Origin of the sequence: Streptacidiphilus jeojiensis, from assembly GCF_042510965.1 — a bacterium.
GTDB lineage: Bacteria > Actinomycetota > Actinomycetes > Streptomycetales > Streptomycetaceae > Streptacidiphilus > Streptacidiphilus jeojiensis.
In genome coordinates, this window is the sequence record NZ_JBEUKS010000014.1 from 57,672 (window position 1) to 114,347 (window position 56,676).

51 protein-coding genes and 1 pseudogene (2 of these 52 running past the window's edge) are annotated in these 56,676 nt (G+C 69.7%); 22 read left to right on the top strand and 30 right to left on the bottom strand.

Annotated elements, in window-relative coordinates; all coding sequences use genetic code 11:
- The 4 genes from ABUW04_RS31715 to ABUW04_RS31730 form a co-directional block, all read left to right on the top strand.
- A protein-coding gene (locus ABUW04_RS31715; protein WP_030253998.1) for a roadblock/LC7 domain-containing protein crosses the window boundary here: on the top strand, positions 1-366 show its 3' portion. 36 nt of this gene lie to the left of the window's left edge; only the last 366 of its 402 coding nucleotides appear in the window; its start codon lies beyond the left edge, outside the window; it ends in the stop codon at positions 364-366.
- Positions 363-722: a DUF742 domain-containing protein gene (locus tag ABUW04_RS31720; RefSeq protein ID WP_030253997.1), complete on the top strand. Its 360-nt coding sequence runs from the start codon at positions 363-365 to the stop codon at positions 720-722. Before ABUW04_RS31715 ends, ABUW04_RS31720 begins: the two co-directional genes overlap by 4 nt.
- Positions 703-1,341: a GTP-binding protein gene (locus ABUW04_RS31725; protein ID WP_030253995.1), complete on the top strand. Its 639-nt coding sequence runs from the start codon at positions 703-705 to the stop codon at positions 1,339-1,341. The genes ABUW04_RS31720 and ABUW04_RS31725 overlap by 20 nt, the downstream gene beginning before the upstream one ends.
- Positions 1,342-1,484: 143 nt before the next feature.
- Positions 1,485-2,660 (top strand): cytochrome P450, encoded by a 1,176-nt coding sequence (locus ABUW04_RS31730; protein ID WP_380567928.1) that lies wholly within the window; start codon positions 1,485-1,487, stop codon positions 2,658-2,660.
- Positions 2,661-2,682: 22 nt separating this feature from the next.
- Here ABUW04_RS31730 and ABUW04_RS31735 read toward each other — a convergent pair whose 3' ends face one another.
- Together ABUW04_RS31735 and ABUW04_RS31740 are read right to left on the bottom strand one after the other, a co-directional pair.
- Positions 2,683-3,900, bottom strand: coding sequence for a cytochrome P450 (locus tag ABUW04_RS31735; RefSeq protein ID WP_380567929.1), 1,218 nt, complete (start codon positions 3,898-3,900; stop codon positions 2,683-2,685).
- Between the two features lie 110 nt (positions 3,901-4,010).
- Positions 4,011-4,718 (bottom strand): MIP family channel protein, encoded by a 708-nt coding sequence (locus tag ABUW04_RS31740; RefSeq protein WP_380567930.1) that lies wholly within the window; start codon positions 4,716-4,718, stop codon positions 4,011-4,013.
- 166 nt (positions 4,719-4,884) lie between these two features.
- On the opposite strand from ABUW04_RS31740, the gene ABUW04_RS31745 reads away from it, so the two are divergent.
- The 7 genes from ABUW04_RS31745 (at position 4,885) to ABUW04_RS31775 (ending at position 13,117) form a co-directional block, all read left to right on the top strand.
- The gene (locus ABUW04_RS31745) at positions 4,885-5,439 is read left to right on the top strand and encodes a potassium channel family protein (protein WP_380567932.1); all 555 of its coding nucleotides are present in this window, start codon (positions 4,885-4,887) and stop codon (positions 5,437-5,439) included.
- Positions 5,440-5,470: 31 nt separating this feature from the next.
- Positions 5,471-6,136, top strand: a complete 666-nt coding sequence (locus tag ABUW04_RS31750) for a TMEM175 family protein (RefSeq protein WP_380567933.1) — start codon at positions 5,471-5,473, stop codon at positions 6,134-6,136.
- A gap of 108 nt (positions 6,137-6,244) precedes the next feature.
- A complete protein-coding gene (locus tag ABUW04_RS31755) occupies positions 6,245-7,285 on the top strand; it encodes a LacI family DNA-binding transcriptional regulator (RefSeq protein WP_030253985.1) in 1,041 nt (346 codons plus the stop codon).
- Between the two features lie 277 nt (positions 7,286-7,562).
- Positions 7,563-8,855: an ABC transporter substrate-binding protein gene (locus ABUW04_RS31760; RefSeq protein WP_380567934.1), complete on the top strand. Its 1,293-nt coding sequence runs from the start codon at positions 7,563-7,565 to the stop codon at positions 8,853-8,855.
- Between the two features lie 70 nt (positions 8,856-8,925).
- Positions 8,926-9,813 carry a carbohydrate ABC transporter permease gene (locus ABUW04_RS31765; protein WP_380567935.1) on the top strand — a complete coding sequence of 296 codons (888 nt, stop codon included), beginning with the start codon at positions 8,926-8,928 and terminating at the stop codon, positions 9,811-9,813.
- On the top strand, positions 9,810-10,628 hold the full coding sequence (locus ABUW04_RS31770) for a carbohydrate ABC transporter permease (RefSeq protein WP_030253979.1): 819 nt from the start codon (positions 9,810-9,812) through the stop codon (positions 10,626-10,628). The genes ABUW04_RS31765 and ABUW04_RS31770 overlap by 4 nt, the downstream gene beginning before the upstream one ends.
- A gap of 101 nt (positions 10,629-10,729) precedes the next feature.
- Entirely contained in the window at positions 10,730-13,117 is a 2,388-nt protein-coding gene (locus tag ABUW04_RS31775; RefSeq protein WP_380567936.1) for a beta-glucosidase family protein, read from the top strand.
- A gap of 85 nt (positions 13,118-13,202) precedes the next feature.
- Here ABUW04_RS31775 and ABUW04_RS31780 read toward each other — a convergent pair whose 3' ends face one another.
- Complete coding sequence (locus ABUW04_RS31780) at positions 13,203-15,413, bottom strand: RICIN domain-containing protein (RefSeq protein ID WP_380567937.1); 2,211 nt, start codon at positions 15,411-15,413, stop codon at positions 13,203-13,205.
- A gap of 339 nt (positions 15,414-15,752) precedes the next feature.
- Here ABUW04_RS31780 and ABUW04_RS31785 point away from each other — a divergent pair, with 339 nt between their 5' ends.
- Genes ABUW04_RS31785 through ABUW04_RS31795 form a run of 3 tightly spaced genes read left to right on the top strand, consistent with a single transcriptional unit; the run spans position 15,753 to position 18,086 of the window.
- On the top strand, positions 15,753-16,748 hold the full coding sequence (locus ABUW04_RS31785) for an LLM class flavin-dependent oxidoreductase (protein ID WP_380567938.1): 996 nt from the start codon (positions 15,753-15,755) through the stop codon (positions 16,746-16,748).
- Complete coding sequence (locus ABUW04_RS31790; RefSeq protein WP_380567939.1) at positions 16,741-17,640, top strand: SDR family NAD(P)-dependent oxidoreductase; 900 nt, start codon at positions 16,741-16,743, stop codon at positions 17,638-17,640. Before ABUW04_RS31785 ends, ABUW04_RS31790 begins: the two co-directional genes overlap by 8 nt.
- On the top strand, positions 17,637-18,086 hold the full coding sequence (locus ABUW04_RS31795; protein WP_380567940.1) for a nuclear transport factor 2 family protein: 450 nt from the start codon (positions 17,637-17,639) through the stop codon (positions 18,084-18,086). Before ABUW04_RS31790 ends, ABUW04_RS31795 begins: the two co-directional genes overlap by 4 nt.
- A gap of 60 nt (positions 18,087-18,146) precedes the next feature.
- On the opposite strand, the gene ABUW04_RS31800 is transcribed toward ABUW04_RS31795, so the two are convergent.
- From ABUW04_RS31800 to ABUW04_RS31810, 3 genes are all read right to left on the bottom strand, one after another.
- Positions 18,147-20,714, bottom strand: a complete 2,568-nt coding sequence (locus ABUW04_RS31800; RefSeq protein WP_380567941.1) for an ABC transporter permease — start codon at positions 20,712-20,714, stop codon at positions 18,147-18,149.
- Positions 20,711-21,499, bottom strand: a complete 789-nt coding sequence (locus tag ABUW04_RS31805) for an ABC transporter ATP-binding protein (protein ID WP_030253967.1) — start codon at positions 21,497-21,499, stop codon at positions 20,711-20,713. Before ABUW04_RS31805 ends, ABUW04_RS31800 begins: the two co-directional genes overlap by 4 nt.
- A 180-nt stretch (positions 21,500-21,679) precedes the next feature.
- Complete coding sequence (locus ABUW04_RS31810) at positions 21,680-22,285, bottom strand: TetR/AcrR family transcriptional regulator (protein ID WP_380567942.1); 606 nt, start codon at positions 22,283-22,285, stop codon at positions 21,680-21,682.
- A 72-nt stretch (positions 22,286-22,357) separates the two neighbouring features.
- Between ABUW04_RS31810 and ABUW04_RS31815 the strand changes: the two genes are divergently transcribed.
- The 3 genes and pseudogenes from ABUW04_RS31815 (at position 22,358) to ABUW04_RS31825 (ending at position 24,834) form a co-directional block, all read left to right on the top strand.
- Entirely contained in the window at positions 22,358-23,152 is a 795-nt protein-coding gene (locus ABUW04_RS31815) for an MBL fold metallo-hydrolase (protein WP_380567943.1), read from the top strand.
- Positions 23,153-23,270: 118 nt separating this feature from the next.
- Positions 23,271-23,768: pseudogene (locus ABUW04_RS31820) on the top strand (RNA polymerase sigma factor); the annotation flags it as partial.
- Between the two features lie 76 nt (positions 23,769-23,844).
- Positions 23,845-24,834 (top strand): CU044_5270 family protein, encoded by a 990-nt coding sequence (locus tag ABUW04_RS31825; protein WP_380567944.1) that lies wholly within the window; start codon positions 23,845-23,847, stop codon positions 24,832-24,834.
- Here the strand turns inward: ABUW04_RS31825 and ABUW04_RS31830 are convergent.
- The 4 genes from ABUW04_RS31830 to ABUW04_RS31845 all read right to left on the bottom strand — a co-directional run bounded on the left by ABUW04_RS31830 (position 24,798) and on the right by ABUW04_RS31845 (position 31,346).
- Positions 24,798-26,048, bottom strand: coding sequence for an McrC family protein (locus ABUW04_RS31830; RefSeq protein WP_380567945.1), 1,251 nt, complete (start codon positions 26,046-26,048; stop codon positions 24,798-24,800). The two genes, ABUW04_RS31825 and ABUW04_RS31830, sit on opposite strands and share 37 nt — an antisense overlap.
- Entirely contained in the window at positions 26,045-28,273 is a 2,229-nt protein-coding gene (locus ABUW04_RS31835) for a DUF4357 domain-containing protein (protein ID WP_380567946.1), read from the bottom strand. The genes ABUW04_RS31830 and ABUW04_RS31835 overlap by 4 nt, the downstream gene beginning before the upstream one ends.
- Before the next feature lie 192 nt (positions 28,274-28,465).
- Complete coding sequence (locus tag ABUW04_RS31840) at positions 28,466-29,017, bottom strand: Uma2 family endonuclease (RefSeq protein WP_380567947.1); 552 nt, start codon at positions 29,015-29,017, stop codon at positions 28,466-28,468.
- A gap of 940 nt (positions 29,018-29,957) precedes the next feature.
- Positions 29,958-31,346, bottom strand: a complete 1,389-nt coding sequence (locus tag ABUW04_RS31845; RefSeq protein WP_380567948.1) for an AbiJ-related protein — start codon at positions 31,344-31,346, stop codon at positions 29,958-29,960.
- A gap of 333 nt (positions 31,347-31,679) precedes the next feature.
- On the opposite strand from ABUW04_RS31845, the gene ABUW04_RS31850 reads away from it, so the two are divergent.
- The 3 genes from ABUW04_RS31850 (at position 31,680) to ABUW04_RS31860 (ending at position 34,902) form a co-directional block, all read left to right on the top strand.
- Positions 31,680-32,150, top strand: coding sequence for a hypothetical protein (locus tag ABUW04_RS31850; RefSeq protein WP_380567949.1), 471 nt, complete (start codon positions 31,680-31,682; stop codon positions 32,148-32,150).
- Between the two features lie 155 nt (positions 32,151-32,305).
- Entirely contained in the window at positions 32,306-34,069 is a 1,764-nt protein-coding gene (locus ABUW04_RS31855) for a hypothetical protein (protein ID WP_380567950.1), read from the top strand.
- Positions 34,070-34,182: 113 nt separating this feature from the next.
- Entirely contained in the window at positions 34,183-34,902 is a 720-nt protein-coding gene (locus tag ABUW04_RS31860; RefSeq protein WP_380567951.1) for a hypothetical protein, read from the top strand.
- A gap of 191 nt (positions 34,903-35,093) precedes the next feature.
- On the opposite strand, the gene mobF is transcribed toward ABUW04_RS31860, so the two are convergent.
- On the bottom strand, positions 35,094-40,094 hold the full coding sequence (gene mobF, locus ABUW04_RS31865; protein WP_380567952.1) for a MobF family relaxase: 5,001 nt from the start codon (positions 40,092-40,094) through the stop codon (positions 35,094-35,096).
- Positions 40,095-40,410: 316 nt separating this feature from the next.
- Here mobF and ABUW04_RS31870 point away from each other — a divergent pair, with 316 nt between their 5' ends.
- Positions 40,411-40,896, top strand: coding sequence for a hypothetical protein (locus tag ABUW04_RS31870; protein WP_380567953.1), 486 nt, complete (start codon positions 40,411-40,413; stop codon positions 40,894-40,896).
- A gap of 99 nt (positions 40,897-40,995) precedes the next feature.
- On the opposite strand, the gene ABUW04_RS31875 is transcribed toward ABUW04_RS31870, so the two are convergent.
- The 11 genes from ABUW04_RS31875 to ABUW04_RS31925 all read right to left on the bottom strand — a co-directional run bounded on the left by ABUW04_RS31875 (position 40,996) and on the right by ABUW04_RS31925 (position 49,992).
- The gene (locus ABUW04_RS31875) at positions 40,996-41,904 is read right to left on the bottom strand and encodes a hypothetical protein (RefSeq protein ID WP_380567954.1); all 909 of its coding nucleotides are present in this window, start codon (positions 41,902-41,904) and stop codon (positions 40,996-40,998) included.
- Positions 41,905-42,158: 254 nt separating this feature from the next.
- Positions 42,159-43,346 carry a hypothetical protein gene (locus ABUW04_RS31880; RefSeq protein WP_380567955.1) on the bottom strand — a complete coding sequence of 396 codons (1,188 nt, stop codon included), beginning with the start codon at positions 43,344-43,346 and terminating at the stop codon, positions 42,159-42,161.
- Positions 43,347-43,351: 5 nt separating this feature from the next.
- Positions 43,352-44,212 carry a phosphoadenosine phosphosulfate reductase domain-containing protein gene (locus ABUW04_RS31885; RefSeq protein ID WP_380567956.1) on the bottom strand — a complete coding sequence of 287 codons (861 nt, stop codon included), beginning with the start codon at positions 44,210-44,212 and terminating at the stop codon, positions 43,352-43,354.
- Positions 44,209-45,198, bottom strand: coding sequence for a DUF2637 domain-containing protein (locus tag ABUW04_RS31890; protein ID WP_380567957.1), 990 nt, complete (start codon positions 45,196-45,198; stop codon positions 44,209-44,211). Before ABUW04_RS31890 ends, ABUW04_RS31885 begins: the two co-directional genes overlap by 4 nt.
- Positions 45,195-45,848 (bottom strand): hypothetical protein, encoded by a 654-nt coding sequence (locus tag ABUW04_RS31895; protein WP_380567958.1) that lies wholly within the window; start codon positions 45,846-45,848, stop codon positions 45,195-45,197. The genes ABUW04_RS31890 and ABUW04_RS31895 overlap by 4 nt, the downstream gene beginning before the upstream one ends.
- A gap of 165 nt (positions 45,849-46,013) precedes the next feature.
- Positions 46,014-46,532, bottom strand: a complete 519-nt coding sequence (locus ABUW04_RS31900; RefSeq protein WP_380567959.1) for a hypothetical protein — start codon at positions 46,530-46,532, stop codon at positions 46,014-46,016.
- A 180-nt stretch (positions 46,533-46,712) separates the two neighbouring features.
- A complete protein-coding gene (locus ABUW04_RS31905) occupies positions 46,713-47,852 on the bottom strand; it encodes a DUF932 domain-containing protein (protein WP_380567960.1) in 1,140 nt (379 codons plus the stop codon).
- Positions 47,853-47,953: 101 nt separating this feature from the next.
- The gene (locus ABUW04_RS31910; protein ID WP_380567961.1) at positions 47,954-48,364 is read right to left on the bottom strand and encodes a hypothetical protein; all 411 of its coding nucleotides are present in this window, start codon (positions 48,362-48,364) and stop codon (positions 47,954-47,956) included.
- A 383-nt stretch (positions 48,365-48,747) separates the two neighbouring features.
- On the bottom strand, positions 48,748-49,071 hold the full coding sequence (locus ABUW04_RS31915; protein ID WP_380567962.1) for a hypothetical protein: 324 nt from the start codon (positions 49,069-49,071) through the stop codon (positions 48,748-48,750).
- 167 nt (positions 49,072-49,238) lie between these two features.
- Entirely contained in the window at positions 49,239-49,508 is a 270-nt protein-coding gene (locus ABUW04_RS31920) for a hypothetical protein (RefSeq protein WP_380567963.1), read from the bottom strand.
- Positions 49,509-49,548: 40 nt separating this feature from the next.
- A complete protein-coding gene (locus tag ABUW04_RS31925; RefSeq protein ID WP_380567964.1) occupies positions 49,549-49,992 on the bottom strand; it encodes a hypothetical protein in 444 nt (147 codons plus the stop codon).
- Between the two features lie 544 nt (positions 49,993-50,536).
- Between ABUW04_RS31925 and ABUW04_RS31930 the strand changes: the two genes are divergently transcribed.
- On the top strand, positions 50,537-51,163 hold the full coding sequence (locus ABUW04_RS31930; RefSeq protein ID WP_380567965.1) for a hypothetical protein: 627 nt from the start codon (positions 50,537-50,539) through the stop codon (positions 51,161-51,163).
- Between the two features lie 27 nt (positions 51,164-51,190).
- On the opposite strand, the gene ABUW04_RS31935 is transcribed toward ABUW04_RS31930, so the two are convergent.
- The 8 genes from ABUW04_RS31935 to ABUW04_RS31970 form a co-directional block, all read right to left on the bottom strand.
- A protein-coding gene (locus ABUW04_RS31935) for an IS5 family transposase (RefSeq protein ID WP_380567966.1) occupies positions 51,191-52,134 on the bottom strand; the annotation gives its coding sequence in 2 pieces (ribosomal slippage) (positions 51,191-51,793 and positions 51,796-52,134; 942 coding nt in all).
- A 53-nt stretch (positions 52,135-52,187) separates the two neighbouring features.
- Complete coding sequence (locus ABUW04_RS31940) at positions 52,188-53,093, bottom strand: hypothetical protein (RefSeq protein WP_380567967.1); 906 nt, start codon at positions 53,091-53,093, stop codon at positions 52,188-52,190.
- A gap of 60 nt (positions 53,094-53,153) precedes the next feature.
- A complete protein-coding gene (gene ssb / locus ABUW04_RS31945; RefSeq protein ID WP_380567968.1) occupies positions 53,154-53,645 on the bottom strand; it encodes a single-stranded DNA-binding protein in 492 nt (163 codons plus the stop codon).
- Between the two features lie 61 nt (positions 53,646-53,706).
- Positions 53,707-54,123, bottom strand: coding sequence for a hypothetical protein (locus ABUW04_RS31950; protein WP_380567969.1), 417 nt, complete (start codon positions 54,121-54,123; stop codon positions 53,707-53,709).
- A gap of 553 nt (positions 54,124-54,676) precedes the next feature.
- Positions 54,677-55,372: a Fic/DOC family protein gene (locus ABUW04_RS31955; protein WP_380567970.1), complete on the bottom strand. Its 696-nt coding sequence runs from the start codon at positions 55,370-55,372 to the stop codon at positions 54,677-54,679.
- Complete coding sequence (locus tag ABUW04_RS31960; protein ID WP_380567971.1) at positions 55,369-55,617, bottom strand: antitoxin VbhA family protein; 249 nt, start codon at positions 55,615-55,617, stop codon at positions 55,369-55,371. Before ABUW04_RS31960 ends, ABUW04_RS31955 begins: the two co-directional genes overlap by 4 nt.
- A 24-nt stretch (positions 55,618-55,641) precedes the next feature.
- Positions 55,642-55,914: a hypothetical protein gene (locus tag ABUW04_RS31965; protein ID WP_380567973.1), complete on the bottom strand. Its 273-nt coding sequence runs from the start codon at positions 55,912-55,914 to the stop codon at positions 55,642-55,644.
- Between the two features lie 146 nt (positions 55,915-56,060).
- Positions 56,061-56,676, bottom strand: partial view of a hypothetical protein gene (locus ABUW04_RS31970; protein ID WP_380567974.1) — the 3' portion only. 38 nt of this gene lie beyond the right edge of the window; the window shows 616 of its 654 coding nt (coding positions 39-654); the start codon falls outside the window, past its right edge; its stop codon occupies positions 56,061-56,063.

Genomic DNA, 56,676 nt, shown 5'->3' on the forward strand with positions numbered 1-56,676 from the left:
GAGAACCTGCTGGAGAAGACCCCGGGGACCCGGCACGCCCTGGTGCTCTCGCGCGACGGCCTCAAGCTCTGCCTGTCCTCCGGTCTCACCGTGGACCAGGCCGACCAGCTGGCCGCCATCGCCTCGGGCATCCAGAGCCTGTCCCACGGCGCCTCCATCGAGTTCGGCGACGGCACCGGCGGCGTCCGGCAGTCCATGACCGAGTTCCACGGCGGCATCCTGTTCATCGTCGAGGCCGGCGTCGGCGCGCACCTCGCGGTGGTCGCCGGGGACGACGCCGACCCGGGCGTGGTCGGCCACAACATGAACGAGCTGGTGGAGCAGATAGGCGTGCACCTGCGGGCCGAGCCGAGGCAGCACGCATGATCCGCCGTCCGGTCGACAGTGGCGACCCGGACCGTCTCTACACCGTCACCGGCGGCCGGACCAGGGCCGACGAGCAGGCTTTCGACCTGGTCACGCTGATCGTGCGGGAGAGCGGGCCGACGCCCGGAATGCAGTCCGAACTGGTCCGGATCCTGCAGCTGAGCGAACGCCCGGTCGCCGTCGTGGAGTTGGCGTCACTGCTGGACCTTCCCGTCGGGGTGGTGAAGATCCTGCTCTGCGACCTGCTCGACACCGGCCGGATCACCGCCCGCCATCCGCAGTCGTCCGGGCGCGGCAGGCAGCTACCGCCGCCCGAAACCCTGAAGAAGGTGCTCCTTGCCCTCCAGAACCTCTGACCCCGAAGACCCCGCCGCCCCTGCGGCCCCCGCGCTGTCGGGGCGGCCGCTCAGGGACACCGCCAGGGACGGTCTGAAGATCGTCGTCGTGGGCGGCTTCGGCGTGGGCAAGACCACCCTGGTCGGCTCCGTCAGCGAGATCCGCCCGCTGAGCACCGAGGAGGTGATGACCCAGGCCGGCGTCGGCATCGACGACCGCGAGGGGGTGCGCACCAAGACCACCACCACCGTCGCCTTCGACTTCGGCCGGATCACCCTCGACGACGAGATGGTGCTCTACCTCTTCGGCGCCCCAGGGCAGGAGCGGTTCTGGTTCCTCTGGGACCGGCTGTTCGCCGGCACCCTGGGCGCGGTGGTACTGGTGGACACCCGCAGGCTGGCCGACTCCTGGTACGCCATCGACCGGTTGGAGCACCACGGCCTGCCGTTCGTGGTGGCCCGCAACAACTTCGACGAGCCCACGCACTCGCTGGAGCAGGTGCGCGCCGCCCTGTCGCTCAACCCGGACGTCCCGCTGCTGGACTGCGACGCGCGGAAGCGGGAGTCGAGCCGGGACGTCCTGGTCGCCCTCGTCCGACACCTGCACTCCCTCTCCCACGCCCTGGAGCCGACCCCGTGACGCCATCTCAGGAATCGACAGTTCAGGCAGCGTCAGTTCAGGCAGCGCCACCGCAGGAAGCCGCAGTCCAGCCGCCCCCCGGCTGTCCCGCGCACGACCCCTCGGCGGCCGGGGAGAGCACCGGCCCGGGCGGCGCGGTGCGGATGCACTCGCCGCGCTTCCAGCGGGACCCGGCCGAGCTCTACCGGCTGCTGCGGCGCGAGCACGGCCCGGTCGCGCCGATCCTGCTGGACGACGACATCCCGGCCTGGCTGGTGCTGGGCTACCGTGAGGTCCACTACGTCACCAGCAACTCCGAACTGTTCGCCAGGGACTCGCGGCGCTGGCACGCCTGGGACGCGATCCCGGCCAACTGGCCGCTGATGCCCTACGTCACCTACACCCCCTCGGTGCTGTTCAAGGAGGGGGCCGAGCACCAGCGCCGGGCCGGGGTGATCACCGACGTGCTCTCCGCGGTGGACCAGTTCGAGCTGCACGCCACCAGCGAACGGGTCGCCGACGCGCTGATCGACGACTTCGCCGGCGCCGGGCAGGCCGACCTGATGGCCGACTACGCCGCCCAGGTACCGCTGCGGGTGGTGGCCGGGCTCTTCGGCCTGGACCTGGACCAGATCTTCCAGCTGGAACGGGACATGGCCGGTTCGCTGGACGAGGGCCCCGGCGCCCTGGACGCCTACATGCGCATCCACGCCACCATGACCGGGCTGCTGGAGAAGGGCCGCAGCCGTCCGGGACCTGACGTTCCCTCACGGATGCTGGCGCACCCGGCCGGGCTGGAGGACGAGGAGATCATCCAGGACATGATCTCGATCATGGCGGCCGGCCAGCAGCCGACGGCCAACTGGATCGGCAACACGCTGCGGCTGATGCTCACCGACGACCGTTTCGCGGTCACCCTGTCCGGCGGCAGGCGCAGCGTCGGCCAGGCGCTCAACGAAGTGCTCTGGGCGGACACCCCGACCCAGAACTTCGTCGGGCGCTGGGCGGCGCGGGACACCCAGCTGGCGGGCGTGCGGATCCGCAAGGGCGACTGCCTGGTGCTGGGTCTCGCGGCGGCCAACACCGACCCGGAGGTGCAGCCGGACTTCAGTGCGGGCTCGGTGGGCAACCAGGCCCACCTGTCCTTCAGCCACGGCGAGCACCGCTGCCCGGTGCCGGCGCCGGAGATGGCCGAGGTGATCGCCCGGGCGGCGGTGGAGGTGCTGCTCGACCGCCTTCCGGACGTGATGCTGACCGTGCCGGCCGAGGAGGTCGAGTGGCGTCCGTCGATCTGGATGCGCGGCCCGGCCACTCTCCCGGTCGAGTTCACCTCGATCTGAGCGGGTGGCCGGATCCGGACGCTCAGCCCTTCGGCGTGAAGGTGACCCGGAGCGAGGCCGGGCCCCGGGTGAACAGCCCCTGCTCCTCGGCCGTCTCGCCCTCGGCCAGGGCCAGATCGGGCAGGGCGTCCAGGAGTTGGTTGACGCCCACCTCGATCTCGGCCTTGGCCAGCAGCGCGCCGACGCAGAAGTGCCGTCCCAGCGCGAAGGCGAGGTGGTCGGCGGCGGCCGAGAAGGCGTTGGCCGTGGTCAGGTCCTGGCGGAAGACGTCGAAGCGGTCCGCGTCCGCGTACCGCTCGCCGTCCCGGTTGGCGGAGCCGATCAGGCAGGTCACCGTCTTGCCCGCGGTCACCGTGCCACCGCTCAGCTCCACGTCGGCCGAGGGCTGACGCATGATCATGTGCACCGGCGGGGTGAACCGCAGGGTCTCCGCGAAGGCGGCCGGGACCAGCTCCCGGTCGGCCCGCACTGCGGCCAGCTGGTCCGGGTTGGCCAGCAGGTTGCGGAAGACCCCGGCTATCGCCTTGTCCGTGGTCTCGCCGCCGGCCGCCAGCAGCAGGCTGACGAAGGCCTTGATGTCCTCGTCGCTCATGGTGGTGCCGTCGATCTCCGCCGTGCACAGGGCGGAGAGCAGGTCGTCGCCCGGGTTCGCACGGCGCTCCTGGATGACGGGAATCATGTAGGCGGCGAGTTCCTCGCGGGTGCGCAGCCCCGCGGCGGTGACCTCGGGGTCCTGGGTGAGGTTGCCGAGGAAGCCGATGATCGAGGTGTACCAGCCGTGGAAGCGGGCGTGGTCCTCGCGCGGCAGGCCGAGCATGTCGACGATCACGTTGATCGGGAACCAGGTCGCGAACTGGGCCACCAGGTCGGCGCTGCCGTCGGCCGCGAAGGCCTCGATCAGCTCCCTGGCGTTGCGCTCGATCACCGGCAGGAACTTCTCCTGCAGCTCCTTGCCGCGGAAGGCCGGGGCCACCAGCGCCCGGCGCACCGAGTGCTCCCGCCCGCCCATCTGCAGGATGGTCCTGCCGTGCACCGGCTCCAGCTGCCAGTCGTAGTTGTCGCTGGTGAACACCGGGTCCTTGAAGGCCTTCTCGACGTCCGCGTACCGGGAGACGATGTAGCTCTGCATGCCCTCGTGCCAGATCAGCGGGTACTGCTCGCGCATGACGCGGTAGGACGCGTACGGGTCGGCGGCGAAGGCCGGGGACAGGATGTCCGGTGCCTGCTGGGCAGTTGTCACGTCATGCTCCTCGATCAGTGGTCAACTGATCGAACAGACTACTGATCTGACGTTTCCACGGGTCCTGTCACCCGGCCGCTCTGAGCCTGCTTTCAGCCAATCCGGTCCGGCTACGCCTGCTCCGCCGCAACGGCGTTGGGCGCGGGCGGGTGGGTCAGCATGTGCGCGCCCGCCGCGATGGCACCGCCCACCAGCGGGGCCACGATGAACAGCCACAGCTGCGACAGGGCCGCGCCGCCGGCGAAGATCGCCGGGCCCAGGCTGCGGGCCGGATTGACCGAGGTGCCGGTCAGCGGGATGCCGATGAGGTGGATCACGGCCAGTGAGAAGCCGATCGGCAGCCCGGCGAAGCCGGTCAGCGCCAGCTTGTGGGTGGCCGAGAGGACCACGAACACCAGCAGGAAGGTCAGCAGCACCTCCGCCAGGAACGCGCCGCCCATGTCGATGTGCACCTCGGAGCGCGCGCCCCAGCCATTGCTGCCCATCTTGCCGTGGGTCCGCAGCCCGGGGACGTTCTTGGCCAGCCAGAACACCAGCGCGGCACCGGCGATCCCGCCGAGGAACTGGGCCACCCAGTAGGAGACCGCGGTGCGCACGTCGATCCGCTTGGCCAGCAGGAAGCCCAGGGTGACCGCCGGGTTCACATGGCAGCCGGAGATGGGGCCGAGCGAGTAGGCCAGCGCCAGCAGGGCGAACCCGAACGCCAGCGCCACACCGAGATTCCCGATCCACGCGCCGGCAAGGACGGCGGCTCCGACGCCCATCAGTACCAGCAGCGCGGTGCCCAAGAACTCGCAGATGATCGGTCGCCTGTCCATCGTTCCCTCCTTCGACCCTGCCCGGGGCGAACAGGGCGATACAGGACGATCATCAGGTACGGATCATCAAGCCGCATCTCAGGACGGACCCTGGCAAATCGGCTTTCGCCGCGCCGCCCGGCGGCTCCACCCCTAGCCTGGCCTTGACCAGCTGGAAGGAGCCGTGATGGGCGTCGCGCCGGTGTCCCCGCGTCGGCTGGGCGACCTCGGCCGCCGGGAGCGGCGGCGGGCGATGGCGGCCAGCACCATCCGCTGCCTGCTCACCACCGCGGTGGTGGTGCTGGTCTACTACCTCCTCCCGCTCGACGGAGCGCCCGGGGACACCGGCGCCGTGGTCCGGCTGGTGCTGGGGGCGCTGGTCTTCGTCGTGGTGATGGGGCTGGAGCTGCACCGGATCCTCACCGCCCAACTGCCGCAGCTGCGCGCGGTCGAGGCCATGGCCGTGTCGCTGCCGCTGTTCGTGGTGGTGTTCGCCACCGCCTACGTGTCGCTGTCCAACGCCAGCCCCGCAGACTTCAGCGAGCGGCTGAACCGAACCGCGGGCCTGTACTTCGCCGTCGTCACCCTGGGCACCGTGGGCTACGGCGACATCGTGCCGAGGAGCGACCTGGCCCGTATCCTGGTCAGCCTGCAGATCATGGTCGACCTGGCCTATGTCGCGCTGTTCCTGCGCTTCCTGGTCACCGTCACCCGGTTCAGCCTGCACCGCGGCGACACCTGAGGCGCCCTGGAATGTGGCATTCTCTGCTGCCATGACCGAAGCCGTGGACCGCGAACCGCCCGACGACGCACTGGAGGCGAGGGCGGTCGCCGCCGAACGGCTGACCTTCTTCAGCGACGCGGTGATCGCCATCGCGCTCACCCTGCTGGCGCTGGAGCTACCGCTCCCTGAGGGCAGCACCAACTCCGCGCTGCTGCACGCGGCCTTCAAGGACCGGGAGGGGTACCTGGCGTTCGTCATCAGCTTCCTGGTGATCGGCTCGCACTGGCGCTCGCACCACACCCTGTTCCGCTACGTCACCGGGTTGAACCGGCGGCTGACCAACCTGACCCTGTACTGGCTGCTGATACTGGTGATCACCCCGTTCGCGACCAGGCTGCTCAGCAGCGACGGGGCGTTCCAGGCCCGGTTCTCCTTCTACGCCGCCGTGCAGTGCGCCGGCTGCGTGCTGTTCGTGCTGATGCTCCGGGAGGTCCGGCGCGACGGCCTGCTCCGCCAGGGCACCCCGCCGGAGCTGTTCCCCCGGACGGTCCAGCGGATCACCGTGATGGCGGTCGCCTTCCTGGTGTCGATCCCGGTCTCGTTCGCCGCCGGCCAGTACGCCTACCTGTGCTGGATCCTCGCACCGGCCGCCGGGCGGGCCGTTCACGACTGGGGCCTGCACGACCGGCCGCTCCAGCACCGACTGCGCCGCTGAGCTGCTCCGAGGCTTGCCCCGGACCCCCGGTCCGGTTAGCTTGCGGCGAGGTTCCCGCGCGGAACGCAGAACAAGGCGCAGCAGTGCCGACGAGTGGGACGGCGTCGCATGACAGCTCAGGACAGGGCGCACGTGGATGCGCAGTACGGTCTGCTGACGACCATCGCCGCCGAGGCGGAGGTGTCGCTCAGCACCGTGTCCAAGGTGGTGCACCGGCGCCGCGACGTCGCCGCGAGCACCCGGGCCCGGGTCGAGGAGCTGCTGGCGCGGTACGGCTACGTCCGGGTCTGGGAGCAGGACGCCTCGGCGCCGCGCCAGATCGTCGCGGTCTTCCGGGACCTGTCCGGACCGTTCACGCTGGAGGTCGTGCGCGGGATAGTCGACGCCGCGGGGGCGCTCGGCGTGGACGTGATCACCGGGACGACCAGCCGGCGGTCGATCTCGCAGTGGCTGGAGGAGTGCCTGGCGCTCCGTGCCAAGGGCATGATCATCGTCATCTCCATGCTGACCGAGGAGGACCAGCGCCGCATCGTCGAGCAGCAGCTCCCGGTGGTGCTGATCGACCCGCTCAGCTCCCCCACCCTGGACATCCCCAGCATCGGGGTGACCAACTGGAGCGGGGCCAGGGACGCGGTGCAGCATCTGCTGGGGCTCGGGCACACCCGGATCGGCATGGTCGCGGGCCGCTCGCACTCGCTGGCCGGGGCGGCGCGGCTGCACGGCTACCGGGCCGCCCTGGAGGAGGCCGGGATCGCCTACGACCCCGCCATCGTCCGCTCGACCGACTTCGACTTCGACGAGGCGCTGGTCGCCAGCCTGCAGGTGATGGCCTCCACGGAGCCGCCCACGGCCTTCTTCGCGGCCAGTGACGCGCAGGCCCTGGGCGTGCTGGAGGCGGCCCGGCAGTACGGCCTGAGCGTCCCCAGGGACCTGGCGGTGATGTCCTTCGACGACACCCTGGTGGCCGCCATGGCCTGCCCCCCGCTGAGCGCGGTGCGGCAGCCCTTCGAGGAGCTGGGGCACGAGGCCACCCGGGTGCTGCTGCAGCTGGCCGAGGGCCGTCCACCGGCCTCGCTGCGGGTCGAGCTGGCCACCGAACTGGTGCTGCGGACGTCCACCGCGACCCCCCGCCACCTCGCCCGGAAGTAACGGAACCCTTCCGAAAGTCTTTCGATTCGCACCGCCCGGCGACCCCGATCCGCCGTAAAGACCGCATGCGGAGTGCGTGCATGGCCGCCACCCACCGGCCCGACCGCCGAAAGTCTTTCGAAACCAAGAGCGTCCACTTTATTGCCGCCCCCGAATCTCGGCGCCTAACGTGACAACCCGCCGCTCCCCCACTGAGCGCGCACCAGGTCGTCCCACCGCCCACCGGGTGACAGCGAACCCCGGCGGGGCACCTCTCGGAGTCGAAAGAAGGCGTTCAATGAAGAACATCACCGCATCCAGAAAGCGGGCCTGCATCACCCTGGCGGTCAGCGCTGCGCTCGTGGTCACGGCGGCGGGCTGCGGATCGTCCTCCAGCACGGCCAAGTCCTCCACCGGCAGCGCCTCGCTCTGGATGCTCCAGGACCCGACCAACTCGGTGAGCCAGTCCGCCGTCGACGCCTACAACACCACCGGGCCCGGCAAGGTCAGCATGAACGTCATCGCCACCGACGGGTACAAGGACAAGCTCCGTACCGCGATGGGCTCCTCGGCGATGCCCGGGATCTTCTTCAACTGGGGCGGCGGCAGCCTCAGCGACTACGTCAAGGCCGGGAAGCTGGTCACCCTCGACTCGGACCTCATCTCCCACTTCCTCCCGTCCGCGCTGCAGGCCGGAACGGTCGACGGCAAGCTGGTCGGGGTCCCGAGCCGCGGCACCCAGCCGGTCTTCCTCTTCTACAACAAGAAGGTCTTCACCGACGCCGGCGTGACGCCCCCCAAGACCTGGACCGACCTGGTCAGCCTGGTCCCGGTGTTCAAGGCCAAGGGCATCACCCCGTTCGCCGTCGCGGGCACCGCCACCGACTCGTGGACCGAGCTGATGTGGATCGAGTACCTGGTCGACCGCCTCGCCGGACCCGACCTCTTCAGCAAGATCGCGGCCGGCGACTGGAACCTGTGGAGCGACCCCGCGATCCTCAAGACCGCGCAGATGGTCAAGCAGCTGGTGGACAGCGGCGCCTTCGGCAGCAACTTCGCCTCGGTCAGCTACGGCGCCGGCGGCACCTCGACCCTGCTGGACAAGGGCAAGGCCGCCATGGTCCTGATGGGGTCCTGGGAGTACGCCACCCAGCAGGCCGCCGACGCGACCTTCGCCAAGTCCGGGCTGGGCTACGTGCCGTTCCCGTCCGTCGAGGGCGGCAAGGGCAACCCGGCCGATGTGGTCGGCAACCCGACCAACTACCTCTCGGTCACCACCTCCGCCCCCAGCCAGACCGCCGAGGCGTTCCTCAAGACCACCTACAGCGACAGCTACGTCGCGGGCCTGGTCGCCAAGGGCGAGGTCCCGGTCACCACCAACGCCAAGGCCGCGCTGGCCAAGGCGCCGGACCCGACCTACGCCATGTTCCAGTACAACCTGGTGGCGAACGCCCCCTCGTTCACCCAGTCCTGGGACCAGGCCCTCGGCCTGACCCTGGGCACGCCGCTGCTCACCGTGATCCAGAAGCTGTTCAACGGCCAGGACACCCCTGAGCAGTTCGTCAGCGGCGTGCTGGCGATCAAGCACTAGAAAGGCAAGGCACGTGGTCTCCGTTACGAGTTCCCGGCGTACGAGTTCCCGGCGACATCGGAGCGGTGAGGTGCGCTCGGCCGCTGCCGATCTGGCGCGGCCGGGCGCGGCCTGGGCGGTTCCCGGGCTGGTCTTCTTCTGCCTCTTCGCACTGGTGCCGATGGTGGGAGTGCTCTACCTCTCCCTCACCAGCTGGGACGGGCTCAGCGATCCGCAGTTCACCGGACTGCAGAACTGGTCCCGGTTCCTGGGCGACGGCCAGATGTGGCAGGACACCGTCGTCACGGCGGTGCTGCTGGTGGGCAACATCGTGGTGCAGGCGCCGATCAGCATCCTGTTGGGGGTCTGGTCGGCCGGCAAGCAGCGCAACCGCGCGGTGCTGTCGGCGATCTTCTTCCTGCCGCTGCTGTTCTCCACCGCGGCCACCGCGGTGATGTGGCGGCAGCTGCTGGACCCCAACTTCGGCATCCCGGCCAAGCTGTCCGGCCTCATCGGGGACACCAACCTGCTAGGCAGCCAGAGCGGCGCGGTCGCCTGCCTGGTCCTGGTGACCAGCTGGCAGTTCATCCCCTTCCACACCCTGCTCTACCAGGGCGCCGCCCGCACCGTCCCGGAGACCCTGTACCAGGCAGCGGCGATCGACGGGGCCGGAAGGGTGCGGCAGTTCTTCGCCATCACCCTTCCGCAGCTCCGCAACACCATCGTGACCTCGACCATCTTCATGGTGGTCGGCGGCCTCACGGCGTTTGACATCGTGCTGCTGCTCACCGACGGAGGGCCCGGTACCGACACCTCGATCCTGCCCTTCGCGATGTACCAGACCGGGTTCCAGACCTACGACTACGGATACGCCAGCGTGATCGCCAGCTTCCTGCTGCTGCTCGCCACCGGCGCCTCCTTCGTGATGGTGAAGCTCAGCGGCTACGACAAGATGACCAGCACCCTGGAGGGAATGTGAGAAGCCGCCCGAACTACCTGGCCGGCATCGCCGCGTTCGCCTGGCTGCTGATCATCGGCACCCCGCTCTACGCGCTGGTCAACAGCTCGTTGGAGTCGCAGTCCCAGTACAGCGACCGGGGGCCGCTGTCGCTCCCCTCCGGGATCACCTTCCACAACTTCGCCACCGTGGTGGACAGCGGATTCCTGGGCTACCTGTGGAACACCATCCTGGTCGCGGCCGCCACCGTCGCCATCGTGCTGCTGCTCGCCGTGCCGATCAGCTACGCCGTGGTGCGCGGGCGCAGCTGGCTCACCCGGGGCGTGTTCCGGCTGTTCCTGCTGGGCCTGGCGATCCCGGCCCAGGCCGTGATCATCCCGCTGTTCCTGATCATCAACCGGCTCGGCTTCTACGACACCCTGTGGGGCGTCATCCTGCCCACCGCGGCCTTCTCGCTGCCGGTGAGCGTGCTGGTGATCAGCGGCGGCATGCGGGAGATCTCGGTCTCGCTCTACGAGGCCATGGCGCTGGACGGCGCCCGGCCCGCCCGGATCCTGTGGGACCTGGTGGTCCCGCTGTCGCGGTCCAGCATCGCCAGCGCCTCGGTGTTCGCGGCGCTGCAGGCGTGGAACGGCTTCCTGTTCCCGCTGATCATGACGCAGTCCAACTCCAACAAGCTGGTCACCCTCGGCCTGTACAACTTCGTCTCCTCGTACGGAGCCGACATCCCGGCCCTGCTGGCCGCGGTGCTGATGTCCGCGATCCCGATCCTCCTCGTCTACCTCTTCGCCCGCAGGGCCCTGGTGGCGGGACTCATGGGAGCCGGCGGCAAGTGATGAGGGGCCGGGGAGTCCCCCCGGCCCTCAGCGCGCAACGCCCTTGCCTGCCCCGCACCCTGCTCGCTCTCCCCTTCTTGCCCGCGCGGGCCGCCTTTGGCATGCGCAGAAACGGACCTGTCTTGACGATCAGCGATGAGCGCCCCACGACCGGGCCCTGGAACGACCCCGCCCTTCCGGCACCCGTCCGCGCCAAGGCCCTGCTCGACTCCATGACCATCTCCGAGAAGGCCCGCCAGCTCGGCAGCTCCTGGCCGGGGCACGACGACGGCGGCGACGTCGCCCCGATGCAGGAGACCTTCCGGGACGCCGAGTCCTTCGAGGAGGCCGTCGTCGACGGCCTCGGGCAGCTGACCCGGGTCTTCGGCACCGGGCCGGTCAGCCCCGAGGCCGGCCGCGAGCGCCTGGCCGGGCTGCAGGCCCAGGTGGTGGCCGCCAACCGGTTCGGCATCCCGGCCGTCGCCCACGAGGAGTGCCTGACCGGGTTCACCACCTGGCAGGCCACCGTCTACCCGACCGCGCTGGCCTGGGCCGCCACCTGGAACCCCGAGCTGGTCCGGGCGATGGCCGCGGCCATCGGCTCGGACATGGCCGCCGTCGGCATCCACCAGGGCCTGTCCCCGGTCCTGGACGTGGTGCGCGACTACCGCTGGGGACGGGTCGAGGAGACCCTCGGCGAGGACCCCTACCTGGTCTCCGAGCTGGGCCTGGCCTACGTCCAGGGGCTGCAGTCGGCCGGGGTGGTCGCCACGCTGAAGCACTTCGCCGGCTACTCCACCTCCAGGGCCGCCCGCAACCACGCGCCGGCCGCCCTCGGCCCGCGGGAGTTCGCCGACGTCATCCTGCCGCCCTTCGAGAAGTCGGTGGTGCACGGCCGGGTCGGCTCGGTGATGAACGCCTACAACGACGTCGACGGCGTCCCCTGCGCCGCCAACGAGCGGCTGCTCACCGGTCTGCTCCGGGACACCTGGGGCTTCACCGGGACGGTGGTGTCCGACTACTGGTCGATCGCCTTCCTCGCCTCGATGCACCACATGGCCGACGGCATACCCGACGCGGCGCACCTCGCGCTGGCGGCGGGCCTGGACGTGGAGCTGCCGCACACCTCCGGCTACGGCGACCCGCTGCGGGCGATGGTGGAGGACGGCCGCGTCCCGGTCGAGCTCCTGGACCGGGCCGTGCTGCGGGTGCTGACCCAGAAGGCCGAGCTGGGCCTGCTCGACCCCGACTGGCACCCAGGGCAGTACACCGCGCCCGCGGACTTCGACTCGCCGGGCAACCGGGACATCGCCCGCCGGATGGCGGAGGAGTCCGTGGTGCTGCTCGCCAACGACTCGGGCCTGCTGCCGCTGGGCGGCTCCCCCGCTGACGCCCAGGCCGACGCCCCGGCCGGCCCGCGGTCCATCGCGGTGGTCGGGCCCGCCGCCGACGACGCCCAGTGCCTGTTCGGCTGCTACTCCTTCCCCAACCACGTGCTGCCGCACCACCCCGAGCTCCCCCTCGGCGTCGAGGCGCCGACCGTGCTGGACGCGGTCCGGGGCGAGTTCCCGCAGGCGACGGTGGAGCATGTGGCCGGCTGCGGGATCACCGGCGACGACCGCAGCGGCATCGAGGCCGCGGTGGCCGCGGCGACGGCCGCGGACCTGACCCTGCTGGTCGTGGGCGACCGCTCGGGCCTGTTCGGCCACGGGACCTCGGGCGAGGGCTGCGACGTCTCCACGCTGCAACTGCCGGGTGTGCAGGACGAGTTGGTGCAGGCCGTGCTGGCCGCCGGCGCCGACCGGACCGTCCTGGTGGTGGTCTCCGGCCGCCCGTACGCGGTCGGCCGCCACGCCGCCGCGGCGGGCGCCACCGTGCAGGCCTTCTTCCCGGGTCAGGAGGGCGCCGCGGCGATCGCCGGCGTGCTCTCCGGACGGGTCAACCCGTCCGGGCACCTGCCGGTGCAGATCCCCGGCGATCGGGCCGGGCAGCCCGGCACCTACCTGGCCGCCGCGCTGGCGCTGAAGAGCGACGGCGTGAGCAACATCGACCCGACCCCGGCCTTCCCCTTCGGGCACGGGCTGTCCTACACCGGCTTCGCCATCGCCGACGTCCGGGCCTCCGGGAGCACGATGGCCGTCGACGGCTCGGTGACGGTCAGCGCCACGGTGACCAACACCGGCGACCGGGCCGGCACCGCGGTGCCGCAGCTCTACCTCACCGACCTGGTCGCCACGGTGACCCGCCCGGTCCGGCAGCTGATCGGGTTCACCCGGGTCGACCTGGAGCCGGGCCGGAGCCGGACCGTGCAGTTCGAGGTCCACGCCGACCTGACCAGCTTCACCGGCCAGGACCTGCGGCGCCGGGTCGAGCCCGGCCGGATCCTGCTGCGCCTCGGGCAGTCGGCCGCCGACCCCGGCACAAGCCTGCTGGTCACCCTGGAGGGCGAGACCCGGATCGTCGACCACACCCGGGCCATGAGCGCCCCGGTGACGGTGGATCAGGACTGACGCCCGATCAGGACCGATGTCCCGCGAAGAAGCCCCAGGTCGGATATCCGACCTGGGGCTTCTTCGTGCTGTGCTCTTCTACCGACTACCCACGGCTCCAGATCTGGTTGGTGCTGCCGAGCGGCGTCCACAGCTCCACCGGCGAGCCGTTGGCCGTCGCCGCACCGGTGACATCGATCGCCAGCCCGTTGGAGCGGTTGACGATGGATCCGTTCAGCGTGGTCGACCACTGCTGGCTGGTCTTGCCGTTGCAGGTCCAGAGGATGACCTTGGTGCCCGCGGTGGTGCCGTCACCGTTGGCGGCCAGGCACGAGCCGGAGACCCGGAGCTCGCCGGCGGCGGTCGGGGTGATCTCCTGGTTGGCGTTGCCGGAGCAGTCGTAGATCTGCACCTGCACGCCCAGCGCACCGTTCGGCACGTCGAGGCAGCGGCCGGAGGCACTGCCGACCAGGGTGTCGGCCACCCCGGTCGTCGTGGCGTCCGCGACCACCTGCCACTCCTGCGAGTAGCCCGCGGCCGCGCTGCTGGAGGTGTCGATCAGCGTGCCCAGGGTGACCGCGCCGCCCGCGGTCGCGCCCGTCATATACATGGAGGTGTTGAGCACCGACTGGATCTTGTAGTACCCGTCGCTCTGGGCCACCATGTTCCACTGCTTGTCGGTGGCCCCGTCGTCGACCCACTGGGCCAACTGCTGCCCGGCCGTCGCGGTGCCGGTCCAGATCGCGACGGCGCGGCCGCCCGCCTTGTTGAGCAGGGTGACGCTGCTGCCCTTGGCGGTCAGGTGCCAGCGCTGCGAGGCGTCGGTGGAGTCCGCGGCCCGCGTGATCAGGTCGGCGACGTTCCCGGTGAGGCTGGCGTCCTGGGTCTTCCCGGCGGTGGGGCTGAGAACCTGCCCGGTCAGCCGGTTCACCAGGGTGTCGTAGGTGCCGTCGGAGTGGCCGAGGTCCACCTCGGCGTAGTGCACCGGTCCGACGCTGCCGCCGCTCCAGGCGGCCTGGAGGATGAGGATCCGTCCGGTCCCCTGGACGTACTGGAGGTCGCGGCTGTAGCCGGCCGCCATCGGCGTCTTGTACTCCTTCCAGGTCCCGGTGCTCGCCCCGGACTCGTTCACCCAGACGTCGCCGCTGCCGGCCGCGTTGTAGACGATCCGTCCGTCCGGCATCGCCTCCAGCACCGGACTGCCGCCGGTGGCCAGGGTGTTGCCGCCCGAGGGCACCGGCAGCGCGGTGATCGCGGCGTCGGTGGCCGAGAAGAACTTCAGCGGGTCACTGGAGATCCGGTAGCGGACGTTGGTGCCGCCGCCCCAGTACTCGTAGGTGAGCAGCCACTTGCCGTCGGTGGTGGGGACGATCGTCTCCATGCCCGGACGGCCGCCGCCGATCTCGGTCTTGGTGCTGCTCATGGTCACGGTGCTGCCCGGTACGTCGACCACCGGCGAGCTCCAGGCGTCGGCGCTGACGCCGTCCCAGGTCCGGTGCATCAGCACCTGGCCGCCCGAGTCGGTGGCGGTGGCGTTGTCCGGGTCGATCGTCAGCGCCCCGGTGGTGGCGTTGTAGCCGGTGTAGTCGTCCTCGTCGGAGTAGTAGGCGATCAACTGGCCGTTGTGGGCCATCAGGTAGGGCTCCCAGACCGCGTCGGCCTGGGCGTAGGTGTTGGCGGTGGAGACCCGGCCGAGGTCACCGGCGCTGCCGCCCTGCCAGCCGCCGGCAGCGATGATGTTGACGATGTTCCAGGTCACGCCGTTGTCGGTGCTGTCGTACAGCGCGAGTGCGACGTTCTGCCGGTCGCCGTCGCCGGACGGGGTCCAGGCGGAGTTGGCGGCCTTCTGCTCCTCGTAGTACTGGTCGTCACCCGAGACGATGCTGGCCAGCATCAGCGTGCCGGCGCTCAGCGAGCCGACCGCCTGCGGCAGCACATAGAGATACGGGTTGGTCCAGTTGCTGGTGTAGGCCGCGTACTTGGAGTCGCTGGAGAGGTAGGCGGGAGCCTTGACGTCGGACAGCTTGGTCCAGGTGGTGCCGTCGTCGTCGCTCGCGTTGATGGGGATCGTCTGCCCCACCGGGGCGGTCTCGCTGTCCTCGAACGCCGAAACCAGTCGGCCGTCCGGCAGCTGCGCCGACTTCGGGTAGAGCACACAGGGACTCTTGTTGCAGGCAGCGGAATTGGTCGCCACATACAGGTTGGACGAGACCGGCTGATAGGCCGACGCACTCGTCGCCGAGGCGATGGCGAATACCACGCCGATGCAGAAGGCGGTCGCCGCTGCGACCGCCTTCCGTATCAAATTCTGTACCATTGCGGTTCCTCTGGACGTACGCCTGGCAGCCGTCGGAGCAGGGAAGAACCACTCCGCGGCTGGGTGGGGGAAATCATTCCGGCCCCTCGCCGCCACCATCGGGTGGAAGGCCGCGCGAATTGCGCTCATTGCGGCGAAGAACCGGTTGGGGACAGTATTGGCGCGCGACGCCGACATGTCACCGGCGCGCATCCGAAAGGCTTTCGAAATCCTGCCGTCACCGGGTGTTGACGGAGCGGCAACACCCGGAAGCGGCTGGGGACGGGGGTCCGCGGCGCGGCCGGAACCGATGAGAACCTTCCTCTCGATTTCGAGAACCAGACTGGCTAGCATCGCTGCATGAAGTTCGCGCTGCGCTTCGACTTCCGCAACCCCGACCTGTCCGGCACCACCATGGCCGACCGCTATGCGGCCGCCGTCGACATGGCCGCCTGGGCCGACCACCTCGGCTGCACCAGGATCACGGTCTCCGAGCACCACGGCTCGCCGGACGGGTACCTGCCCAGCCCGATCCCGATGCTGGCGGCGATGGCCGCCCGCACCACCGACGTCCGCTTCCTCATCGCCGCGCTGATCGTTCCGTTCCACGACCCGCTGCGGCTGGCCGAGGACCTGATCGTGCTGGACAACCTCAGCCGGGGGCGGGTCGACCTGATCGCCGCCGGCGGTTACGTACGCGAGGAGTTCGCCCTGTTCGACGTCCCGATGGGCGAGCGGGCCGCACGCGTCACCGAGGCGGTGCGCACCCTGAAGGCGGCCTTCACCGGCGAGCCGTTCGACTACCGGGGCCGCACAGTGCGACTGACGCCGGCGCCGTACCGGCCGGGTGGACCGGGCGTCCTGCTGGGCGGCAGCAGCGAGCCGGCTGCTCGGCGGGCCGCCCGCATCGCGGACGGGTTCGTCCCCTCGGTGCCGGAGGTGTGGGAGTTCTACCGGGACGAGGTCCAACGGCTCGGCCGGCCCGACCCCGGCCCCAGTCCGGTCGGCGAGAACCGCGTGGTGGCGCTCGCCGAGGACCCGGAGAAGGGCTGGGAGCAGATGGCGCGATTCTTCCTGCACGAGACCAACGCCTACGGCGCCTGGCAGGCCCAGGACGGCGTCGCCGGCCCCTACCGCACCGTCGCCGACGCCGAGGCGCTGCGGGCCACCGGCCGGTACCGGGTGCTGACGCCGGAACAGTTCGTGACGGAGCAGCAGGCGTCGGGGTCCCCGTTCGTGCAGTTCCACCCGCTGTGCGGGGGGATGCCGATCGAGTCGGCCTGGTCGAGCCTGCGGCTGTTCGAACGCGAGGTGCTGCCGGCGTTCGCCGCTGACCGAGGAGGACCCCATGTCTGAGGAACACATGACGGATCGTGATCGCGCGCCGGACACCGCCTTCGCCGAGCGCTACGGCCCGTGGGCGCTGGTGGCCGGCGCCTCGGAGGGGGTCGGTGCCGCCTATGCCCGGGCGATGGCCGAACGCGGCGTCCATGTGGTGCTGCTGGCCCGGCGCCAGGCCGTGCTCGACGAGACCGCCGCGGCCATCCGCGCGGACACCGGCGTGCAGACCCGGACCGTCGCCGTCGACCTCTCCCGTGACGGGGCGATGGAGACGATCGTGGCGGCCACCGCCGGGCTCGACATCGGCACGGTGATGTACTGCGCCGGCGCCGACCCCGACTTCCGGCCCTTCCTGGCCGGCCCGGTGGACACCGCGCTGGCCATGGTGCAGCGCAACTGCCTGGTGCCGCTGCAGGTCTGCCACCACTTCGCCGCGCCGATGCAGGCCCGGGGCAGCGGCGCCGTCGTGCTGGTCTCCTCGGCGGCCGGGCTCTACGGCTCCGCCAACATGGTGGCCTACGGCGCCTCCAAGGCCTTTGACACCGTGATGGCCGAGGCGCTCTGGGCGGAGCTGCACGGCGACGGCGTGGACGTCCTGGCCCTGGTGCTGGGGGCCACCGACACCCCCGCGCTGCGTCGGCTGCTGGCCGCCCGGGGCAGCCTCGGCGCCCCGGACGACGCCGCCCTGCCCCCTGTCCCGATCCCCGGCGCGATGACCCCGGAGGAGGTGGTGGCCGAGGCGATCGCCAACCTGTCCAACGGCCCGACCTGGTTCGCCGGCAGCCGTCTTCGGGACAGCGCCCGGCAGTTGGGGGCGCTCACCCGCAGCGACGCGGTCAGGGCGATGCTGCGGCACAGCAGCGGTGGGGTGATGGCCGAGGGTTCCCAGCGGGAGGCCGCCCGATGACCGTCCACTCCACCGACCGGGAGCTGCGCCAGGACGTGGCCGAGCTGCTGGTGCGCTACGCCACCGGCGTCGACCGGCGCGACTGGGAGCTGTTCCGCAGCTGCTTCACCGACGACTGCCGGGCCGACTACGGCGACATCGGCACCTGGAGCGACGCCGACTCCTTCACCGCCTGGATGGACCGGGCGCACCGACGGGCCGGCCCCTCGCTGCACCGGGTCACCAACCAGACCGTCACCCGGTCCGGCGACGACGGGACCACCGCCACCGCCCGCTGCTACCTCGACGCCGTCGTCATGACCGCCGACGCCCGGGCCGCCGTGCAGACCGTCGGCTACTGCGACGACGACCTGGTGCGCACCGACGACGGCTGGCGGATCGCCCGCCGCCGCTACACCAGGCTGCTCTCACGGACGGAGCACGGCGCGGACGGTCCCGTGGGGTGACCGTCCGCGCCGTGCCGGAGCCGTGCTCCCGTCGCGTTGCCGCTGGTCCTCGCGTTGCCGCTAGTCCGTCGCGATGGCCTTCAGCACGTTCATCCGCCCGGCCCGGAAGGCCGGGAAGAGCGCGGCCAGCAGGCCCACCACAGCTGAGCCGAGGAAGACGATGCCGATGGTGGTCCACGGGATGCTGAGCACCCCCAGCCCGGCCAGGGCCAGCAGCTTCTGCGCCGCGATGCCCCAGCCCATGCCCAGGGCGACCCCCAGCACCGCGCCGAACAGGGCGATGACCACCGACTCCAGCCGGACCATCCGGCGCAGCTGGCGCCGGGAGAGCCCGATGGCGCGCATCAGCCCGATCTCCCGGGTGCGTTCGACGACCGACAGGGCGAGGGTGTTCACCACGCCGAGGACGGCGACCACGATGGCGAGCGCCAGCAGGGCGTAGATCATGTTCAGCAGCTGGTCCAACTGCTGCTTGATCATGGCCTTGTAGTCGGCCTGGTCGCGGACCTTGACCTGCGGGTAGTCGGCGGTGGCCGCCTTCAGCGCCGCTGCCGCCTGGCTCTGCTGGCCGGGGGCCGCGGCGGCGAACATCATGTCGTTCAGCGGGAACTCGGCGGCCGGGAGGTACTTCTTCGCGTCGGCGATGTTCATGTACATCGCGCCCTTGTCGAAGACGGTGTCGTCGGAGGTGATCGCCCTGACCGTGAGCTGCGCCGTGCTGCCGCTGGTGAAGGCGACCTTGAGCCGGTCGCCGAGGACGACCTTGTGGGTCTTGGCCCAGCCCTCGGGCACCGACATGGCGCCGGCGGCGTAGGCGTCGATCAGCCGTCCCTGCACAGTCTTGGCCTGCAGGTCGTCGGTGTAGGACGGGGTGGCCGCGGCGATCTGCGTCTTGTCCCTGCTGCCGTCGGGGGCGACGACCGTGGCCGCGACGTCGGTGCGGTCGGTGACATGGGCCAGGTGTCCGGCCGCGTGGATCGCCTGGGCAGCGGCCGGGCTGATCGGGTTGCCGTTGCCCGACTGGATGATGAAGTCGGCGCCGACGGACTTGTCCATCTGGTTGGTCGCCGAGGCGACCATGGAGTTGCCGACCACCGACAGGCTGGCGACCAGCGCCAGACCCACCATCAGCGCGGCGGCGGTGGCACCGGTGCGGCGCGGATTGCGCAGCGCGTTGCGCTCGGCGAGACGGCCCACCGGACCGAACATCCGCAGCGTGACCGCGCCCAGGATCCGCACCACCAGCCCGGCCAGCAGCGGGCCGACGACCACGAAGCCGACCAGCGTCAGCAGCACACCGACGGCGAGCAGCCCGGAGCCGGCCGAGGTGGTGGAGGAGGACGCGGCCATCGCGAGCGCGGTACCGCCGGCGGCGGTGAGCAGCACACCGAAGGCGGCGCGGACCCGTCCCGCGCGGGCGTCGGCGGGAGTGCCGGCGTCGCGCATGGCGGCCATCGGCGAGATCGCGCCGGCCCGGTGGGCGGGCAGCATGGCGGACACCACGGTCACCACCACACCGACGGTCAGACCGATCAGCGGGGTGGCCGCCTTGATGGTCAGGTCGGCGGTGTTCAGGTGCATCCCCAGCGCGCCCATCAGCTTGATCAGGCCGACGGCGAGGCCGATGCCCGCGCCGATCCCGGCCAGCGAGCCGACGACTCCGAGCAGCACCGCCTCCACCAGCACCGAGCGGTTGACCTGCCGGCGGCTGGAACCGATGGCCCGCATCAGCCCGATCTCCCGGGTGCGCTGGGCGACCAGCATGGAGAAGGTGTTGACGATCAGGAAGACGCCCACCAGTACGGCGATGCCGGCGAAGCCCAGCAGCACGTACTTCATGGGGTTGAGGAAGGAGCCGATGTCCTGCTGGTTCTGGGCCGTCAGTTCGGCGGCGGTCTGCACCTGGTAGCCGTGCCCGCCGAGCGCGGCGACGACCTGCGCTTTGAGCCGGTCGTTGCTGACGCCGGGGGCGGCGTCCAGGGCGAAGTCGGTGTAGGCGGTGCGGGAGCCGAGCAGCACCTGCTGGGCGGTGGGGGTGTCGAGGTAGACGACGGCCGCGCCCGGGTTGGTGGTCCTGAAGGTGGCGATGCCGGTGATGGTCACCTTGGTGTCGCCGGGTCCGGCGATCACCCGCAGGGTGTCGCCGATGGCCAGGTGGTGCTTGGCCGCGGTGTCGGCGTCCAGTACCGCGTCGCCGGGGGCCTGCGGGGTGTGGCCGGAGGTGATGTCGACGGCCTTGGTCTGGGTCGGGTTCCAGTTTCCGACGATGGTCGGCGCGCCGGTGCTGGAGCCGATGTCCTGGTTGCGGCTGTCGGCGACGGTGGCCTGCTGGCTGCTGACCTCGGGCACGACCCGGGCCACGCCGGACACCTTGGCCAACTGGGCCTGCAGGGAGGCGGGGAGCGTGTCCGGGGTCCCGGTCTGCTGGGCGTTGTCGACCTTCGGCGGGCTGACCGTGACGTCGGACGAGGTGGTCGCGAAGAGCTTGTCGAAGGTCGCGTTCATGGTGTCGGTGAACACCAGCGTCCCGCAGACGAAGGCCACCGACAGCAGCACGGCCACCGCGGAGAGGGCCATCCGGCCCTTGTGGGCGAGGAAGTTGCGCAGGGAGGTCCGCAGCACGGTCATGACGTCCTGCCCCGGGAGTCGAAGGACTTCATCCGCTCCAGCACGGCGTCGGCCGTCGGTGTGTGCATCTCGTCGACGATCCGGCCGTCGGCGAGGTAGAGGACCCGGTCGGCGTAGGAGGCGGCCACCGGGTCATGGGTCACCATGACGATGGTCTGGCCGAGTTGGTCCACCGAGTGGCGCAGGAAGCCGAGGATCTCGGCGCCGGCCCGGGAGTCCAGATTCCCGGTCGGCTCGTCCCCGAAGATGATCTCGGGGCGGGCGGCCAGCGCCCGGGCCACGGCGACCCGCTGCTGCTGGCCGCCGGACAGCTGCGACGGGCGGTGCTTGAGCCGTCCGGCCAGCCCCACCGTCTCCACGACCAGGTCCAGCCACACCCGGTCGGGGGTGCGGCCGGCGATGTCCATCGGCAGGGTGATGTTCTCCAGCGCGGTCAGCGTCGGCAGCAGGTTGAACGCCTGGAAGATGAAGCCGATGTTGTCCCGGCGCAGCCGGGTCAGCCGCTTGTCCCTGAGCCTGGTGATCTCGGTCCCGCCGACCCAGATCTTGCCGCTGGAGGCGGTGTCGAGACCGGCCAGGCAGTGCATCAGCGTGGACTTGCCGGATCCCGACGGACCCATGATCGCGGTGAACTGCCCGCGGGGAATGTCGACGTCCACCGCGTCGAGCGCGACCACCCGGGTCTCGCCGCTGCCGTACGCCTTGGTCAGTCCCCGGGCACGGGCAGCGTACGACGAGTGCGCTGTGCTGCCCTCAGCCTGGTGACTCGATACGGACGTGGTCACTGGAGTTCTCCTGAATGCTCGACACGGGCGTGCGTCCTTGTGTCTCAAGCCTCCTGGAGCGGGCATGGCGCAACCATGGGGCACGTCACCGGGTCTGGGGTGGGGGTAACCCCACCCCACCCGGCTGCGCGGCGCGGCGCGGCCTGGCACGGCGCGGCACGGCACGGGACAGCCTGGCGGCTACGGGCGGACGACGGCGTGCATCAGACCCCGTGCGCGCTCCGCCGCCGTGTCGTCGTCCAGCAGCTGGATCTCCTGGTTGGCGGCCATGGCGATGCCGATCAGCCCCGACACCAGGCCGTCGGCGTCGACCCCGGTGCCGACCCCGGCGCCGATGTCCCCCGCGGCCTGCGCGACGACGATCTGCTCGCGCAGGAAGGCCCGCCAGCGGACCACCGTCCTGCGCAGGTAGCTGCGCAGCTCACCCGGCCGACCGTCCAGCTCGCAGGAGGCCGCCGTGACGAAGCAGCCGTTGGGGAACGGGCTGTCGGCGAGGTAGTCGCACCACCTGTCGATCACGGCGTTCAGTCGGGCGGCGCCGGGATCGGCCCCGAGGCCCGGCGTCACCACGGCCTCCACGAACATTTCCACCGCCCTTGTCAGCGCGGCGAGTTGAAGCTCCGCCCGGGAGCCGAACGGCCCCACCACTCCGGCCTTGCTCATGCCGAGCGCCTCGGCGAGCGAGCCGATGGTCAGGCCCGAGAGCCCGCTGCTCGATGCCTGCATCACGGCCGTGCTGACGATGCGGTCGCGGGTACGGCGGGCCTCGTCGACGGATTTCCTCATGCCCGCAGCTTACCGAACGACCGTGTGCTAATTTTTGCCGAACGAGCGTACGCCAAAGTGGAGGGGGTCCCGATGCGGGTCCGATGGCTGGGCTGGGCCGGAGTGGAACTCGAAGCACAGGGCGAGAGTCTGGTCATCGACCTGCTCGGCCGCCCCGAGGGAGTCCTGGAGGGCACCCCGCTCTCGGCTCCGCTGCCCAGGGTCACCCCACCGAGCACCGAAGGGGACGTGCTCGCCGGGCTCTGCACCCATCTGCACCGGGACCACACCGACGCCGGCGCACTCGCCCGGGCCCTGCGCCCCGGCGGCCAGGTGCTGCACCCCCATTCCTTCGGCGACGACGCCCACGAGAACCTCTGGCTACTCAAGGCCGACGGCGAACTCACCGAACGGAACCTGCCCAGACGGCCGATGGCGCTGTGGGAGACCACCAGGATCGGACCCTTCACGATCGCAGCCGTCCCCGCCGTCGACGCCCTCGGAGACCCCCAGGTCTCCTGGGCCGTCGAGGCCGGCGGAAAGCGCGTGATCCACCTGGGCGACAGCATGTTCCACGGCTACTGGTGGCGAGCCGCCCACCGGTACGGCCCCTTCGACGCGGTACTGACCCCGATCAACGGCCCGACCCTCTGCTTCCCGCACTGCCAACCGCCGAGCCCCTACCCCGGAGCCCTCGACCCCGAACACGCGGCAGTGGCCGCACGCCTGCTGGGCGCCAAGGTCGCACTACCCATCCACTACGACGGCTTCCACATCGACGGCGTCTACACCACCGAGCCGGAGGAACTCTCCCGCTTCCTCGACGCCGCCTCCACCGAGACGTACAAGGTCCTCACCCCGAAACAGGGCGAAGCCCTGACGCTCTGACAGCGGCCGGACCGACGCCCCTCCGGCCGCAGCTCTCGACGTCCTCCTCCCGAACGCTCCTCGCCGCCCGCAGGTAGTAGAGGGTGAGGTCGCGCAAGCGACGGAGAGAGGGGGGCCTGTGGAGCCCGATGACGACCTGTTGTCCAGATCGGCGCATGAACCCGAGGCATTCGAACCGCTGGTGACCAGACACTCGGCCAAACTGCACGCCTATCTCGCACGTCGGGCACCGGCTGCGGCGGACGATCTGCTGGCCGAGGTCTGGATGCGGGCGTTCGCCCGCCGCGGGACTTTCGAGGCGGGCCGGGGCACTGCGCGGATGTGGCTGTTCGCCATCGCCAGGAACGTCGTGGCCACGCACTGGCAGGCCGTGGCCAGGGGGCGGGTCGCCTGCACGGGAGAGGACGTGGTCAGCGATCCCTGGCAGGCCGTGGACCAGCGGCTGGACGCCTGGGCCGTGAGTGCGAGGCTGCGCCGAGGCATCGCCGAACTACCGGACATGGAGCGGGAGTTGCTACTTCTGGTGATCTGGGAGCAGCTGAGCCCGTCCGAGGCCGCGCAGGTCGTCGGCATACCAGCGGGTACCGCGCGCTCACGCCTGTACCGGGCCCGTGGTCGCCTGCGGGAGCTGTTCGAGGAGCCGGCCCGGCCTGCGGTGCCGTTGAAGGCTGGAACACAAGGGGAGAGCTGGCATGAACGGGCAGGAATTGATGAACGTTCCGGGAATGGCGGAGGTTGCCGCAGCCGGAGAGGTGGCGCCGCTGAGACCGGAACTGCTCGCCTCGCTGCAGGCCGCCGCCGCCGACGCCGTACGTGGGGCGCAGGCACAGGCATCGGTCGACCGACTCGCAGCCGCGAGGACACGACGCGGCAAACGGCGTCTGGTCCTGCCCGCGGCCGCAGCGGCGGCGATCACCGCGGGTCTTCTGGCCTCAGTCCTGGTCGATGGCCCGCAGGCCGGGAGGACGAGCGCTGTCCCCACCCCGGTCAGGGCCACTCAGAGCATCGGGGATGCGGCCGACGCCGCCGTTTTCCTGGACGGCGTCGCCCAGGTCCAGGGCGCCGAGCCGCCGTCCGCGGCACCGTACTGGAGAATGGTGGTCGCCCAGACCCATGCGGGCGCCGCCCCCGTGACCTACACCGAGTGGCTGGGCCGTGCCGGTGCCTACTTCATCGTCAATGGCTCGGAGCACCGGAAGCAGTTCACCGCGACCTGGGGCGTCGGACCGTCCTCCGTCGACTGGGAGGGCCTCGACCGGCTGCCCACCGACACAGACGCGCTGCGGAAACTTCTGGCGGCGGACGGCTCGGGCCGGGCCTTCGGACAGATAGCCCTGCTGCTGGGTGAGTCGCCCGCCGAACCGGCGCTGCGTGCCGCGCTCTACCGGGTCCTGGCCCAGCTGCCCCGGGTGCAGTTGGAGGGCCCGGCGAAGGACAGCGTCGGCCGTACCGGGACCGCGGTCGCGTTCCCGACCGGCGATGTGACGGAGCGCCTGGTGATCGACCCGAAGACCGGACTGCTGCTGGAGCGGATGGAGATCGCCCGCACAGCCGGTGCGGCCGACCCCGCCTGCCGTATCTCCCCGGGGAACCCCGGGCACTGCAGACCGGCCCTTCACGTCGGCGAGGTCATCGACAGCAACACCTATCTGCAGGTGGGGCCGGCAACATCGCTGAAGTGACCGGGACTTTCGGGCGAGCCGCCTTCGGGAATCCGTCGTGCGATCTCGTTGATCTCGGCCAGAAGCAGCTGCGGCTGCTGGTCCAGGTCGAGGGTGTGCTGGTGGATGCGGATGCCGGCGTTGCGCACGTCGTGGGCCCCATGTTCGGCGTTGCCCTTGGCATACACGAGGTGGCCCTCGCGCAGGCCGAGGGCGGTGCAGTAGGCGAGCAGCTGGTAGAGGTCGGCGTCGGGGAAGCCCTCGGGCTTCTCGGCCTTGTACTTCGCGTCGACGACGGCCAGTGGATGCCGGGTGCCGTCGAACCAGACCAGGTCGGGCTTCATGCGGACGGCTCGGCCGTCGTCCAGGTGGATGCCGTGTGCCTGCAGTTCGACGGAGCCGCCGACGGGGAGGGCTTCGCGCAGCGCGACGCAGACGAAGTCCTCGAAGACACGGTTCATGTCGAACAGGAAGCCCTCGATGCGGACCGCGCCCGCCGGATGCTCCACGGAACTGCCGCGCAGGATCAACTCGGCCAACCCCAGGGCTGGCTGGTAGCGGACGTTGAGGCGGGAGGGGCGCCACCCGGGCAGTCGGTCGCCGCGTACGGGGGCGGTGATGTCGATGAGACTCGCCCGGTGACGCAGCAGTCTGCGCCGCACGGGTTCCGGTACGCCGTCCAGTCGGAGCAGGCGCTCGGCCGCCGCTTTGAGGAGCTGGTTCTCGGCGATGTCGGTGGTGAACTCGTCGAAGGCGATCTCGACCGGAAGGCTTGAGCCGAATCGGCGCCGGATCTGCTCCGCTTCCCGGATGCGGCCCCGCAGGACCAGCGCGGTCTCCTCGGCCCTTCGGTAGCCCTGCAGCAGCCCCTGCCGCAGGGCACGCTCGGTCTGCCGTTCGAAGGAGTGCGCGAGGGCGGGCAGCAGCTCGTGGTGCGCTGCCGCGTCCGTGGGGTCGTCGCGCCACCCCTTGGGGTTGAGCGCGTAGCCGAGCAGGAAGAAGAGCCGGGCGATCGGCACCTTGGGGATGATGCGTAGTCGCACCGGGTCGTACCCGCGGACGGAGACCGTCACGGAACCCACCTTCGAGGACGCCTTCAACCGCCACAGGTCGGGCATGAAGGGGTCAGGGACCGCTTCCACGATCCGTGAGGCGGCAAGCGCCTGCCCGACGGCAGGTGCGAGCGGCCACTGGGTGGGCTGCGCGTGTTCGCGCAGTTCGATGTCGAGACTCATGCGTCGGGGCGGGACTGCCTGAGGGAGCGGCGCAGGGTGTCGAGGCCGTAGTTCGGTTCGACGCCGAAGTCCTCCCCGTAGTGGTGTTCTTCGAGCAGCGGCAGGATCTTGGTCCGCCAGGTGCGGCTGAGGCTGTCCTGATCGCGGTAGACACCCTTCTTCATCAGGTAGGAGGGGCCGATCTTGAAGTCCGGGTCGCTGATCCTGGAGTTCAGCTCGTCCAGGAGATCGGCGGGCTCGCTGTCCTGGTCGTGGGCGGCGAGCCAGCGGCGCAGTAGCCCGCTGGTCGGCTCCGTCTTCGGGGAGAGCTCGACGAAGGCGAACCGGCGGCGCATGGCGGAGTCCACCAGGGCGATGGACCGGTCGGCGGTGTTCATGGTTCCGATGACGAAGAGATTTGGGGGCAGCGAGAAGTCCCTGGACGAGTACGTCAGACGCACCGACCGGTCCCGGTATTCGAGGAGGAAGTAGAGCTCCCCGAAGACCTTCGCCAGGTTGGCCCGGTTGAGTTCGTCGATGACCAGGAAGAAGGGCAGGTGCCGGTTCTCCGGCTTCCTGGCGCGGTCGGCGAGCTCGCGCAGCGGCCCCGGGGTGAGCCGGAAGGCGACCTCGCGGGTCTGCGGGTCCTCACGCGGGCGGAAGCCCTCGAAGAAGTCCTCGTAGGAGTAGGCCGGATGGAACTGAACCAGTTTCACCTGCTCCGGCCCCCCGCCCAGGAACTCGGCCAGCGCCAGTGCGAGGAAGGTCTTCCCGGTACCGGGCGGGCCGTAGAAGACAATCTGGCGCTCGTCCTCCAAGAGGTTGCGCACCTCCTGGAGCCATGCCACATCGTGGACGAGGAGCCGGTCACGCAGCTCCACGTCCGCATCGGGAAGCCGCAGCTCCCGGCGGACCGGCGTCGTGGGCACCTCGACCAGCGGGTCCTGCTCCAGCTCTTCGAGCATCGATTCGTTGAGCTCGTCGCGGCTGAGGTCGCCGCCCAGGGAGGCAAGCTCCTCGATCGCCGCCGTGAGCTCGACGAGATCGTCCTGCGTCGACAGCAGCTGGCGCAGGGCCTCGGGAAGCAGCTCGGAGCCATAGCCCGTCGGTTCCCAGGACACCTGCCGCCGCAGGCCGGAGCTCTGATCGGCAGTGGTCGGAAGGCGCAGTGGCGGCCCGGTGATCTCGCCGACGAACAGCCTGCCGGCGCTGAGGGTGCAGACCATGTCACCCTGCTGCATCCGGGTGAGGAACGCGAAGAACTGCTCCATGAGCCTGTCCTGCTCGCTGTAGCCGACGATGGCCTCGAAGTCCACTGCGACGATGTGCCGCAGCGCCTCCCGAGTTGCCCCCGCCGCAACGCCGTCCCGGCGCAGCCTGACCGCCGACATGGAGACAAGCCCTTCGGACAGCCACAGTCCCTGGACCAGATCACTGCCGTCCGCCTTCGGCGCGCGCACCAGCCAGGCGCGCCGTTCGGCGGAGGTGCGGCTCGTCTGCCAGACCTTCCATAGGCGGTCCGCCTCGGCACTGTAGGCGTCCGGATCGTCCCGGAAGCGTTCCAGTGTCTCCTTCCCGGCCGGGGTGAGGCTCCAGATCCCGTTGTTCTTGTTCATCCACCCGTACTTGACCGGACCGCTGGTCTTGAAGCCGAGGCTCACCTGATAGCGCGAGCGACCGTCCGCGGTTCCGCTGGTCCGTTCATACGACGTCGGCGGCAACCGCTCCTGCAGGGCGTCGCCCGCTTCCTTGTAGTGCAGGCCCTCAGGATGCTCGGACAACAGCTCGAACAGACCAAGGACGAGTTGGCTGGTGCGACGCAGAGTGGTGCTCTCGTCCGAACCGTTCGAGGCGATGAAGTCCCCGACCGGCCGACCGTCCGCGGTCTTCCAGTCGGTGCGCCCGTTGGCACTCAGCCCCAGGCACACCGCCGCCGCACCGGAGGGCGAGTTGCACTCGATGTCCCGCGCCGCCTCCAGGTACCCCGGCCACCGCTCGGACGGCATCAGGGTCCCATCCGCGATCCTGGCCTCACGCAGCCGGTGGGCCGAGGCCACGTGCTCCGCGAAGCTAGGCACCGCCTCGGCACGCACCGGAGAGCCGGCGAGCACCAGGAACTTCGGACTGCCGTTGGTGCCCATCTCCGCCAGCAGCCGCCCCCGCGCGTAGGGGCCGTCCGCGAGCAGCCGGAGCCGGAACTCGGGCACGGCTTCGGCGTCGCTTGGTGCGATGGACTCGTTCGTCATGAACTGGCGGGCCTTCCGGACGACGGCTGCTGGGGACCCTGGGTCGGGGCCCCTCACATCATCGCCTGCGACGGACGCACTCGCCCCAACGGGGCCGCTCCGCCGTCCAGTTCAGCAACTCCGCGCGAGAGCGCGAGAACGCAGCTGATAGCCCGTCCGGCCTACGAAAGTCCCTCGCGGCAGCCTTCGTCGTCAGCGAACCCAATCCTTCAACGGTTCGGTGTCCAGAGTGATCCCGACCGGACCGGGCAGTTCGACGGTCTTCCCGAACGGACGTCGCGTGAGCGTTGTGTACGCGCCGTCCTCGGGCTCGCTGTACACCAGGGACTCGCCGGAATCCCGGTCGATCAGCAGGTACACCGGGATGCCGGTCTCCGCATAGGCGCGCGGCTTCTCATCCCGGTCGCGCCTGTCGGTGTCGGTGTCGTAGGACGTCACCTCGACCACCATCTGCACCCGGTCAGCGTTCGCCCACTCCCCCTGCCCGGCAAAGCTTCCCTTGGGTGCCAGTGCCCCGTCAGGTTTCGCATGGCCTTTTCGACAGGTCTCGACCTTCAGACCACGTTCCGGATAGAGCCACAGGTCCGGACGCTGTTGCATACAGTGTTCCATCACCCAGCGGACGATCTCATCATGATCCCCGTCCGGCACGGCCTTGACCCCCAGCTTCCCGTGGACGAACTCCAGCCGAACGCCCTCACGCTCAGCGGCAGCGGCAATGCGTTCGAACTCCTCCGCCAGCATCTGCGGCCGATCCTCTGTGACAGTCACCGCACACCTCCGCTCTCCGCGCACGCCCTGGACACACCGCACAGTCAGTCTAGGGATTCCACCGCCAACAGGACGGAGCGACGACGGACCGACAGCCACGAAAGCCCCGGTCGGAGTGGTCCGACCGGGGCTTTGGGGTGAGCCGCCTTCGGGATTCGAACCCGAGACCTACGCATTACGAGGACGGAGCGCCCGTGCCCCTGACCTGCGAAAACGTGGCCCCTATGCGGCTGACCAGCGAAAATGCTTCTCAGCGCTTCTCGCTGGTACTCATCATTGCTCATCGCCATGTGTACTGAATCTGTACCGGCGGCGCAAGCCCCTAGCTAGTAGGCGCCCGCAAGCGGGAGGCACGCGCCTCGGGAACCCAAGGCTCACACCTCTCCCCCGCCAGCACCAGATTCTCCCACCGCCTTGCGCCCAGGGCGAGCGGGTTCGGCACCCCGCAAGCGAGAGATTCACCCTCCAAGATCATCACGGAGCGTGATCGGAGCCGACCACCTGAACCCGCTGTTCGCACGGACGCAGGATCGGCAAGGGGCGGCGACATCGGGGAGCATCCGGCCACCGCACCGTGCGCCCAGACTTCAAAGCGCTACCAAGTCCTTGGTCGCCTTGCAGAGGTCACGAGGGGTGGCAGACTTGTATATACCGCACATTTGCTCCCCGTGATCCTGCTGGAAGGCGTCGCTCACGTGGCCTCCCCTCCGCACCGTGCGGGCGCTGGGACTAGGAGGAGCAATCAATGGAAGTGTTCGCCACGATTGTGGGGATTCTGTATCTCATCGGGATCATCAACAGGGCCACGGTGGATCTGGAGATCAGGCTTGTCCTGAGGCGGCGCAAGCCGTAGTCCACCTGGTGCGTTGACGAGCCAGCGGCTGCCGGGCGGCCCGGAGACGCGTTGCCCGGCTCATCCCTGCCCGAGTGGCCGGCTGCTCGGGCTTCCTGCGTCGTAGTGGTCGAAAAGCTGAGCGAAGAACTGGGTCACGACCTGGGCGAGCTTGCGCGGGTGCAGTTCTGTGTAGGACAGGCGGTACACGTCGTAGCCGCGGAGCTTGAGTTCGCGGTCCCCACGTACGGTGTCCGCGTATGCCTGGTCGGTCGCGTAGTGGCGCGGTCCGTCGATCTCGATGACGATCCGATGGCCATGCGGCATGAGTAGCAGGTAGTCCATGCGGTGGTTCAGCAGGGCGTGTACGCCGCGCTGCTTGACGGTCTGATGGTCCCAGTGGAGCCATACCTCGGGCAGCAGAGCGGGGTGGTTCTGCCCTTGAGGTTCGAAGATCGCTTGGAAGCTGCGGTACACCTGCCGCTGCGGAGACCTTTCGTCGGTAGGCATTGATGCCAGCAGGCGACGATGAAGTGCCTGTGCAGCCGTCTTCTCGTCCTTCGCCCCTGTGATCTCTGACCACCAGACGAGGAGATCCTTCCAACGCAGACCGTCTCTGCCCACGATCCGGTCGTAGACAAGCAGCTTGTCCGAGCCCTGGAGGACTTCGACGTCGTTGTCCACCACGCTGACGAGCCGGATGTCCGGCTTCTCCATTGATGCGAAGATCAAGGTTTTGGGCCGGCGCCCCGCATTCGGGCCCGTGCTGACGAGGTGAAAGTAGGGGTATCCATCCTTTTCGCCCACTTGATCCAGGCGGCCTCCGGCCCCGGTGAGTACGCCGTTGACGGCCTCCACGACCCTCAACTGTGCAGCTTCGTCGGGGAGTGAAGACGGATCGACCAACGCAGCCAGGAAGCGTTCGAAGCGCGCTGGCGGAGCATCGAAAGCCCCAAGGTCATCGAAGAGGTCCCGGGTGGACCAGTCGCGGTTGTCGAAGACCCACTGCTGCAAGCGGCCCCTGCGGCTGTTCACCGACCGGCTGACCCAGCCTTCCATGGGGTCGTCATCCAGTACCCAGAACTGATTCAGCAGCCGTTCGAAGCGATCTCGATGGCGGGCGAGGTCGTAGAGGTTGATTGCGTCGGCTACGTCGCGCCGGATCTTGGCTGTTATGCCCACCACTGGCTCGGTGGACCAGACGGCGTCCTCCAGCGCGAAGAGCTCTGCCAGCCCAACTTCTCCGAGACCAGCTCGGAGTAAGTTGCGGGCAACTGCGAGGAGCTGATCATCCCGGATAGCGGCCAAGCAGGCGGCCAGACGCTGGATCTTGTTAACTCCTTGGACCTCTGGCGGCATGGGAAGGCCAAGCGAAGGGGCCAGCGCCGTCAGTTTGTTGTGGCTGAGCGAGTCCAGGCACATGACTGCTGCGCCAACGGCCTGACGGGGATGCGCTGATGCGGTCGCCATCAGTCCAGCCTTGCAGAGCTGGCAGCGTGCCGAGGCTGAATGCGGCTATCCCCTACGGGGGAAGTGTCTGGTCCGGGCTCCGGTAGAGCCCGGCCCTTGCACTGTGGCACGGGGCGCGTCAAGCGGCCGTAAGCAGTGGTTGGACGAGAAAGGCAGCAGTCGGGCGCCCTACCTGCTGCCCTGGTGATTCACCATGATCTTCGCCCCACCGTGGAAGTACCCGGTTGGGACCATAGCTTCCCGGATACTGCTGATCGAGCGTCCGCACTTGTGGTTTTCTAGCTCAAGGGCGGGTGGCTGCTTGCGTTCCCGCTGAGTCGAAAGGTGCTCGCGGTGATCGAGGTTGCAGTCGGTTGTCTGGTTGCCTGGACATGGAGGAAGGCGCGGAAGGTCGGTGGGCGGGCAGACGAGGAGGTCGACTTCGCTCTGGAAGCGGCAGCGGACCGCGTGCATGCCGTCATCGCACGCAAGCTCAACGGCAACTCCGAACTTGAGCGTCTCAGCGAGGAAGCAGAAGCCGGGCAGGAAGAGCCGAGCGTAGTGACCGTCCGCCGCGTTAACGAGGCCGTCACCGCCGCTGTCCACAGCGATCCATCCTTCGCTGAAGAACTGGAGCAGGCCATCGCTCGGCTGGACGAAGCCAAACAGCAGGCCGGGTCTGCTGCCGCCGGGGCCTACGGACTCGCCGTCGCCGGCAACAGCACTGTGAGCGCCGGAGACAACAGCTTCGCTGCCGGGGTGGCCAACATCCAAGGCGGAGTCCACTTCGGCAGCCCTTCCAAGCCCGGCCAGGAGACTCGCTAACCCAGGCCGGGCAATCCATCCCCAACATCGGGCTGCTAGCGACCGCTGTACAGATTGACAAGTTCTTCGCGGCTGGGGCCGCCGCGCCAACGCCCCATCTGCACACCCCTTCGGCGCACCCAGGAGACCGAGCCAAGGCAACTCGCATCACCGATGTGCTTCCGCCTCAAGCAAGTTGGCTCAGGACGCTGCGCACTCAGGGCCTCTTCGTCGTCAGCGGTCATATCAACAGGCTCTACCTCGAAGCAGCCGACGCCCTGGACACTGACCAGATCTGGTTTGTCGACCCAGAGCTACACAAAGCCGAGATAGCTTGCCGGGAAAGTGCTCTACAGCTCCGCCGCTCGATGCTTCTTCTGTTGGTAGTCGACAGAATCGAGAACACGAAGGAGGAGCACCCATCGCCATCGCAAATCCAGGATGCTGCAACCTTGGTGATCCGCGAGCCCCTTCGCGGAGGGGAAGAGGAAAAACGACTCTACGATCTACGCGACGCCTTCTTCGATGCCTACGATCGGCTGATTCGCCTCCTCAACGAGTCTCGCCTTCTCCCAGGTCAGGCAGCCGCTCCAGAGCGCGACAAGCAAGACGGGTTTGGCTCGGCGAGCCGCTCATCCGACGACGGCCACGGCATCCGCTCAGAGCCGACACTGAGATGGCAGCCCCGAAGATCGTCATTCGACAATCCACCTCACCGCCCTCATTTCATGGTCGGGGGTGGGGAGCCCAGCCAGCAACACGCTTTCACCGAGCTCTTCAATGCACTAACGCCGTCTGTCTTGGGCCTGCCGTGTAGCGACGTGCAGCCGAGTGGGGCTGTCTTCGTCCAGCACTTCGAGCGCTCATGGTCGACCGACCCGATGGTGATCTGCGCCAGGCCAAACGGGGCTGCCGTCGCGATGCCGGGCTCTGTTCTAGGCGCGCTCCAGACGGCTGGCGGGGGAACGCACGAGGGCAACGGAGTCTCATTGATAGGACTGCCTTCCGCTGCAACTTGCTCAAACCTCAAGGACCGCATCGTCGTGGAGGAGAGCGACTGCATCCAGTTGGACGGAGGTACTTGGGGAGCGGGCCAGTTGAGTCGCGCCAGTTCCCGTCAACCTTGGCGCTGGGATCCTGCACCGGCGATGGACTTCAATCAGACACGCAACGCCGAAAACTGGACAGTTGCACCCGCTCCTGACCTCCGTATCCGGGTCCTGGCAACGTTCCCCTTCGCCGATTCTAATCACTTTGTGATCTCTCCAGAACGTCGGCAGGAACTGATTGAAAAGCTCTCTTTCAGTCATATCGCGCAAGCGCTGACCATACTGTCTCAACGGCGGGGCGCAGACCTGCCTGCCCGAACCTGGACTAGGGGTTCGAACGGTAATGATCTAAATAGCGCCAACTATGTCTGCCAGGTTTCCATGCCCGACAGCCCACCCGCCCTGAGCGCCGAAGTTATGATTACGGCCCGGCATTCGACCGTCATCACTTGTGCCGAGGTAAGACTTGAAGACGCGGGGACATGGAGTAAAGCTCTTCACAGATCCTCCAAGCGCCATCAGTTCACTCGCCTCACCCTCGAAGAGATCAAAGAAGTCCTCTTCAGCGCGTGGACGACAGCCGCGGAAACTCTTCCAGCAGCAGTACTTACCAGCCAGTCCACACCGCCTTGGGCAGCCGTGCCCACCGTCGAACTACGTATCAAGGCTGAGAAGGATCACTCTGGGGCGCCGCCCAGCCTGAACTTGTCAGAACTGCTCGACCTCACACCCCTAGGCACAACCGACCGCCATCAGCTCAACGTGTTCGCTATCACCATCAATACTTCGCCGAGCATGAACGATGCTTCCCGGCGTGCACTCCTAGAACAGGCACTGGACCACATGCGTCAGGGATACGGATTCATTGACCCCCACGTCGCTTGGTACTGATCGCAGCACAACCGTTGCACGATTCCCGCCCTCCCGTTGATGTAGCCAGCTGATCGCGCCGTAGGTCCGCCGCCTCTGCAGCCCAGGACAATTACGAAGACTCGGAGGGTTCCATGGCCAAAGAGCGTCGGTACTACTCCAGCGCGACCATAGTCGCGCTGATGACGCTGGCACGCGGGGGATGCTACTGGCCCGGCTGCGGTGAGCCGACTGTACGGTTCGTCAACGGGGTACCGATGACCAACTTCCAGATCGCCCACATTCGGGCGTTCAGCCCCGGCGGCCCCCGCTACGATGCGAATCTCCCAGCAAGTGAGCGGGAAGGCTTCTCCAACCTCTTACTGCTGTGCATCCCGCACCACACGCTGGTGGATGGGCAGCGCACGGCCGCACGATACCCGCTTGAATTACTGCGGAGGTGGAAGTCAGACCGCGAAGCGGACGGGGTAGAGGCTCTAGCGGGGCTACGAGATCTCACCGAGTCACGTCTCGCAGAGATGATCGCAACAGCCCAAGGAGAACTTCTGGACCGGGTCCGGCCGGCCTTGGATGAGTTCGGCAAGTCAGCCCCGGAGCTGGCCAACCTGCTGAAACTGGTACTTGACGAGCTCGCAGACCCACGCGTCCACGGCTTCGGTGTATCGCTCAATGCGATCGAGGAGCTCACCGGCGCCGCATACCAACTTCGGGGACTGGAAGATCACGCAGGGACGCTGATGAAGGCTGCGACCACGATGGGAAACCTGACGGAGGGGGCCGTAGCCCTGCGCGAAGCTGCCATCGACATTCGTGCAGCCGCACGCGCCCTGCAACAGGCCAAGGGACAGTCATAGGCGACGATAGCCAGCAGCTCGGGGGCCTTAGCCGCGCCGATGTGCTTGAACTCGCCGCTGCCAGCTGTGACCGCGACTAGCGTCACCACCGACCGGGCACCGTCGGAATCCCGGTGCAACATCCAGGCAATTGGCCTAGGTGTGACTGTCGTCCGAACACAGACGGTCGCCGAAGCGCTGATGCTTCTGCTCTACCGGATGCGCGGTCCCTGTTGGTCCGGGCGCTGGCGCGGAGGCTGCTGGGTCGGGGACTGCTGTGGCTGCTCGGGTCGCCTGTCGGTGCGCGGGGCTGGCTGCTGCGGCTGGGTCTGGCGGTGGTTCGGGGTGTTGCTTCGTACGGCTCGGCCGTTGCGGGCTTGGACTTGTTCGCGGTGGGAGGCGCGTTCGGCTGCGCGGCCTGCGCGGCGGCGGTCGGCGAGGCTGGGCTCGGCTGCCGCACTGGGTTCGGTGGTGCTCGGTGCGGTGCTCTCGGCCGGGGCCGGGCGGCTCTCGGGGGTGAGGTGGCCGCGTTCGGTCATCACGGTGGTCAGGGGGTCCACGACGGTGACGAAGCGCAGGGCGGCGCTGTCGGCGACGGGGGTGTGCTGGAGCCAGGTGGCGCCGGTGCGGGTGGCGATGTCGTTGATGACGGCCTGCTGCTGCTCGGGGGTGAGGGTCTGGAAGACGTCGGCGGCGAGCTGGCCGCGGGCGGTGGTGTCGGGTGTCGGCGTGGTGCTGGTGGGCACGGTGCCGGTGCGGCTGAGCTGGCGGGCCGCGAGGGCGGAGGCGGCTGCTGCCCAGTAGGCGGTGTGCCCGTTGCGGCCCTGTTCGATGTAGGGGCCGGCGGGCTGCTTGGGGTTGTTGTCGGTGACCTGGTACTGGTCGCGGTAGGCGGCGATGGTGGCCAGGTGCTGGGTCCAGACGGTGCGGGCGGCCGGGTCTGCGGGGGCCTGGCCCAGGCTCTGGCTCCAGTCGGGGCGGTTGGTGGTGACGCGCTCGGCCAGGGCGGTCATGCGGTCGGCGATCAGCTGGGCGCGGTCGTCCAGGTAGGTGCGGTGGGCCGGGTCCATGGCCGGGTGGTGCTGGGGCGCGGCCACCCATCCGGGCAGGTCCTGGCGCGCGCTGGCACCGGCGTCCTGGAGGGCGCGGGCGTACTGGAGCAGCTGGTCGAGCTGGCCGGCGGAGGCGCTGGCGAGGGTGTGGGTGAGGTCGGTGCCGTTGTTCTCTGCGGCCTTGAGGGTCCAGGCCAGGGTGCGCCACTGCTCGGCCTGGCGGTCGGTGGTGCGCTGGTCGGTGGTGGGGGTGGGGGCGGTGGCGAGGTAGCGGTTGATGCGCCAGGCCAGGAGGAGGCTGACGCTGTCGGCGCCGTCGATGGGGCGGGATTCGACGGCCTGGTGGAGCAGGTGGCCGGGGTGGTGGCCGGCGGTCTCGGCGCGGCGCAGTGCCGCGGCCAGGGCGGGCCAGGCGGCTTCGGCGCGGGCCTGGTCGGCGAGGTGGTCGCCCAGGGCGTGCTGGGCGGCGGCCTGGTGGCGCAGGGCTGCCGGGACGCGGTGCTCGGTGGCGGGGATGCCGCGCTGGACGGCGAGTTCGGTGGTCTCGGTGGCGAGGTGGTGCACCGGGTTGTCGCTGCGGGTGGTGCGGGAGTGGGCGGTGTCGAGGAGCAGGTTGGTGTCGTGGCCGGCCTGGTGTGCGGCGACCAGGACGGCGGCCAGCTGCGGCCAGTCGCGGTGTGCGGTGACGGCCGCCGCGGTGGTGTGGGTGCGTTCGGCGACGGCGGCGGCGTAGCGGTCCAGGTCGGCGGCGGAGACGTAGGGGTTGCCGGCGGTGGTGGTTCCGGAGGCGGCGACGGTGCGCAGCAGCTGCGGCGTGCGGGTGGCGGTCTCGGGGTTGAAGGCGGTGCTGGTCAGGCCCAGGAGTGCGGCGTAGCGGGCGGCGTCGGCCGGAGTGGGCTGGTGCAGGTGGGCGGGGGCCTGGTGGTCTTCGGTGTGCTGGTTGATGCGCCAGGCCAGGAGCTGGGCGGGTGAGTCGGCGGCGGTCAGGTCGCCTTGGCGGGCGGCGGCGGCGAGCAGTTGCTCCGGCTGCCAGCCGTGGCCCTGGGCGGTGCGCAGGGCGCGGGCGACGGCGGAGAAGGCGGGGTCCTGGGTGATGGTCTGGCCGAGGTCGGGGCCGAGGACGGTGGTGGTGAGCTGGGTGTAGTGCTGGCGGGTGAGGGTGTCGGTGGCGTGGTCGTAGCGCGGGACCAGGGTGGCCAGCGAGACCGCTTCTTCCTGGGCTTCGGCGATGGTGTCGGTGGCCGAGTGCTGGGCGCCTTCGCGGGCCAGGACGCGTTCGAGGACTTCGCGGGCGGCGAAGGTGTCGGGGTCGTGGCGGGTGGCGTCCATCTGCTCGTCGGTGTCGAACGCGAGCAGTTCGTGGGTGACGGTGTAGACGGTGGTCTTCTCGCGGGCGCGGGAGAGCTGGACGTAGAGCTGTTCGCGGGTCATGTCCTCGGTGACCAGCGGGTGGGCGGTGTCCACGGTGCCGCCCTGGGAGCGCATCACGGTGGAGGCGTAGAGCAGCTGGACGTTGGCCGCGACGTAGTCGGCGGGCAGGGTCAGGCGGCCCCGGTGGTCCATGTTCCGGACCTTGAGCGAGCCGTCCTTGTGGCGCTTGACGACCTCCCAGGCGTCGCCGTTCTTGACGAAGTCCCGGCCGCGGGTGGTGGTGAGCTTGCGGTTGTTGTCGCGGGTGACGATCCAGTCGCCGCGGCCGGCGCGGTTGCCGTCGGCCAGCAGGACGCCGTCGGTCTCGACCTGGCCGGCGGTCACGCGGTCCTCGCGGGCGCGGGCGGACAGGGCGGTGACGTCGGTGTTGGTGGCGGTGCTGATCAGGGTGGTCTTCCCGGCCAGCATGTCGGTGCGCCAGCCCTGGTAGGCGGCATCGACCATCGCCTGCCGCGACCCGCCGACGATGCGCTCGTTCCGCTCGTAGAAGTCCAGACCGGACCCGTTGCCGACGCGCAGCTTGAGGGTGGCGGCGGCCTCCTCCGCGTTGTTGAAGCGGTGCAGTTCGGTGAGTTCGTAGGCGCCGGCTTCGTGGTGGATCTGGCGCAGGATGCCGCCCGCTTCCACCGAGGAGAGCTGGCGGTAGTCGCCGAGCAGGCGCACGACCGCGCCGCGGGCGGCGGCGTACTTCACCAGGGCATCGACGTTGGCGGTCCCGGCCATCCCTGACTCGTCCACCAGCACCACGTCCCCCGGGCGCAGCACGTAGGAGGCGCGGCTGCGGGGCACCGGGCCGCCGTTCTGGAGTGCGTTCGCGGCGGGGCCGTCGGTGTACTCCCACAGGAACTTGTGCAGGTTCTCGGCCGGTCGGCCGAGGTCCTTGGCCAGTACGGCGGCGCTGGCTGCGGAGGTGCCCAGGGGGATGACGCGCTGTCCGGCCTGCGCGGCGACGTGGACGTACGCCTGCATCGCGGTGGTCTTGCCAGACCCTGCCGGGCCAAGGCCCAGAACGACCATGCGGGAGTCGGTGGCGAAGCCGGTGACCAGCGCGCGCTGCCCTTGGTCCAGGGTCTTTCCGCGGCTCTCGAAGCCGTCGATTGCGGCGGTGACGAAGGGTCCGGACAGGCCGACCGCGGTGGGGGTCAGGGCGGCGGTGACGACGCGTCGTTCGGCGTCCAGCACGGCCTGGGAGGTGTAGCGGAGCCCGGCGTGCTGCTCGAAGACCGAGGTGCCATCGGAGCGCTGGAGCTCGGTCGGCTCGGTGATCAGGGCGGGTGCGGTGACCTGCACGCTGCGCTGGGGGGCCAGCGCGGCGGCCACGACCGCCGTGGTCCAGGCGTCGTGCTGCCGGCGGTCGGCGGGAGCCAGGTCGCGCACCAGGCGCTCGGCCTGGGCGCGGACGTTCCACACCGTCCACACCGACCGCTCCTCCCCCACTGCGGCGATTACCTGGTCCGCGAGAGCAGCGAAATCGTGCTCCACGGCAGCGGTGGGCTCGGTGGTCTGGGCGGGGGTGGGGACGGCGGCCATGACCTGCTGAACGGCGTCGGCGCCGTGCGCCTCGGTGAGGCTGCGGGTCCAGTCGGTGCGCATCTCCTCCAGCGACCTGGCCGTCTTCTTGCCCTCGCGGGTGTCCAGGTTGGCCTGCCGCGCCAGCTTGTGCGCGACCGCCTTCGACGGGTCGCGGCCGTGGTCGGCGCGGTAGGTGCGCAGCAGCTGCTCGTAGCGCGCTTCGATCTCGGTGCGGCGCGCGGAGAAGTGGGTGATGAACTCAGGCGGCACACCGGCGATCTCGCGCACCGGCTGCTTCCTGCCGCGGGTCTCGCGGGCCTCGAAGGTGACGCCGAGGCGGGCGGTGAGCTCGGTCTCGAAGCGGGTGTTGTAGAACTCGCTGGCGGCAACCGTGGTGGCGTACAGGGCGCGAGCGTCCAGCGCCCGCCACTTCCCGTCCACGCCCATGACCTTGCTGGAGACGGCGACGTGGGTGTGCAGGTTGGGGTCGCCGGCACGGGAGTCGAAGTGGTCGAACTGGGCGGCGATCAAGCCCTTCGTCTCGATCTGGGCCTGCCCGGTGGAGCCGGTGCGGGTGAACGCGGCGTGCTTCTCCAGGAGCTCCAGCGCGGCGTCCCGGGCGGCTTCGTGCGCCTGGCGCACGGCCGCACGGACCTCCTCGCGCTCGTCCAGCGCCCACACCAGGGCGGCGGACTTCACCGGCGCGAACACCACGTCGAAGCCGGCGACGGCCGCGCGCTGGCGCGCGGACTCCTCCCGCTTCACCTTGCCGACCTCCGCGGCGGTCGGCGTGCGGTTCGCCTGCTTCTCCAGCGCCTCCAGCCGGTCGGAAACGCGGGACTCGAACGACGCCAGGGCCTTGTACTCGGGGAACGGCCGGCCCAGGGTCGCGGACTTCACCGCGGCGGCGACGACCTTCTCCCGCTGCTCCTTGCCCATGTCGGCGGTGACGTTCGCCTCCAGGTACGCGGCGATGATCCGCGCCGCGTCCGGGTGCTGGCCCAGGCCGTAGAGGTGCGTCATCTGCTCCTCGGTGACCGTCTGCCCGGTGAGGTCCAGCAGCGGGGCGCCGGAGCCCACCCAGATCCCGGGAGGGTTGCCCTTGGCGGTGTAGTAGTCGGCGGCCGACTGGCCTCGCTGGCGCTGCACGTCGCCGCCCGCGACCTGCCGCGTCAGGTAGGTGTAGCCGGTGCCCGACGTGAGCTTGTGGATGGTCATCAACGCGACCACCACCGGTTCAATTCAGCCGGGATACAGCGAGGGGACGACGCTATTCGCGCCGCCTTTTCCACTGCTCCCGATCGTGTCATGGAAGCAGCTTATATCCGCGAAGCGGGCCATGCTCAGAATATCTGCAAGAGGTGTCTGGCTGGCTTGATCCTGTTGGACTATGCGCAGCTCAGGCGGCCTGCTTGAGCTGCTGCGAAGATTTTTTCGCAGCTCGCTTCTCATTACCTCTCATCATTTCTCGTCGTTTCTCCGGAGGCGACAGAGAGGCTTTTCTGCCTGGGCTTCTGCGGTTATGGTGCTGCGCATGAGTGGACGAATTTCCGCGTCGCGGTCGGCGGCGCTAAAGGCAGCACAGGAAGCCAAGGCGCGACGGGATGCCCTGCGTCTGGCGCACGAGCAGATGGTCGAGTCGGCGCTCGCCGACTGGTTCGAGGGGACGACGCGAGCGGAGGAGCTGCGGACGCGGGCACAAGCGAAGGCGGCGCAGATCCTCGCGGAGGCGGAGGCCGCTGCGGCGAAGCCGGAGGCGGCGGCGCGGCGCGCACTGCGGATGCTGGTCGGCCTGGGTGAACCGCGCGATCAGATCGCGGCGCTAACGGGGCTGACGTTGTCGGACGTGCGTGGCGCGCTGGCGACTGCGGAGGCGGAGGCAGAGAGGAATCCGGCGACGGAGCGGGTGCCGAACCAGGCGTCCGAGCCGGCGGAGGCCGCGACCGGCACCGGGGCGGCCGTGGTCGCCGCCGTCGATGCGGCAGGCGTTCCGGCCGGGACCGCGGCGGACCCGCCGTAACCGCTGCGGCGAGGCCCCCTGCGTGTGGATGTGCCGATGCCCGGCACCAGGTGATCCTGGTGCCGGGCATCGGCACATCTGCCCTCGGCGCGGGTGGGCTCAGCGCTTCCAGAAGCCGTCGAACTCGGCGGGGTCGTACTTCTTGACGGCCGCGGTGGGGTCCACCGGCTCCGGCACCTGAGCGTCGGCGTCGCGTGCGCGTTGCAGACGGTGGGTGATGGCCCCGATGGTGACGCCGTAGTGCTCCGCGAGCTCGCTGGCGCTGCGCGGCTCGCTGAGCCTCGCACGTTCCGCGGCGGTGAGTCTGGCGGGCTTCTCGCTGAGGACGGTGTAGCCCAGCTGCTTGAGCTCTGCGAGCAGCGCCGCGCGGGGCCAGACCCGGTTGCGCCCGACCTTGCCGGTGGACATGGCGGCGAGCTCGGGTCGGCGCAGGAGGGACTTGGCGGCCTCGCGCCCGAGCCCGGTCTCCTCCTGGACGCCGTTGATGTCGATATCGCTTTCGGTGATCTTGGTCTTGGAGGCGGCCGGGGTGGTGCTCTTGCCGGGGGCGGCGGCCACGGGGCGGATGCCTCCGAGGGTCGTGCGGCGGGAGAGCCAGGCCGCCACGTCGCCCACCCGGCGGCGGCCCAGGGAGTCGCCTGCGGGGAAGGGGTCGTTGCTGTCGGGGCCGTAGAGAGCGGGATAGGCGCTGACGGTCCCTTGGGGCAGTCCCGTGCGCTCGGCGATGGTGGGCAGCGTGACCAGCTCGGTGGGGTCGTCGCCGAGCCCGCTGGTGTCGATGCGGCCGGCTTCGTTGTCGGCCAGTACCTGGGCGACGGCGGCGTTGGGGTACAGAACGGCCTTGCCGCGCTTTCCGACCGAGTCGGGCCAACCGGGGAGCTTCATGATCCAGTTCCGCACAGTGGCGACGGACACGCCGCGGGCTCCAGCGATCTCCTGCGCGGTGATCTCGTCGGGGAGCCCGTCCAGACGCGCCGTGGTGGGCGCTGGCGGGGTCTCGGCGGACATGGTGATCGGTCTCCTCGGGGCTGATGGCGTAGCGCAACATGCGCCGGATGACCCGCATCGTCGTCTTCGGGCTGATGCAGCTGGTCAGGTTCCCGCCGCGGGGCACCTGCGTCATGGGCTAATTTAGCTGCTGCGAGATCGCACCTGCTGGTGTCCTCGTGGGAGGCGACCGGCGGCTTGCCCAGCCGGTCCTTGAGGCCGGCACGACCCCCTCGGGGGACGTGCCGCCGGTCGCCGTCATCGTCGTGAAGCCGCTATGCGGCGATGGTCAGCGCGGAGCCGCTGCGGGGCTCCTGCTCCTGCTCCGAGAGCAGCCTGTCCCACCAGACCTCGAACCCCGCGCGCTGCTTCGGCACCGCTCCGGCCGGGGCCACCGCGAGGCAGTGCTCGACGGCGGGGAAGGCCGCTCCGCGGGCGACGACTTCGGCCCGCCGGATGCCGTACTGGTCGGTTGCCACCGGCACGCCCGCCTTGCGAGCCAGCCAGCTCATCGCCTCGTCCGCTTCCCGGCGGCTCCCGGTGTGGTGGATGCCGACCGAGCGCCAGGCCGCTCCCTTGCGGGTCGGGTCGTCGCGGCGCGGGTGGATGATCCGGCGCACGTCGTAGAGCGTCCACTGCTGGCCGGGGTGGTCCAGGCGGCGCTCGAACCGGCGCTGGACGTCGGCGAGGCCGTGGTCCTGCACCACCTGGCGTGCCGAGAGCTTCCCGAAGAGGCGCGAGCGCGGGTTGAGGGCGAGGGCGGTGTGCTCCAGCGCCAGGGCGAGGGCACCGACGTCCGGTTCGGCCCGCCAGCGCTCCACCAGCTCGGGCAAGCCGCGCCGGCTCGCCGAGAAGGGGCAATAGCCGCAGGCCGAGCGAGACCAGCGCTGGCCGAACAGCGCATGAAGGTAGGCGTCGCAGTCCTCGCGGTCCCATGACCAGTCGGTGATCAGCGGGTACTCGGGCCGCCGGTTCGCGGTGGCGTAGTCCTGGTCACGGAGCGCGCGCCTGGTCTCCTCGGCGGCGAAGCCGAGGACGTGCCGGAACGGGCCGCGGAACTCTGCGGCGTACCAGCGGTCAAGCACGTCGCCCTTCGCCCGCCAGCTGCACAGGCGCCGCTTCGCGGCGACCTGGGGGACGGTGCCGCTCGCCATCAGCTCGTCGGACAGTCGCCACGGCCCGCGCATGATCATTCGCTTCGGCGCGCGGGAGTCGTCCAGGACGACGTACCCGCCTGCCTGGGACGCGCGGGCCAGCTGAACGTAGCGGACCTGGTGCTCGCGCATCAGCGGCAGGAGGTGCCGCTCCATGAGCGTCCGGGTGACGTCCGGCTCGTCCCCGGTCATGGCAGTGACCACGGTCAGCTGCTCCAGCGGGAAGGTGCGGCTGGCCGGCTCGTTCAGCCAGCGCGCCAGGATGGCGGCGCTGTCGATGCCCATGCCGAAGCTGAGGGCAACCGGCATCTCGCTCACTCCGCGCACCCGACCTCGAACCGGAGGGTCCCGCCGGAGCCGCAGGCGGCGAGCGGGTGGTCCCGGGTCAGCGCCTCCGGCGGCAGCTCCTGCGCCTCCTCGATGATCTGGGCCATGGACCAGTCGTTGCGGAAGCGGTGGCCGATCTCGTCCTCGACCTGCGCGTACTCGGCGGCCAGTTCGGGGTTCAGCCGGGCAGAGACCAGCAGATCTCGGCGTGAGGCGAGAGGGCATAGCCGACAGGAGAGGCGGCTGACGTGGGCGTAGGCGGGGTGCGAGGGTGCGCCGCTGCGCCGGATGGCCTGCCAGACCTGGTCGGTGCTGTAGCGCAGCACCGGGTGCCAGACGGTCACCTCCTTCCGGCTGGTGCTCACCGTGCGGTCCACCGCCAGCGCCGGCCGCTGTGCGCGGGCGCGGCTCTCCTCCGCGCGGATGCCGAGTGCGGTCAGCAGCCGTGCCGGTCGGCCAGGCGTGGGGGTGGTGCGGGCGAGCTCGGTGTAGAACTTCCTGGCTACGTCCCGCTTCATCGCGCTGGTGCAGTACCTGGCCCGAGGGCTCATCCACATGCCGCGGTGGCGCACCATGTCCAACAGCGTCCCCTGCTCGCGACGGCGGACCTCGAAGGCGACGCCGTAGTGCTCGGCCTGAGCACGGGCAAGGTCCGCGGCGCCCTCCCACTCTGCAGAACCGAGATCGCAGTGAAGGGCGACGACGCGGTCCAGCACCCCGGCGTCGTCGGCGAGGGCGACGCCTCGGTCCAGGGCGGCGAGTCCGTCCTTGCCTCCGGAGAGGCTGAACACCAGGTGGTCATAGCCGCGCAGCCTTCTCCTGCGGGCGATGGTTGATGAAGTGATCATGCTCGTGCCTTCTGTCGTGTGCTGCCGGGCGAGGGTGGGTGCGTGGTGCTTCGCGCCGGCTTGGGTGTGCTCGGGATGGCGGTGACCGATGCGAGCGCTCCGGCGTCCTGGTCCTCGTCGCCGGACGGCTGGGTGCCCGTGGGTGGCTCGGTCCGGATCGCCTCTGCGAACGGCTGGGCGCGAGCGTCCTCGACGGCCCGCCGTGCCTCGCCGACACGCTTCTCGCACCACGACCGGCCGTAGCCGGTGGCGCGGGTCAGCTCCGCGTAGTCCGGCACCCAGTCCTCATCGGCGGTGATCTCGGCTTGCAGCATCTGCACGACCTCGGCGCGGGTGGGGCGCCCCGCGGTGCCTGCCCTGCGGTCGCCACCCCCTTCGCTGCTGCCGTCGTCCGCTTCCCGTACGCCTTCGCGCGCCGCACGCGGCTGGCGCGGTACAGCGGAGGAACCGGGGGCACCGCGCCGTTGTACGGGCTCGGTCCGTACGGGGCCGGTCCGTACGGGCTCCGTGCGTACGGGGCCGGTCCGTACGGGCTCGGTCCGTACGGGCTCGGTCCGTACGGGGCCGGTCCGTACGGGCTCCGTCCGGGTCTCGATCAGTGCGGCAACGGCGAGGAACGCCACCTGGGGCCAGGCGGCCATCACGCATCCCCAGACGGTGGGCTGGGCCGTGGCCAAGTTGCTGGCCAGGCTCATGGCGACGCCCAGGACGAGGACGCTGCGCGGCCAGCCGGTCGGCTGGCCGCGCCGGCGGCGACGGCGGATCTCGGTGATGGCGGCAGTGGCCATCAGCTCGACGCTGGCGGCGATGGCGTCGGCAACCCACCCGCCTTGGCCGGACTGCACCGCGACGGTCTGCACGTGGGTGAAGGAGACCGAGAACGCGCAGAGACCGAGGACGCTGGCCACGATGGTGGCCGTGGCCTCCTCGTTCCGAGGTGCACCGCCAGCATGCGGGGCCTCGCTGACGGCGCTGGTGTTCGTCACCGGCGCGGACCGAGCGTGCGGGCCAGCTCGGTGAAGCAGGCGGACTGGACGATCAGGTCGGCGTGCTTGAGCAGCGTACGGCTGGCCTCTTCGCTGCTGCTGGGCTGGATGGCGGCGAGGCGGCGTAGCTGGTCTGCGGCGTCGGCCAGCACCGCGCTGAGGGTGGTCAGGGTCCGCACGGTCAGCCACGGGGTGCGGTCGCCGGAGCCGCTGCGGTGGTCCCCGTCGGTGCGGCGCTGCGCGATCACCTGGAGACCGCGCTGCGGATCGTGCCAGTGGAGGGGGTCGGCCGGCTGCGTGGCGAAGTCGCAGTGAGCAACGAGCCGGTAGTAGTAGCGGGTGCTGTTGGGGAGGTCTCGGCGGCTGGTACCAGTCTCGTCCATGCGAAGCGCGAGGATCTGGGCGAAGGTCTCGAACTCGTCGGGCTCCGGGTCTGACTCCTGCTGACGGCAGGTCACCAGGTATTCGGCGACGGTGGGGATGACGACGTGCGGGTGGCCGTGGCGGGCGTAGAAGCGGGCCAGGGGCTCGCCGTTGTAGTCGTGCCAGTCGATGACCGCAATCGCGGACAGGTGCTGGTAGGGGATGCGGACCGGCAGCTGGTCCTGGTGGTCGGGTGTGCGGGAGTGCTCCCAGTTGTGACTGGACATGGTGCGGTTGCTCCTCGGCGGTGCCGTCGTGGGGTGCGCGCCTCGGCCGGTTGCCCTCCGGCGTCGGTGCGGTGTTGCTGTGCTCGCCGCTGCTCGGATGGCGGCGCGGCGGTGGCGGGTCGCGGGTGGGGCCGCTCGATGCGGCCTCACCCGCGCTGCGGCCGGTCAGGCGGGCTGCGTCTGCGGGAGCCTTTGCCAGCGGTATCCCGTCCACATCTCCCATGAACGGTGGGACAGGCGGGCGAGCTGAGCTGCCGCCTCGTCGTGGCCGTGCGGGTGGAGTGCTCGGGGCACGGTGGTCAGGGTCGTGCTGAATCCGTCGGTGACCTCGCGGGCGAGCAGCCTGCCCCGCTCGGCCGCCGCCGCGATGGCGAGAGAGACCTCGTACTCCTCGATCAGCGCTTCGTGCACCTGCTGGTCGGTGGCTGGCTCGCCCTTGAAGAGGCAGCTGGCAACGAAGGTGCGGAAGTCGTTGAAGTCGTAGCTCTCAAGGTCGGCCGGGAGGAACTGCGACTCACCGGTGCCGCAGCTCTCGATGATGCCGAGCTGTTGGCCGCTGCGGTGGACGTGGGCGCGGTAGGCGACGCCGGTGGAGAGCTCAAGGTCCTCGTAGTAGACGACGGTCAGGGGCTGATCGGCTGGCATCGCCAGGGGGCTGTGCAGAAGGTTGATCATGGGGGTCATGTGACGCTCCGCAGGGTGGTCTTCGTGGGTGTCGCGCGGCTGCGCCCGGTTGCCCTCCGGACGGCCCGCGGGGTTGGCCGGTCGGGCGGGGTCGATCCCCGCCCGACCGGCGCGCGGCCCGGCAACGACGCTCGGGCCGGCTGCTCGGCGACGGCACCAGGAGGTGCCGCCGCCGGAAGGTCAGGCAGCCGCTGCCAGCTCCATGGCGCGCAGTCCCTGGGCCTCAAGGTCGTGGGCCTCGTCGGCGTCGGGCAGGGTCTGCGCGACGGAGGTGACCGCGTGCAGCACTCCCCCGGCCGTGACGTCGGCACCGGCGATGAAGTGGTTGAACAGGGCGGCGCGGGTGTCCTCGTTGAAGCGCAGCGCCTTGCTGACGGTGGTGATCGTCTCTTCGGGGTTGGTGATCGGCGTTCCTGCCGTGGACTCAATGCGGTGCAGTTGCTCCTGAACGTAGGACTCGCGCAGGAACGTCCGCACCGCGTCCGCGGTCTTCGAGGTGACCACCTTCAACACGCGCTCAACCGTCTCGTTGCTCCACTTCACGACACCGTCGTCATGGCGTCCGCCGAGGTGGACGTTGCGCTCCGCGTCCTTGGTGATGGTCATCCCGTTTTTGCAGACCTTGACCACCAGGCGGGGGGTGATGGTGAACGCGCCGCACCCGGTCTCGGAGTTGCTGATCTCGAAGCCTGCGAAGACGACGGGGTTGTCCGCTCCCCTGTCGCCGGTGAACGGCGAGCGGTAGTTGCGGAGCAGCTTGGGCGCGTAGGCGCGGACCTGGTTGGCGATGACGCGGACGTACATCCGCTTGTCGGAGAGGTCGCAACTGTCGATCCGGACGTCGACTCCGGCGCTGCGCACGCCGTCCAGCGCTGCGGTCAGGATGTCCAGGTTGTCGATGATCCGGTAGCCGGTGGAGAGCATCGCTCGGGCGATGCCCTCGCCCTGGTGGCCCGGGAGCAGGGTGCGCACCATGAAGGAGCGGTCGGTGCGGTCAAGCCATCCGTTGACGTTGGCGTCCCACAGATCCGGGGCCTCGGTACGGACCTTTCGCAGGTAGCCCACGGGGATGCCCAGCTTCTCGGCGATGCCGGCTTCGCAGACGCCGGTGGGCCGGAAGGCTCCGGCGCGGGTGGTGACGCCGGTGGGGCTCAGCTCGTGGGCGGTGCCGTGGATGATCAGTCGCCCGTCTTCGGCACGGATGGTGGAGGCGGGGGCCACCACGTCCAGCTTGTGGTGGTGCTCGTCCTGGAGGAGTGCGGCGAGCTCTCCGAGGGAGGCGTTGCGGGAGGGGGTGCGCGCAGCGAGAGTTATGGTCACTTCGATCCTTCGCACTGGAGGTTCTTCGTGGGTGCCGGTCGGGGTTGCCCTCCCCTTCCAGCAAGTGCAACTATATAGCCTTAGGGGTTTTAGGTCAAGCTCTATCGGTGCGGATCGGCGCTCTCTTGAGCGCCCTCGGCCACCGCCTCGAACGATGTCCGGCGCACGTGAACGGCCCCGCCCCTGCCACGCTCCAGGGGCTCCGCGCGGTATCCAGCGCAGAAGTCCTCGTCGCAGTCGCAATGCTCCACGCGCACCAGCTGGCCACGCAGTTCGGCCAGGGAGCCGCAGTAGCGGGCCACCTCGCCCGGCCCCGGTCGGACAGGCGGATCGAATGCCGGGGTAGCGGGCGGCGGGGGGTCAGCTGGCACGGGGTACCCGTGGTGTCTGCGGGCGTCGGTGATGTAGGCCGCGCCGTGGCGCAGTCGCTGCGCCTGCCCGACGTAGAGGTGGTCATCCATCTCGGGGTGGTACCACTCCACATGGATGGCGGTGACGGCGGTTTGGATCATCGTCCCCAGGAGGCCGGCCGTCGGGTGGTGGACGCGGAAGCCACGAGCAGTCAGGCGCCACAGAGGGTGCCGGTCAGCGGGAAGGGACGCGTCTATCAACCACCCCCACTCGCGGGTCAGCTCGGCACTGGTCAGCTCGTCCAGGCATAGCGTCACGGGGCCGACGTCGTACAGCGACAGCTGCCCTTCGGCGTCCCTGCTAGCGGCGTACAGGGAGCGGAGCGTGAGGGGCTTCAGGACGGGGCCTCCATCGGGCGAGCGGGCTTACCTGGCTGCGGCGGGGCGGGTCGCGCGGCAGCCGCGGGGGCGGCGGCTCGATGCCGCCGCTCCCGCGCCCGCCGCCGCGCGCCCCCGGCGGTGAAATCCGGGGGCTGCGGGGGGGATTACCGGCGGGTGACGGTGATTCCGCCTTCGGGGTACTCGGCGTCATAGCTGACGTCCCAACCTCCGTGGTCCGCGATTACGGTGGACCAGCGGCGGCAGAAGTTGGCGTGCAGGGCGGTCTGATCCGGGTTGTAGTCGCGGACCTTGAACAGGATGTTGATCTGGTGGGAGCCGCAGCGTTCGGTGCGGGCGCGGTTGGTCCGGACATAGAAGCCGCTCGCCGTGGTGAGTGCGAACTGACCCAGGATTGCGCGGCGGAAGCCTGCGGCAGCGAGGAGTTGCGCCACATCGCGCCGGTCGTTCTCTTCGTGCGCTTCGTTCATCTCCCAGGACTCAGCCGGGCGAGTCTCCCGGCGGTCGGGGGCGGTGGTGCTGTTCGGGGGGTATATGGCGCGCGCCCTTCGGTTGCTGTTTCGTGGGATCGGCCGTGGGTTGCCCTCCCTCGGCCTGGAGTTCGTAGGGGCGGGGTATCCGCCCCTACGCGCCGTTATTACTCGTCGGTGTCAAGTGCTTCGTAAGCGCGCTCGGTTCGGTATTCCCGGTAAGCGCGCATGACCAATTCCTCTCGGTCGCCCGGGATTTCGGCGGCATCGGCCAGGTGACACAGGTCGGTGATCATGGACTTCAAGACGGTGGCCAGGGCGTCGGGGTCGTCCAGCATCTGGAAGCTAATGCTGTCGGTCCGCCTGGCGTAGTCCTCCAAGCTCGGGCGAACCAGCTCGGCACTCTCGACATTGGGGGTGATCAGGATGGACTGCAAGGGATTCTCCGATCGACTGGATGGACTGGAAGCTTGTGGCTCAGTAATCGTCGGGGAGGCAGTCCCGCGCGAGCGTCGGGGTGAAGTGGAGATCGCGCTCCACGAGGATCTGAGGGTAGATGCCGACCAGTCGCCCGCCTTGGCTTACGGCACGGGGGGCAATGCAGAGTTCTTCGAGCTCGATGAGGTTCACGTAACCCCATTCGCCGGATGGGTAGTTGACGCGCGCCCAGCCGAACGCCACTCCCGTTTTCGGGTCCAACTCCGCTATATACCAGTCAGATCCGCCGGTGAAGTAGTGCAGATATATGGTCTTCTCTTCTACCGCCTGGCCATCGGTGGCATACAGGGCCGGGATCTTCGCCAAGTCCTCGAACGGTGGATAGAAGGTGTGGCCGCGCTCCCTGCGGTTCTGCTCGGGGACAACTCCCCATTCTCCCGAGGGGAGTTCGACGCGGCCCATTTCGATGCGCACTTCGGTCACTGAGCTGAGACCCTTCGCTGGATGCCTTCGTGGGTCGGTCTCGGGTTGCCCTCCCTCGACCTGATAGCTCAATACTATATGCATAGGGGTTTTACGTCAAGCCCTCGGGGGCTGGCGGACGGGTGCTTCAAGATCATCAATGGGTCGGTCGGCGGCGGTGCCCAGCCCCGCGCCTGCCTGTCCCCGGGGGATGCCCGGCCCCCCGAAAGCGCTGCCAGGGGTGAGGCGGCGGGAGTCCAGGGCCGGCCGCAGGCTGGTCGCGCAGCGACGCGACAAAGGAGCGCCCTTGACGCCCGCCGCATCACCCCGACCATCCGCGACAGGGGCCGAAGGCACCCAAAAAGACAGCCCGGCGCAGCCGGACCCCACCCGCCCCGAAAAGACAGCCGCGCCGAAGGCGCGACGAACGGCCTCGGCCGCGCCACGCGCCGTTGCTGGGCGGGCGCGGCGCAGCCGGTGCTACTAGGAGCTGTCCGGCCGATCACGTGGAGGTGGAGGAAAATGGCGGGCCGGGGGCTGTTGGCCCCTGGTAGAACATGGGTCGATGGGTATTCAGGAACGTGACCGCAAGGTGTACCGGCCTCTCCGGCGGGCCGGCCTTGAGGTGATCCCCAACGCTGTGCCAGCGGGCACGATGCCGTTCGTCCGCGGATACGGTGCGGAGGACGTGGCCGGAGGTTTCTCACACCGATACGACACCTCGCGGCTGGTCGAGCGGCTCAATGCGGACTGGTATGACCTGGCGGTCTCCTCGGGCCTTTTTGACCATCGGCGCGAGTTCCTCGTGGGGCTTCCGCAGGGCACCCGTTCGCACCGGGCCGCTCTGCAGCACCTGCACAGCGGCAACACTGCACGGACGCTCTGGACCCGGGTCCGGCTGTTGGATCGCTGGGACATCATGGGCCGAGGTGCGGGAGCGGCGTTCCTGGGCGTGCACTCGGGCCACCCGGGCTTCGGCATGATGGCTCTGGACGGCAGCGTGTACATCGAAGCCTCGACGGGCGAGACCGGCATCGACGTGCTCGTGGTGCGCCACCCAGACCGCTCAGAGAACGTCCTGCGGCACCTGGAGTGGATCACGCGTTACGACAGCCCCTATGCAAACCGCGAGGAAAAGCAGCGTGTCGCCGTCTGGCTCGCCAGCCGTGCGGGGGTCCTTCCGGTTCGCTGATGACAAGGTCCCGGACGAGCTGACTGATCATGTGCGGAGCCAGATGACGAGGGCGGCCGCGGTGACGGTGCCGAGGAAGACGTAGCCGCGCTTGTCGTAACGGGTCGCGACGGCGCGGGAGTTCTTCAGCTTGTTGATGGCCCTCTCGACGGTGTTGCGCTTCTTGTACCGCTCCTGGTCGAAGCCCGGTGGCCGTCCGCCTCGCGACCCCTTGCGCAGGCGGGCGGCCTGGCTGTCGGCCTTCTCCGGGATCGTGTGCCGGATGGCGCGCTGCCGTAGGTACTGGCGGCAAGGGCGATTGCTGTAAGCCCTGTCTGCCGCGACGCTGTCAGGCCTCTTGCGGGGCCTGCCCAACTCCAGCCGGGGGACACGGATCTTCTCCAGCACCGGCACGAACTGGGTGCAGTCGGCCCGCTGCCCCGGCGTGACGATCACGGACAGCGGGCGGCAGAGGCCGTCCGCGCTCAGGTGGATCTTGCTGGTGAAGCCGCCGCGTGAACGGCCCAGGCCCTCGCCTCCCGCACCACCTCCACCAGCCGGCCGACGAGGCTCTGCCACGGAGTTTCGTCCTGGTGTTCCAGCGCCTCGTCCCCTTTTGGGTCGGCAAGGACCGGCGGCGGATCGATGCGAGCACCGGCAGCGTGCTGGTGTGCGCGCACGATGGTGGAGTCCACCGAGACGTCCCAGTCGATCTCGCCAGCCGCGTCGGCCGCGGCCTGGACTCGCTGCAGCAGACGTTCCCAGGTGCCGTCCGCCGACCACAGTCGATGGCGCTCGTAGACGGTCTTCCACGGCCCGAACCGCTCCGGCAGATCGCGCCAGTGAACCCCGGTCCGAACCCGGTGAAGAATCCCGTCGATCACCTGCCGGTGATCACGCCACCGCCCACACCGACCATTGCTCACCGGCAGGAACGGCCGCAGCCGTTCCCACTCCGCATCCGACAGATCACCGCGCTCTCCCCGCCCCATGCACGGGACAACGATCCGGCCAGGCGACAGTCACATGATCGGCCGGACAGTTCCTAGGCGGCTCGCCTTCTCTGCGCTGGGATGGTGATCAGGTGGGCAAGTCCGCTGCGGCGTGCGGCGAGTCGTCGCAGGGTGGCGCGTGCGGCTGCGGGCGCGACACGGCCGGGTGCGTGCGCTGCGGCGTGGGTGAGGTGGTGAATCAAGGCCGTGGTGCTCTGCACGCTGGGCAGGTTGATGCGTCGGCTCTGCTCGATGCCGTGGCGAGAGTTGAGCCGCACGGCGGCGGTCCAAGCGAGGTAGAGCTCTTGCTCTCCCGCGCCGACGGCCGGGTGTCCGGCGAACCGCTGGTCCAGCCAGTTAGCCAGGGTGCTGACCATCGTGACGTCGATGGCGTGCTCGTCGGTGGCGCCGCCCAGCACTGCCCATCGGGCCTGGAGGGCTTCGTAGCGGGCGAGGGCGCGGGCGCTGCTGCGCAGGTGGTCAGCCTGGTCTGTGATCCGGTCGAGTTGCTTCGGGGCCTGGTGCCGGAGGTAAGCGGCATGCTGGCGGTGTCGGTCCAGGCTGGTTCGATGGTAGGCGATGACGGCTTCGCAGATGTCCTTGATCCGGTCGCGGCTTGGCGCTTCGGCGAGTTCGTAGGGGTTGCGGTGGACCTGGCCCCACGGGTCTCGGGTGCCCTCTGCACTGACGCTGACGCTCCCGTACAGCGGGGAGCCGTAGACCGTGGTGCGGTCGGCGTAGGCGGAGGGGGAAGCGGCGGGGTCATAGGTGCCGAAGGTGATGCACAACCCGGTGTAGGCGTCAGGGTCATCGCGGTGGCCGGGGGCGGCCTCCGGGTGCACGGTAAGCGTTCCCCGAACCTGGGGGGCTCGCACGGCGTAGTAGGTGAAGCCCTCGGGGCTGTGGGTGATATCCGCACGGAGCAGCAGGCGGTTACGGGTGGTGAGCGTGACGGTCATGAAGTTCGGATCTCCTGGCAGGGGTGGGGGTGGCCCCGCGGCCACCCCCGAAGCAGTCGGCTAGAACGGAGGGTTGACCGCACCGGCACCGGCCATGGCCGGGACGTCCCAGGGGCTACCGGCGGCCGGCTGAGGTGCCTGGGTGACGGGGGCTCCCCACCCCGCATTGGCGGCGGTCCCCTCGGTGCGGCCGGGCTTGACCACCTTGGCCGTGGCGAAGCGCAGGCTGGGGCCGACCTCTTCGACCTCGACCTCGAAGACGGTGCGCTTCTCCCCCTCCTTCGTCTCGAAGCTGCGCTGACGAAGAGGCCCGACGACCATGGCCCTGGTGCCCTTGGTCAGGCTCTCGGCGGCGTTCTCGGCCTGGCTTCGCCACGCGGTGCACTGGAGGTACATGACTGCTCCGTCCTTCCAGGTCTGCGTGGTGCGGTCGTAGACCCGTTCGGCGCTGGCGACAGTGAACTTGGCCCTGGCCACTCCCGCCTGAGTGAAGGTCAGTTCGACGTCGGCGGTGAGGTTGCCAATGACGGTGATCGTGGTTGCGTTCGGCATGCGGTTCTCCTCTGTCGGTTCGTGGGTGTTGGGCGCGGGCTGGCCGCGCTGAGGCAGAGGGTCAGGCGTTGGCCGCAACCTTGGACATGTCCGGCTCCCAGGGCTCCTCGACCCAGCCCTTGAGGCCGAGGTACTTGCAGGTGAAGTGAAGGGCGTAGCTGAAATGGCAGTCGTCGCCGTCAATGGGGCTGTAGGTGTCGGCGGCGTAGTAGGTGCCCCTGCTGCCCTCCGAAGTCGGGCCACCCGGAAGGAGGTTGAAGGCGTCGCGGATCTCGTCGTAGAGGTCCGGGTCATCCTCGGAGAGGGTGACGTACGGCCGGACGTAGTTGCGGGATTCATGGAGGAGTCGGGAGTTCCAGCCCCAGTCCACCCAGCCGGTGATCTGCTCGGGCTCCTCGATCGGGGAGCCCTCGTCGTCGTACATCCAGCGCGTGCGAGTGGCCGTGAAGTGGCCGAAGATGTGGCGCGGACCTTGCATTTTCACCCCAGTGCGTACCGTGGTCTCGTTTCGCTGGTCGGGGGTGCCATCCCCTCCCAACAAGAACAATACTATATGCATAGGGGTTTTACGTCAAGCCCTCGGGGGCTGGCGGACGGGTGCTTCAAGATCATCAATGGGTCGGTCGGCGGCGGTGCCCAGCCCCGCGCCTGCCTGTCCCCGGGGGATGCCCGGCCCCCCGAAAGCGCTGCCAGGGGTGAGGCGGCGGGAGTCCAGGGCCGGCCGCAGGCTGGTCGCGCAGCGACGCGACAAAGGAGCGCCCTTGACGCCCGCCGCATCACCCCGACCATCCGCGACAGGGGCCGAAGGCACCCAAAAAGACAGCCCGGCGCAGCCGGACCCCACCCGCCCCGAAAAGACAGCCGCGCCGAAGGCGCGACGACATGCGAAAGGCCGGTGGACACACCCGCGAGGGGTACCTCCGAGGAGGCGTTGGCACGTGTCCACCGGCCAGAGACCACGGTGCTCCGCGAGGGAGAACCGTAGGTCGTTCAGGGTAGCCCAGGGCGCTGGGCTACCTCGATCCGTTCTTCTACAGTCGGTGCGTCGGCGGCTTCGGTGCTCCGGGGTTCAGCGCTGGCGGGCGCTCCACCAGCTGCTGCACGGCCGACACCGCGGGGCCGGCTACCGACTGCTCCTGGGCTCGGCTGGTCGCCGGGGTGACGAGGTCGGCGAACATCGCCCGGAGCGGACCGTCCTGCCCCAGGTAGGAGGCGATGGAGGCGAGCCGGTTGCGTTCCGGGTCCATGCGGGACCAGGAGATCGTGTATCCGGCGGCGGTGGCGAGCTGTCCGAGGAACGCCCTCTGGGTCCGGCCGTTGCCCTCGCGGAACGGGTGCAGGGCGTTGACGTCGCCGTAGAGGTCGGCTGCCTTCGCGCTGAACGTGCCCTGGTCCAGTCCGCGCAGGTGGTCTGCGCGGGCCAGCTTGCGGAAGGTGTCCGTGGCGAAGCCCTCGATGTTCTGCACGGGGCAGAAGCTGGTGTCCTTGCCGATCTCCACGGTCCGCAGCTGGCCGGCCCAGGGGTAGATGCTGCCGAAGACCTCGCGGTGGAGGGCCTGGAGGTGGGCGAGGTCCCAGGTACCGGCGATCGGCCGTTCCAGCAGTCTGGTGAGCCTGGCGCTGGTGATGTCCGCCTCTGCTGCCGCCAGCTCCGTGCCGTCGGTGATCCCGAGGGAGTTCCGCAGGATGCCGGACTTCGGGTCGAGGTAGGGGTCGGTCGTCGTCATTCGACGCCCGGCTCGGCCTGTCGGCGGTAGCGCTGCTCAGCGCGGGCCACGAGCTCGTCGGCGGTGAGGCTGCCGCTGACGTAGCGCTCGGCGTCGTCGTCGTAGGCGGTGCTGGTCTCCAGCCCTTCGGCTGCGAGCGAGCCGCGGACCGACTCGACCGCGGCCCGGCGCTGGGCCTGGTCGTCGTGGTGGTTGTCCATGGTGGTGCCCTTCGTGCTCGGCTCGTGATGCAGAGCCGTTCTCATGCTAGGTGGGTGCCCCGACGATCGTCACGGGGTGTCCGTTCCTACGTCTCCTACTGCTGCGGGGGGGCGAGGTCCGCCGGGGTAGTACAGGCGCTGGCCGTGCCACGTTCGGGTGCCGTCTGAGGTGACCTGATGCACGGCGAGGCGGTAGCGGATCATGCTGCTGCCTTCGCCGGTGACCTCCAGCTCGGCGGAGAGCTGGAGGCATGCAGCGTCCAGGGCTTCGGGCACGCCGGTCCGGGTGACGGCGCGGAGCTGGCCGGTGTCGGCGTCGCTGATCTCGTAGAGGGTGGGCATCGGTCCTTCGTCGTCCTCTGGGCTCGGCCCGTTCATCGTCGGCGGGTAGGCCGCCGGCCGGGCCTTGGCTGTCTTCGACCGGATGCGCCGCGATGGCGGGGGCTCGATGCCCCCGCCATCGCGCCGCGCGCCGGCTGCCGCCGGGCCTAGGCCGCCAGTTGCCCGCTCGTCGCGGGCAGACCGTCCGGACGCTGCCACTTCGGGGCGACCGGTCCGGCGCTGATGATCCGCTCTTGCTCCTCCGCTGCCGTCAGCTCCTCGGCAAGCTCGGCGGTGAGGTGGCAGATTTTCTCCTCCAGCTCCCTGACAGCGGCGGCGTGCTGCCGGAGCCGGGGAGCAGCGTGGCGCTGCTCATGCGCTCGGTGGAGCTGCTGCGCCCATGGCTGGGCGAGCCAGTGCTGCGTGATGGTGTAGACGATCTCTGCCGTCCGGCGGCGGGTACCGTCCGGGGCCTCCGGGTCGTAGCCGCCGGTGCCTTCTCGGCGGACGCCGAGCCAGCCGCTGGCGCGGCCCGGCCGCATGGCAGAGGCACGGTAGACCGTCCGCGCGGCGAGGGTGACGCCGAACACCGTCGGCGGGTCCTCGAAGCGCTTGGTAAACGGGCTTTCGGCGGGCTTCCCGTAAGTCAGCTGAATGGATGGCTCGTTGCAGCAGTCGCAGCGGTAGTGGTCGGACGCCCACCCGAGGGTGATCGTCCCGTCTACCTCTGCGATCCGGTAGAGGGCGGCTCCAAGGGTCCAGTCCAGGGAGACGGAGACGTGG

Bases quoted from the DNA above. Each gene is read 5' to 3' on its own strand.
- ABUW04_RS31720 (WP_030253997.1), top strand. From the start codon at position 363: ATGATCCGCCGTCCGGTCGACAGTGGCGACCCGGACCGTCTCTACACC.
- ABUW04_RS31730 (WP_380567928.1), top strand. From the start codon at position 1,485: ATGCACTCGCCGCGCTTCCAGCGGGACCCGGCCGAGCTCTACCGGCTG.
- ABUW04_RS31740 (WP_380567930.1), bottom strand. From the start codon at position 4,718: ATGGACAGGCGACCGATCATCTGCGAGTTCTTGGGCACCGCGCTGCTG.
- ABUW04_RS31745 (WP_380567932.1), top strand. From the start codon at position 4,885: ATGGGCGTCGCGCCGGTGTCCCCGCGTCGGCTGGGCGACCTCGGCCGC.
- ABUW04_RS31750 (WP_380567933.1), top strand. From the start codon at position 5,471: ATGACCGAAGCCGTGGACCGCGAACCGCCCGACGACGCACTGGAGGCG.
- ABUW04_RS31755 (WP_030253985.1), top strand. From the start codon at position 6,245: ATGACAGCTCAGGACAGGGCGCACGTGGATGCGCAGTACGGTCTGCTG.
- ABUW04_RS31760 (WP_380567934.1), top strand. From the start codon at position 7,563: ATGAAGAACATCACCGCATCCAGAAAGCGGGCCTGCATCACCCTGGCG.
- ABUW04_RS31775 (WP_380567936.1), top strand. From the start codon at position 10,730: ATGCGCAGAAACGGACCTGTCTTGACGATCAGCGATGAGCGCCCCACG.
- ABUW04_RS31780 (WP_380567937.1), bottom strand. From the start codon at position 15,413: ATGGTACAGAATTTGATACGGAAGGCGGTCGCAGCGGCGACCGCCTTC.
- ABUW04_RS31785 (WP_380567938.1), top strand. From the start codon at position 15,753: ATGAAGTTCGCGCTGCGCTTCGACTTCCGCAACCCCGACCTGTCCGGC.
- ABUW04_RS31790 (WP_380567939.1), top strand. From the start codon at position 16,741: ATGTCTGAGGAACACATGACGGATCGTGATCGCGCGCCGGACACCGCC.
- ABUW04_RS31795 (WP_380567940.1), top strand. From the start codon at position 17,637: ATGACCGTCCACTCCACCGACCGGGAGCTGCGCCAGGACGTGGCCGAG.
- ABUW04_RS31800 (WP_380567941.1), bottom strand. From the start codon at position 20,714: ATGACCGTGCTGCGGACCTCCCTGCGCAACTTCCTCGCCCACAAGGGC.
- ABUW04_RS31810 (WP_380567942.1), bottom strand. From the start codon at position 22,285: ATGAGGAAATCCGTCGACGAGGCCCGCCGTACCCGCGACCGCATCGTC.
- ABUW04_RS31815 (WP_380567943.1), top strand. From the start codon at position 22,358: ATGCGGGTCCGATGGCTGGGCTGGGCCGGAGTGGAACTCGAAGCACAG.
- ABUW04_RS31825 (WP_380567944.1), top strand. From the start codon at position 23,845: ATGAACGGGCAGGAATTGATGAACGTTCCGGGAATGGCGGAGGTTGCC.
- ABUW04_RS31830 (WP_380567945.1), bottom strand. From the start codon at position 26,048: ATGAGTCTCGACATCGAACTGCGCGAACACGCGCAGCCCACCCAGTGG.
- ABUW04_RS31835 (WP_380567946.1), bottom strand. From the start codon at position 28,273: ATGACGAACGAGTCCATCGCACCAAGCGACGCCGAAGCCGTGCCCGAG.
- ABUW04_RS31840 (WP_380567947.1), bottom strand. From the start codon at position 29,017: ATGCTGGCGGAGGAGTTCGAACGCATTGCCGCTGCCGCTGAGCGTGAG.
- ABUW04_RS31845 (WP_380567948.1), bottom strand. From the start codon at position 31,346: ATGGCGACCGCATCAGCGCATCCCCGTCAGGCCGTTGGCGCAGCAGTC.
- ABUW04_RS31860 (WP_380567951.1), top strand. From the start codon at position 34,183: ATGGCCAAAGAGCGTCGGTACTACTCCAGCGCGACCATAGTCGCGCTG.
- mobF (WP_380567952.1), bottom strand. From the start codon at position 40,094: ATGACCATCCACAAGCTCACGTCGGGCACCGGCTACACCTACCTGACG.
- ABUW04_RS31870 (WP_380567953.1), top strand. From the start codon at position 40,411: ATGAGTGGACGAATTTCCGCGTCGCGGTCGGCGGCGCTAAAGGCAGCA.
- ABUW04_RS31875 (WP_380567954.1), bottom strand. From the start codon at position 41,904: ATGTCCGCCGAGACCCCGCCAGCGCCCACCACGGCGCGTCTGGACGGG.
- ABUW04_RS31880 (WP_380567955.1), bottom strand. From the start codon at position 43,346: ATGCCGGTTGCCCTCAGCTTCGGCATGGGCATCGACAGCGCCGCCATC.
- ABUW04_RS31885 (WP_380567956.1), bottom strand. From the start codon at position 44,212: ATGATCACTTCATCAACCATCGCCCGCAGGAGAAGGCTGCGCGGCTAT.
- ABUW04_RS31895 (WP_380567958.1), bottom strand. From the start codon at position 45,848: ATGTCCAGTCACAACTGGGAGCACTCCCGCACACCCGACCACCAGGAC.
- ABUW04_RS31900 (WP_380567959.1), bottom strand. From the start codon at position 46,532: ATGACCCCCATGATCAACCTTCTGCACAGCCCCCTGGCGATGCCAGCC.
- ABUW04_RS31910 (WP_380567961.1), bottom strand. From the start codon at position 48,364: ATGATCCAAACCGCCGTCACCGCCATCCATGTGGAGTGGTACCACCCC.
- ABUW04_RS31915 (WP_380567962.1), bottom strand. From the start codon at position 49,071: ATGAACGAAGCGCACGAAGAGAACGACCGGCGCGATGTGGCGCAACTC.
- ABUW04_RS31930 (WP_380567965.1), top strand. From the start codon at position 50,537: ATGGGTATTCAGGAACGTGACCGCAAGGTGTACCGGCCTCTCCGGCGG.
- ABUW04_RS31940 (WP_380567967.1), bottom strand. From the start codon at position 53,093: ATGACCGTCACGCTCACCACCCGTAACCGCCTGCTGCTCCGTGCGGAT.
- ssb (WP_380567968.1), bottom strand. From the start codon at position 53,645: ATGCCGAACGCAACCACGATCACCGTCATTGGCAACCTCACCGCCGAC.
- ABUW04_RS31950 (WP_380567969.1), bottom strand. From the start codon at position 54,123: ATGCAAGGTCCGCGCCACATCTTCGGCCACTTCACGGCCACTCGCACG.
- ABUW04_RS31955 (WP_380567970.1), bottom strand. From the start codon at position 55,372: ATGACGACGACCGACCCCTACCTCGACCCGAAGTCCGGCATCCTGCGG.
- ABUW04_RS31960 (WP_380567971.1), bottom strand. From the start codon at position 55,617: ATGAGAACGGCTCTGCATCACGAGCCGAGCACGAAGGGCACCACCATG.
- ABUW04_RS31965 (WP_380567973.1), bottom strand. From the start codon at position 55,914: ATGCCCACCCTCTACGAGATCAGCGACGCCGACACCGGCCAGCTCCGC.